This is a genomic window from Nostoc linckia z4 (assembly GCF_002608075.1).
Taxonomy (GTDB): domain Bacteria; phylum Cyanobacteriota; class Cyanobacteriia; order Cyanobacteriales; family Nostocaceae; genus Nostoc; species Nostoc linckia.
Genome location: NZ_LAHA01000001.1, coordinates 115,343 through 173,013 on the forward strand (window position 1 = coordinate 115,343; position 57,671 = coordinate 173,013).

The following is a 57,671-nucleotide window of genomic DNA, read 5'->3' on the forward strand; positions in this document are numbered from 1 at the left end:
ACAGCGTCTCGTAGAGAAGTAATCCACCCTGACGCTGGGATTGCTTCCCTACACTCCGTTTCGGTCGCAATGACAATATCGGCGTTGCGTAAGTCCTAAATAATTCTGCATAAGTTAATCAATTAATCATTTTCTCTAAAGCGATTTGCAAATCTTTAGTTAATTCGCTTGCAGCTTGCCTAGATGCGTGGCGTAGTTTACCACTGTAGGCATCGCCCTGAGCTTTCTCCCAACGTTCGCTAACTGAAATTGGCTCTCCCACGGTAATTTTTGCTCGTCGTAAACCTAAACTTGGTCGCCCTGGAAGTGTGGTATCTTTAATGCGAGAAAGCATATCAAAAATCAGCAAAGTTGTTTCCGCAAACTTTTCTGCTGTGGGTTTTTCTTGAATATAATTTGCGGTGACTGCAACGAAACTTTCCACTATCCGCATGTGCCGCATTCGCAAGTCTGCTTCTTGGGCAATCCAATCTGCCAAACCGCGTTTTAGGGGTGGTAAATTATTAATATCTGGTAAATCTTCGCGGTAAATATAATTCCACCCAGCTTCTTCCAAGCGGCGACAACGGTCAATGAAATTTCCCTGTGCTTGAACTCCAAAATATTCCTCGGTAACTGCTAAAGACTTATCTAGTAGGCGATGCAGTCTATTAATTAATACCTGATTTTGACTTTCAGATTCTTCATCATTGCAGACAGTTTTCGGAATATCTTGATGATAGAAACGACGGTAAAATTCCTCCATTTCTGTAATCAGATATTCACCCAAACGATAGATGCGTTGATAGTAAATTTCTGGGTCATGGTCTGGAGTACTTGCCATTACAGGTAAGCCACTATCAGCTTCTAATTTACTTAATAGCCAATTGAGTTTTGTCCAAGGTGGCTTGTCATAGGAATATTGAATGGCAACGGGCACAATTAAAACTGTTTCAGAACGGTTGGCTTTTTGCAAATCTTCTACACACCAAAACCCCATTTGGGAAACACCGGGTTCTAGCGGACTAACAATGCCACTATGACCATTAGTACCGCCTTCCGGTGCCACTGCGATCGGTAGTTTGCCATTAGCAAATAACTCCCGCGCTGTTTGAATAGCTTGGCGGTCTAACCGCCTACCGCGACGCACCGGCACACCCCCCACCTGTGAAAACAACCATCCGAGCCAGTTTCCAGCCCAAATTGTCATCCCCCGGTCATAAAGAAAATAGCTGTGAACCGGGTCTTGTAGCTGGATATTTTTCTGGCGCGCCACCTTTGGCACAATTCGAGAAAGCAAATACAACATACAGAGGGGATCTTCCACCTCTGGGTGGCGAAATGCCAACAAAAAGCGAATCTTCCCCTCCTGGAATTGTTGATAAAGTTTAGCCAAGACCTCAACATTCTCAGCTTCAATTTTGACAATCCCAGCTGGTAACCAAGGTCGAGTGCGGAATCGCAGCACTATTGGCAGTAACCATCGAAAAATGTAGAGTATCGACGGGTTAAATTGTTGGGGAATAAATTTCAGTGGTGGTTGAGTAGACTGAATCGATTTAGGCAAGTCGCTTTCTTTGATTGTATTTTGAGGAATTGTACAATATCCAAGTTAACAGCGATTTGATAGCAATCCTGTGCCCGTTATGAAAATTACTATTTAGGGACTTGGAAGTAAAAAATATTTTATAGAAGACTGTTGACTGTTGACTGTTAACCGTCAACGCATGAACTGGAATGATTTATTTTTTGGAGTTCCCTTAAACAGCGATCGCGGATTTACCAATTTCAAATATAATCATACCTGCGTTGGTAGTGAAACGATAATGTTTAACAACCTTGGAAGTTTTCAACTCTCAAATAATAATGGAGGTTAGCGGACTCGAACCGCTGACATCCTGCTTGCAAAGCAGGCGCTCTACCAACTGAGCTAAACCCCCGTAAAATTAAAATAGCAGGTAACTTTGTTTGCCTTCGTTATTGTAACTCATATTGTGTAATTACTAAAGGGATGAAGCCAGAAAATATTCAGGTGGTGGCAACACTATATAAATTCGTCAAACTGCCAGATTTCGCCGAGAAACGAGAGCCTTTGCTGTCCTACTGTCAAGGGCAAGGTATTAAAGGAACAATTTTGCTGGCAGAAGAAGGAATTAACGGTACAATAGCAGGTTCGCGTCAGGCGATCGATTCTGTTCTGTGGTTTTTGCGTTCCGATCCTCGTCTAGCTGACCTAGAACACAAAGAATCTTATACCGAAACACCACCTTTTGAGCGGATGAAGGTGCGGTTAAAGCAAGAAATCGTCACTTTAGGGTTACCGGAAATTGACCCCAACGAACAAGTAGGCACTTATGTCACTCCCGAAGAATGGAATAATTTAATTTCTGACCCAGAAGTAACTGTAATTGACACCCGCAACGATTACGAAGTAAATATCGGGACTTTCCAAGGAGCAGAAAATCCGCAAACCGCCTCATTTCGGGAATTCCCTGATTATGTACGCCAACACCTAGACCCAACAAAACACAAAAAAGTCGCTCTGTTTTGTACGGGTGGTATTCGCTGTGAAAAAGCCTCATCCTTTATGCTTGCCCAAGGTTTTGCAGAAGTTTATCACCTCAAAGGCGGCATTCTCAAATATTTGGAAGAAATTCCAGCCCAAGCAAGTTTATGGCAAGGGGAATGTTTTGTTTTTGACGAAAGGGTAGCCGTCAGTCATGGCTTGGAATCAGGAAGTTATGAATTATGCCTATCTTGCGGGCGTCCCATTTCTGAAGAAGATAAATTATCTCCCAAATACGAGCCAGGTATTTCCTGTGCCCATTGTTTTGATAGCCTAACCGACGAAAAAAGAGCGCGCCAGCAGGAAAAATGGCGACACTACCAAAGCCAAATTGCTAATAAAAAGAAGTTGGGCATTGAGAGTGTTGACGGTTGACGGTTGACTGAGGATTTATTCTCCTTGTCTCCCTTGTCTCCCTTGCCTCCCTTGCCTCCCTTGCTCCCCCTGCTCCCTCATCCCCCCACTCTCCCCACTCTCCCCTCTAAACCTTGGGGTATCCTCAACCGGGCATAATCACCGCTCAGTTGTACCTTTGAAGGTGGTTTGTGTAGGAGTACACAGCATCTATGAACTGCGGCTTGGTACTCTCGCCATTGCTGACGAATTGCTTTACTGGCAGCATCATTACCTAAGTCGCAAAATTTTAGCCCTGCCCGAATTAGCCAAACTTCGACATCTGTTGTTTCACCCACTATTTCGGGAGTGGGATTAATCTTGTCCATGAGTAATTTCTAATACAAGCATATAAAATTCCTAACTTTACTCTAAGAGAAACTATTAACAATAGCCAATAGCATTTTTTTTCAAAATCATAAATAAAAATGATTACAGTAATTTTCAGTTAGGGACTTCCAAGTAAAAAAATATTCTACAGAAGACTGTTAACTGTTGACTGTTGACCGTTGACAGTCAGCAGTCAACGCTTCGACTCCGCTCAGCCTTGACCCTGAGCGGAGTCGAAGCATAGCGGCGACCATAGGAGAAGGGTCAACGAACCCAAGCGGAATAATTTATTTTTTGGAGTTACCTTAAATAAACGACGTTGTAGAGGCGTAGGCTTTACCTTGCCTTAGCATACGGTTGTTCGCCCCAATCAGGGATTGTGGTTCAAATAAATGAAAAGCGCTGTAATAAAAAAAATCATATCTGAGTACAAACAACTCAGATATGAAGGATGAATCGCGATCGCAGCTGTCAGATATGATTGCTAAGAAATTCCAAATCAGCTGTTACAATTCCTAGAAGCGATAACCCAATCCGGCTTGGAAGCTCACAGCATCAGCATCACTGTTTCTATAAGCGTCAATGCCCCATTTTGTATCGCCATAGGCGATGACATTGTTAGCAACTTCTGATTCCACACCAAGGGTAACTACAGGTGCATTGCGATTGCCCAATGGGCTATTTTGACCTTCGTCAGTGATGAAAGAATAACCACCACCGAAGTAAACGTTAGTATTTTTGGCGATGGGCGCATCGTAAGTAACTATAGGCATAATGGCAGCCGCATCACCACCGTAAAGCACAGAACCTCGTAGTGAAACAGGTGCATTGGGAACAGCGTAACGTCCTTGAACATTTCCACCAAGTTGTGCGCCATCGTTTCCTTGTCCGCCACTGGTTGCACCAGCCGCAATTCCAGCACCAATATAGTTAGCATTTGTACCAGCTGTTTGAGCAGAAGCAATACCACCTGAGAGGATGATAGAAGCAGCAGCAAGGACAGAAGCAGTTAATTTTGTAAGTTTCATAGAATTTCTCACTAGAGTTAGGTAATATCAATGTTCTCTATTACCAGAATCTCTTTTTTTACAAAATGTAACCTCCCACACTCGGTTCACCTTAATGGTTGAATTGTTTTTCACCCAGTAGGGTGAGATGTTGTAGCGAATGGGGCATTGGGCAATGGGCAAGCAGGAAGTGTGGGAGGGGTGGGAGGTGTGGGAGGATGAGGAAGAAATCTTTCCCCCCACACTCCCCACACTCCCCACACTTCCCCATCTCCCCATCTCCCCCATCTCCCCATCTCCCCATCTCCCCATCTCCCCTGCTCCCTACTACATATTATTTAATGCCGTTAAATGTAAAACAGTGTTCTATTTGTTGAAGAAACATAGAACACTGCTTCAAATAAATATTATTGATTGCAAAATTAGAAGGATTAAAGTAAAATCTCATTCATCATCGGAAAAAGACGAATATTATGGCGATTTTTCCTGTGGTTTTTTAATTTGTTCTGTAGGAAGCACTTGGCGATCGGAACTTGTGTTTTCCTGAGTGATAGCAATCATACTAAAAAAAATTGCACTTCCTACAGCAAAAGCTACCATAGGACGCTTAAGTAAAACAAAATCCCTGATAATCCTAGCCAAAGGACGGCTTTGACGACGCAGAGCCGAAGAAACCATCATTTGTCTCCAAGTAAAAGGATCGCGGACATAATGGCCGCTTTGGCAAACTACTAGCCGTTCTTGACAATAGGGACAACAAAACAAGCCAATACGCGTTTTAATTGGTTTAGATGTGGCATTTTTTTGGCAAATTGGGCAAGTAACATAATGATTATCAAACGTGTGTATATTCATTTACTCGCTCTATAAGAATAGTTATATTGAATTGGGGTCAACTAAGAGGACAAGGAGAAAGTGAGACACGGATAAGCAAAGACAAACACAGATGGTTATCTTATTGGTTTTGTCTCGTTGTTTCCTAATCTGCCACTCCTATGACTTCTTAAGTATATTTTGACATCAATGCTGAATCACACATACATTCTATTACTACCAAGGATGGCTCAATGGTCGCAACACGAGTATAGCTAGATTTAGGCGAAAATGACTTCTCATTAATGTTTGTGTCTCATAGAACTTGTGTTGACTCTAGAGAGAATATGATTGGCTTTGACTTATGCCCTATCAGCTTAAGCTAGCAAAAACTCTAGGCATCGCTGACCCCTTAACACTAATTGTCTCCCATTTGACTATTGTTCCCACAAAAATTTTGCATAGTGAGATTTTTTGCTGTGGCTTTGTCAATCGAGTAAATAAAGTCTACTTGTCTGGTTGCTAAATAATGGCTCACAATGAGAAGTAACAGATAAAAATTTAAATTTTTTCTTACATTTACCCCGCCTCTCAATGACTCTCTTGCCTCCCACTCAACTGAGGAAGGTAACGGAACAACCTGCCTTTCCCACACCTTCTGCCCGCTTAGTTCACTTAATAAACCGTTTTCAGCCATCCCCAGAAACCGTTGTGCTATTTTTAGCTATGCTAATTGGCGGTGGCACTGGTATGGGTGTAGTCACTTTTCACTATTTGATCGATTTGATCCACCATTTAATGTTGGAAAATTTCATGGGTCAAATTGGTGTCTGGGGTGCTTGGACTCTAGCTTGCGTTCCCACCCTTGGTGGATTAATCGTTGGTTTGATGCGCTGGCGTACTCAAGATTTCGGCCCTGGGCTTTCGTCTCTCATCGCCGCTTCCCAGGGAACAGAGATCAGGCGACCGCTACGACCAGTCACCAAAATGTTAGCCGCATCAGTTTCTTTGGGAAGCGGTGCTTCTTTAGGCCCAGAGGGGCCCAGTGTAGAAATTGGCGCAAATTTTGGTATGTTGTTGTCTGTGATCCTCAACGTATCTCAGGAACGACGACGTTTATTGTTGGGCGCTGGTGCGGCTGCGGGATTAGCAGCTGGGTTTAATGCTCCCATAGCTGGGGTATTTTTCGCCTTAGAGGTGGTGATGGGTGCTACATCCTTTGCTACTTCTGCTGTAAGTGTGGTGCTGCTGGCGGCGGTGGTGGCAGCTTTAATTGCTCAAATTGGTTTGGGGGCACAACCCGCTTTTGATTTACCCGCCTACCAAGTCCGCAGTCCTTTAGAATTACCCCTTTATCTCGGCTTGGGTTTAGGGGCTAGCTTAATTTCTTTAACTTATACTCAATCAATTCGTTTGGCTAAAGCCTGCTTTGCTGGCAAAGTTCCGGGCTTTCAATTTTTGGGGCAAATTCCTCAGCCAATTCATCCAATTATTGGCGGTATTATTGTGGGCGCAGCTGCTTTACAGTTCCCGCAAATTTTGGGCGTTGGTTATGAAACTGTAGAGGCAATGCTTCAAGATGTGCAATTTTCACTGCACCTATTACTTGTACTACTAGTGGTGAAATTAGTAATGACTGCCATTAGCGCGGGTAGCGGTTTTATTGGCGGTTTGTTTGCACCAGCGATGTTTTTAGGTGCTTCTTTTGGTTCGGCTTACGCCAAAATATTGGCTGTGGTATTCCCAGCAATTTGCGAGCAAATGGCGGCTCCTCCTGCTTATGCAATGGTGGGAATGGCGGCAATGTTAGCAGGCAGTGTCCGGGCACCATTAACAGCTATTTTAATGCTGTTTGAATTAACCCGCGACTACCGCATTGTTTTACCTTTAATGGCTGCCGTTGGTTTGAGTGTTTGGTTAGTAGAAAGGATTAAACCAACCTTTAACTCTAATTCCAATCTACAACAAATTGGTCTTTCAGAATTGAAAGATGAACGAGCAGAAATTGTGCAGGAAATTTTGGTAGAAGATGCTATGCATCCCTATCCAAAAAAATTACCTGCAAGTTTGAGCGTATTAGAAGCAGCTGTGGAAATGCTGCGCGATCGCACACGAAGTGTTTTAGTAGTCGATCGAGAAGACCAATTAGTTGGTATCCTCTCTCTAGAAGACATCAACCGTGCCCTTGCTCTTTGGCAAACTTACCCAAATTCTTCAACCGAAATTTCAGGTAATTTATCCGGTCAAACTCTCAAGGACATTTGTACTACTGAAATTATTTATGCATGGCAAGATGAACTATTATCTGAAGCTTTAGACCGCATGAGTGTAAGAGGTTTGCATCAATTACCAGTGGTAGCACGAGACAAACCCGATCGCATTTTAGGTTTACTGGAAAAAGAACAAATTGCATTAACATACAATTTAGCAGTTACCCGCAAAGCACTGCGCCACCATTTACCAGTCTTACCAAAAACAGATATAGTTATTAGTCATTAGTAGAGACGCGATTCTACTCTTACGAGAAGCCGCTCTTCGAGCGTCTACGCGTCTGTACAATCGATGAATTGGCTCTGCAAAATAGTCATTGGTCATTGGTTTTCACAAATGACTAATGACAAAAGACAAATTGCAAAGCCTGATGGTGACAAACCTACCCTCAGGACTTTGTAACAGAGACAAATGACTATTGACAATTGACTAATGACTATTTATTAAGCTGTAGCTTCTAGAGCTTCATCTTCTTCCCGATCTTCTGGATCTACTTGTCTCAAACGAATGTGTTTCTTACCTAAAGTGATCAGAAACTCATCTCCTGGTTTGAGATTCATCTGTTTTGTATAAGCCGAACCTATAAGCAAGTTACCATTAGATTGCACGCTAATCCGATAGCTAGCACTACGTCCACCGCGACCATTTGCACTGGGTGTACTGTCTAACTGAATGCCTTCGGCATCGATTAGGGCATTTAAGAACTTCATCATATTGACGCGCTCTATACCATTTTTGGTAACGGTATAGTAGCCGCACTTCTTGGCTTTGTCTTCCTTGCTCTCGTTCTCTAGCTCTTTGACTTTTTTGAGCAGTTCTTCGCCGACTAGGGGTTCAATTTTTTTCTGTTTAGGCATCAACTTAGGTCGAAAACGAATGTTTGAAGTGTTGGAATCGATTTTATTTTAGCTGAGGTTGAGCTAATAGGAAGATAATCCTTTAGTTTTTATCTCAACATAGCCAAGTATATTACACTAAAAGCCAGAATTGTTATGAGATTACCAAATATTTTCCAAACAATTTATTTTATAGAATGTTGGCAATGCTGATAACTATATATATGTAGTTTGTGAATTACTGCTAAACTATAATTAGTTTAAGTTTTCTAAACTAACCTTCAAAAGGTTGTCTATTTGCTGAAAATCATAACTGAGTCAGACAATGATAAGCAAAACTGAACCTTAGTCATTGGTTATTGGTCATTATGCATTAGTCATTAGGCATTAGTCCTCTCTTACAAAGTTACGATCGAAGGAAACCTCCGCTCATACTTTGCGCTTAGTCATTAGACTTCTAAGAGAAGTCGGGAAAAGGGGAAGGGGAAAGGGGGAAAGGTTTGGTATTTTCCCTTTCCCCAATAAAGATGTATCCCTTTGACCACAAGAGTCCAAAAAGCACTTTTGCAAGAGGTCTATTGGTCATTGGTCATTAGTTATTGGTCATTGGTCATCGATCTAAATAAATGACAAAGGACAAACAACAATGAAACTAACTACCAGAGGACATTACAGTGTGAAGGCATTGCTAGATTTGAGTTTACAGCCAAAATATGGGCCTGTATCTGTAAAAGCGATCGCCAAACGCCAAGATATCCCAGCTCCTTACCTTGAAAAACTACTAATAGAAATGCGTCGTGCTGGGTTAGTGAATTCAATTCGTGGTAGCATCGGCGGATACCAATTGGCAAGAGAACCTCTACAAATATCCATCGGGCAAATTTTAGAAGCAGTAGGCGAGAGCATTACTCATTTACCCTATGGCACTCCTGCACCTACACAAGCTGAAGATTGGGTAACATTTACCCTTTGGCAAAGACTTAATCAAAAGCTCAAAGAAGCTTTGTACAGTATTACTTTGGCAGACCTTTATTACGATGCTCGTAGTTGGCAAGCTTCCCTTGGAGAAGAAGCAAGTTTTGTGGTTTAGTTATTGGAGATTGGGAATTGAGCATTGGGCATTGACTATTGTTAACTAACTAATGACTAAGTGCAAAGTATGAGCAGAGGTTTCCTGCGCTCGTAACTTTGTAAGAGAGGACTAATGACTAATGACATCTGCTGTTGTTTTAATCATTGCGGCACTTTTAGATTACTTAATTGGCGATCCTTGGGGTTGGCCTCATCCCGTCCAATTTATGGGGTGGGTAATTTCTCGATTAACTAAATTTTTTCTGCAATTGTGTCAACATTCTCTAACACAACGCCTAGCTGGAATTTTATTAGGCACGCTTGTCATAATTGGTAGCGGCTTTGTTGGTTTTTTCCTCATTCAAACTGCCAAATGGCTGCATCCGCTATTGGGAATCGCTTCAGAAAGTATTCTTTTGGCTAGTTGTTTTGCTAGTAGGAGTTTGCGAACAGCAGCAATAGCTGTTTTACAACCTTTAACAGCAGGAGATTTAGAACAAGCGCGTCAGATTTTAAGTAATTATGTTGGCCGAGACACACAAAATCTTTCAGAAGCAGAAATTTTGCGAGCAATTTTAGAAACGGTTACAGAAAATGCCACCGATGGGGTAATGGCTCCACTTTTTTATGCAATTATTGGTGTCTTCATACCATTTGTGGGGTCAATTCCCTTAGCTTTAGCATACAAAGCCAGCAGTACCCTTGATTCAATGGTAGGTTATCGGGAAGCACCTTATACTTATCTTGGATGGTTTAGTGCCCGTTTAGAAGATTGTTTAACTTGGCTACCTTGTCGGTTAACAGTTATCACCCTTGCACTTTTATCAGGTAGACCGATGCATGTTTGGCGAATTTGTAGCCGGGATGCAATTAAGGATCCTAGTCCCAATTCTGGTTGGAGTGAGTGCGCCTACGCTGCAATTTTAGGTGTACAAATGGGCGGTAAAAATTGGTATCGTGGGGTAGCTAAACAAAAACCATTGCTAGGAGATGCGATTTATCCCATCACCCCGACTTCTATTTATAATGCTTTGCAACTGACTCGATATTGTTTTTTATTATGGTTAGGGATAGCGATCGCTATCATCTTAATTAGGGCATGGGGCATAGGGCATAGGGCATAGCGCATGGGGAAGAGTGGAACGGGGGGAAGCTTGTTCATAATCTCCCAACACTCTCCCATCTCCTCATCTCTTCATCCTCATGCCCAATGCCCACTCCCCACTCCCCTAAAGATAGCTATGTCTGCAAAAGTAGTTGAGATCCTTTCATCAGAAGAAATTCGTCGTACTTTGACTCGCTTGGCCTCTCAAATTGTGGAAAGGTCGCGTGATTTATCTCAATTGGTGCTTCTCGGTATATATACTAGGGGTGCTTTATTAGCCGAATTGTTAGCACGCCAAATTGAGACCCTTGAAGGTGTAAGTGTTTCCGTCGGCGCTTTGGATATTACATTTTATCGAGATGACCTTGACAAAATTGGTTTGCGAACTCCCGCAAAAACCGATATTCCTTTCGACCTCACAGGGAAAACCGTTGTACTCGTGGATGATGTAATTTTCAAAGGACGGACAATTCGTGCTGCTTTAAATGCTGTACATGAGTACGGAAGACCAGAGGTCATTCGTTTAGCTGTATTAGTAGACAGAGGTCATCGTGAGTTACCAATTCACCCAGATTTTATTGGTAAGCAGCTACCCACCGCCAAAGAAGAAATTGTCAAAGTTTACTTACAAGATTGTGATGGAAGAGATGCAGTAGAGTTGATGGGAGATTAGGCATGGGGCATGGGGCATGGGGGAGCCACTGCGGTCTTGGGGTCTCCCCAAGTGGAGCAAGTGGCGTCATGGGGCATGGGGCATTGGGCAAGCAGGAAGTGTGGGAGGTGTGGGAGGAGACGGAGGTGTGGGAGGTGTGGGAGGATGGTGAAAAAATCTTTCCCCCCACACTCCCCACACTCCCCACACTCCCCACACTCCCCACACTCCCCATCTCCCCATCTCCCCATCTCCCCATCTCCCTTGTCTCCCTCATCTCCCCACTCCCCATTCCCTATGTTCAAGCTAGATGCAAAGAACAATTACACCCGTGTCCCCACGTTTGCCTCATCTCCACATTCACCGCAAAATCGGACTACCGTGATGATGAACTAAATACCACTTGCTCCCGAAAAGCTGAAATACATTTGTAGCTGTTGATTGTGCTTCAAGTCTTCTAGAACGTACCACTTGAAATACATTTTCTATCAGCACAACATAACCAATATTATCAGTTACTTCTGTGGCAATTACATCTGTGCTGATTTCGATGTAAGCAGTGTTTTTAAATATCTGCTCCCAGGAAGCGCAAATCTCTTTCCAACCTCGCAATACTTGACTTCCAGGATGAATACAAAAACTACCAGTTCCCTGCGACCATATTGCACTCATCGCCTCAATATCTTTTCTTTCAAAAGCTCGATAAAAAGCTGCATTAGTAGCTAAAATTTCATCTTTGGTCATGGGGAGGTGGGGAATGGGGGGATGGGGGGATGAGGGAGACAAGGGAAGGGGCAGGGGAGAATAATAACTCCGCAGCCATCTGTCAACAGTCAACAGTCATCAGTCAACAGTCATCAGTCAACACTCAACAATCCTAACTCTTTTTAACTGTACTAATAGTTTGTAATAATTGATTAGCTGTATAAGGTTTAGGTAAAAAGGCTTTTATTCCCATATCATAAGCTGCATCAACTTTATCCGCTGAACTCAGTCCACTGACGGCAATAATTTTGACATCTGGATTAATTTTTCGGAGGGTGCGGATGGTAGTTAGCCCGTCCATAGATGGCATCAGCATATCAGTTAAGACAAGAGATATTTCATCTCTATGTTCTGCATATAAAGCTATGGCTTCAATGCCGTCGCTGGCTGTAATTGCTTTATAGTTATGACTTTCTAATGATGTTTTTGTCACATCTCGAATGGCTGCTTCGTCATCTACAACTAAAATTAATTCTCCTTGACCTGGAGGTAATTCTTGATGTTGTTCTTCTACAGTTTCCGTTGCATCTTGGGCTGGTAAATATACCTTAAATTGGCTACCTTTTCCAGCTTCACTGTATACGTTGATAAAACCACCGTGGCTTTTGATAATACCAAGCACTGTAGACAGACCAAGACCAGTTCCTTTGCCAACTTCTTTGGTAGTAAAAAATGGCTCAAATATCCTGTCTAATATCTCTGCTTGAATACCGATTCCCCCATCAGCAACGCTAATCACAATGTGATGGCCAACTTTAGCATCAATATGCATTTTGGTAAAATTCTCATCAATGAAAAGGTTTTCAGCAGAGATTTTTAAAGTGCCACCATTTGGCATGGCGTCACGAGCATTAACACACAGATTCATCAGTACTTGATGCAGCTGAGTAGCATCACCAGATATAGTCCAGAGATTTGGGGAAATTTGTGTGAAAACTTCTATGGATTTGGGAAAAGTTTCTTTAATAATTTGCTGAATTTCTATTATTAAATGCTTTAATTGTAAAATTGTGCGATCGCCTTCCAGTCCACGAGTAAAGGATAACACTTGCTTGACTAGGTTTGCCCCCCGTTTAGCGTTAGCAATCAATATTGGCAGCAGTCGCCGAGAACGCTCATCATTAACTTGTGCCTCTAATAGCTGAGCTGTCATCAAAATTGGTGCAAGAACGTTATTTAAATCGTGGGCGATACCGCTGGCTAATGTGCCAATGCTTTCTAATCGCTGGGCACGCAGAAATTGGGCTTCTAGTAGTTTTTTCTGGGTAATATCAGTGTTTACAACTAGGATAGTTTGTGTTTTTTTACTAAACTCATGTACCAATGTCCAACGACTTTCAACAATAATTTCTTTACCAGATTTGGTTTTTTGATATAATTCTCCTTCCCAAGAACCATTTTTCATCAAAGTACTGAGTGCTTCTTGAACTTGAGACAGCTGTTTTTCCTACCAGAGAATTCGTGTCTTTTTGTTAATGGCTTCTTCTTTTTTCCAACCGTACAGTTGCTCAGCAGCTTTGTTCCAAAATAAAATTTTATCGTCTAAATCCCGGACAAAAATTGCATCGGTGGCAACATCTAATAAAGCAGCTTGTTCGCGAATTTTCTGTTCTGTTTGTTTCCGTTCAATGGCGTAGCGGATAGAACGCTCTAACAAAGGAGCCGTTAATTGGCTTTTTTCCAAATAATCTGCGGCTCCAGCTTTCATGGCTTCTAGGTCTATTTCCCAATCGCCCTGACCGGTGAGTAAAATCATTGGAGAAGAACAACCGTTGGCAATGGCTTCGCGTAATAGTTCTAGTCCATTGTGCGCCCCCAAACGGTAATCTACTAGATAAATGTCATGTTGCTGCCGAGCAATGGCGCTTCTGGCCGCTTGATAATTATTCACCCATTCTAGGTCGCACTTTGCCACCCGGAATTCGCCGAACCAATAACGAGTCAATATATAATCATCTTCATCATCATCAACGAACAGAACTTTGATGGGGCTGTTGTCCATATTCGTCTCCCATTACTTCTGTTGGCAGTTTCACAGTTTCAAACCAGTATTTTCCTACAGTTTTCATTACCTCAACTAAAGAAGCAAAAGTCACTGGCTTAATGATGAAGGAGTTTGCACCTAAGTCGTAGGTATTATATATATCTTCTTCAGTACTTGAAGTTGACAGTATAATCACAGGAATTCGCCGCAGTTGGGGGTCAGTTTTTATTTCTTTGAGTGCCTCAAAACCGTCTTTTTTCGGCATATTCAAATCTAATAAAATCAACCCTGGATGTGGTTTATCGCTGTCGGTGGCATATCGACCACGATGGTATAAATAATCCATCAAGTCTTCGCCATTGGTGACGATGTACAGTTCAATTGGCAATTGACTTTCTGCCAAGGCCTCACGAACTAACATCCTGTCATCTTCGTCATCATCAGCCATTAAAATTGTGACGTTTGTTTCTCGACCGTTCACTATGCATCGTCTCCTTTGCATTGGTTTATTAGTATGAATCAAGTTATTAACTTGGCACAGATGGCAACTCGCACATTGACAAAAATATGCAAATATGCAGTCAATATATTCAGCTACAGAAGCTGCTTTTTTTAACAATAAACGGCATGTTGTAATCAGAAAGTCGGTATGAAAAAAACAAACTATGTTAATAAAAGTTAATTAAGCTAAAACCATGTTTCCTTCTACCTTCTGCCTTGCAGTCTCCTACTTTATCGTGATAACAAATATTCGCTCCAACTTACTTAGTCGTCTGAAAGGGCAAATAATCGCATCTGATTAATGGTTCACATAATGGTCAATCTATACAATCAATAAGTCCCAGAAAATAAAGGGCACAATTGTACAATTAAGCTAATTTTTTGGTCTGTTCTTAATCCCTCTCTAGGAAGAAAAATTAAGGGACAGAATTAACTGATAATGTGACAAAAAACTTCGAGCCTTGCCCTGGTGTGCTTTGGGCTACGATCGCTCCATCATGACGTTCGATAATTTTGCGACAGATGGCTAAACCTATACCAGTCCCCTCGTATTCACCATTACTATGTAAACGTTGAAAAACATTGAAAATGCGATCGAGATACTTTTCTTCAAAACCAATACCATTATCTTCTATAACTATTTCGCAAAGGTCAGAACTGTTACACAGTTTATTTGTTTGATTGTTTAAAATGCTGCCATAAATTTTGATTACAGGTGGTATTTGTGGGCGGTGAAATTTGAGAGCATTACCGATGAGATTTTGCAACAATTGGCGCATTTGTACCGGATCGGCTTGAATGGTGGGTAACTCGCCGATTTCTACGGTTGCTCCAGTTTGCTGGACATAGATTTCTAAATCAGATAATACTTCTTGGGCGATGTTTGCTAAATTTACCCATACAAAAGGCTGGGCCCTGGTGGTAACTCGCGAAAGTGTCAGCAAGTCTTCAATTAATGTCTGCATTCTGTTGGCAGCATTCTGCATCCGTTCTAAGTAATCCCGTCCCTGTTCCGTTAAAATATCACCGTAGGAAACCTTCAGCCGATCGCCAAAGGTTTTAATCTTACGCAGTGGTTCTTGCAAATCGTGGGAAGCCACAAATGCAAATTGCTGTAATTCTTGATTGGAACGGGCGAGTTCTTGCCGTTGGCGAATTTCTTGTTCTAAAATTTGGCTTTGAGCTAAGGCGATACCGATTTGATCTGCTAGTTGTTGCAAAAGTTCAATTTCCCAGCTAGTCCACTCACGAGGATGGGCGCACTGATGGGCAATCAACAATCCCCAGAGTTCATTTTTCAGTAAAATCGGCACTACAAGGTTGGCTTTGATGGCGAATCTTTGCAGCAATTCCATGTGACAAAGTTGAATATCGGCTTCTTTGATGTCCCTAATGGAACTAATTCCCCCCTGGCGGTAACGTTCGATACAATTTTCACGAAAGCAAAAGTCAGTAATTTCCTGCCCCATAACAACAGGCAAACCGGGAACTACTGCTTCTTGAACTGCCATAAAACAGCCATTTGGCTGTAGGCGCAAGATTAATACCCGATCGGCAAGCAGTAGCTTTTGCACCTCTATGACGCTCGTTTGCAGAATTTCATCAATTTGTAAAGATTGACGAATTTTCAAAGTGATATTAGCGAACAATTGCGATCGCATGTTTTGGCGTTGTAATTCTGCTTGCACGCGGTTGCGTTCGCGTAGGGCGGCTTGACGTTCGGTAATATCCATCATTGCCCCCATAATTCGCACTGGCTTACCGATTTGGTCGTGGACAACGTAACCGCGATCGAACACGTAGGCGTAGGAACCATTACTGCGGCGAAAACGGTATTCATTTGACCAAAATTTTTCACCGCTCTCGATTAAAGCACGCGCTTGGTTAGCAATTCTCTGCCTGTCGTCTGGATGGATATGTTCGCTCCACCAATCAGCAGTAAAACTGATTTGCTCTGGGGAGTAACCAAACAGTGTTTGTAAAGTTTGATTCCACCACACTTTGTTAGTCAGCAAATCCCAGTCCCATAATATATCGTTGGTAGCACGGGCAACAATTTGGAAGCGTTCTTCGCTTTGACGCAATTGTTCTTCTGCTAATTTACGTTCCGTGATATCCGTATGACAACTAGTCATCCGTACTACATTGCCATCTTCGTCCCAAACTGCCTGACCGCGATTCAAGACCCATTTGTAAGTACCATCTTTACACTGAATTCGATGTTCGCTGATGAAAAACGGAGTCATTTGGGCAAAATGATCGGCGATCGCTTGTCTAACAAATCCTCTATCATCTGGATGCAAGCGTGCTGCCCATTCATCAAAATCATCAGAAATTTCGTCTTCTTCATAACCAAGCATTTCTTTCCAACGAGTGGAAAAAAAGACTTGATGATTTTGAACGTTCCAGTCCCAAATACCATCATTACTACCCTGCACCACTAACTGACAGCGTTCTTCGCTTTCTTTGAGGGCGTTTTCCACCTGTTGACGCTCAATGGCAGCAGCGAGAATATTAGCAATAGATTGGAGAAAATAAATTTCATCTTTGGTGAAAGTCTGGTGTCTGGTTGTGTGTGCCCCTAAAACTCCAAAAGGACGCTCTTGACCGTGAATTACTACGCTAATTCCGCTCACTACTTGATGGTCGTGTAGCAGTTGTGGCCCATTAAATCGCGTTTCGCTTCGCAAATCCTTGACAATCACCGGGCCGCAAGAAAGCAGGGTATAACCAGCTTGCGAATTCATCAAAGCGCTGACAGTGGCCTTTCCCACCAAACCAGGTTGCCAACCAATTCCAGCCCTTAGCAGTAATGCATTACCATTTGGCAGTAGTTCTAAAACTTTACAGTACTCAACTTTTAAGCATTGAGCGACGATGCTGACACACAAGTTCATCAATGTAGTTAAGTCTGTTCCAACTAAGGCTATTTGACTGAGTTCTGCCACCATTGCTTGCTGGTTTGCCTGAACTTCTAGTGCTTCCTCTGCTTGCTTGCGCTTGGTGATGTCTACCTCAATTGCAGACATTCCCACAGCCATCCCTAAGGCATCCCGACAGACAACTCCTTTGCTTGCCAAATGGCGAATGCTACCATCTAGCAAAATAACTCGAAATTCAATGTCGTATTCTAGCCCATTTTTAATGGCTTGCTGGTGCGATCGCTTGACAAAATCCCGGTCTTGGGGATGAACGCGGTTAATAAAAAAATCATAAGTATCGTTAAAACTACCTTTTTTCCAACCAAAAGCTGTTTCTAGGTTACCTGAATAATTAATTTCGTTAGTCACAAAATCCCAATTCCAAATGCTCATACCAGCAGACTCTAATGCTAATCTCAGCTGTGCTTCTTGCAGTTGTGCTTGGGCAGTTTGCTGTTGTAATTGTTGCTTAGTACGATGAGCTTCCAGAAGACGGCGCAATCTTTGACGTAATATCGGCCATTGAATCGGCTTAGTAATAAAATCAGTAGCACCCGCAGCAAAAGCTTTTTCCACAGATGCCTGGTCATCAATATCAGTAACTATTAATACTAGTGTTTCTTTGCCATCGGAGAGTGTTTGCAGTTGAGTGCAACAACTAAAACCATCCATTTCTGGCATCATGGCATCTAACAGGACTATATCTGGGTGTAGACGAGTATAGGTAGCGATCGCCTCTAAACCGTTACTCGCTTCTACCACCTGATACCCTGCTTCTTTTAATAGCTGACACAGATACATTCGCATTAAATGGTCGTCGTCTACAACCAAAATCAGGTTTGTCATTTGTGTTTGTGATTTGTCAAACAAGTTTCAGAGACACTGTTGGCGAATTAGAGTTCGCCGATCTTTTGGTTGAGGGAACAGGGAACTCTTAACAATGAGGGTTTTAATTAGAAACCCACCGATGCCTAAGAAGTCCGGCGACTGCGTCGGGCGGGGTAACACTCCCCTTCCAACACCTCCTCTGTTGCCTCTTGCTTGTTAAGAGTTCCCTTTAAACCCCTTTTGTTCGCTGCACAAGAGTTAATTGGATATTTTTTACTTGTCAGTCCCTAAGACTTTGAAAATACGGTCTAGACCTTATTGTACTGAGTACTATTGTGAATTTTTTTATCTACTACTGTGGGAATCGCTGTTTTCCACTTAAAAGTCCTTTGTACATCAATGTTTTGGGCTAACTTGAACTAAATATCAAGATTTCTTGACATTTATATCTAAAAATTAGATGCATATCGCTTAAATGTCATAAAAACATGACATAGCGATCCCACAATAGCTAATAAATTCGTGGAATAGGCAAAAAATCTATTCCAACCCCTTGATCCCTACATATGCTTAGTGGTTAATATTGACTTAACAAATACAGCTTCTCCGATCCCAAAGAAATGCTAATTTCGGCATAGCTAAAGGATTATTCATAGGAAACGACTTCAATTTAAAAACAGACTAAAAACTTAAAAACTGGGCAAAACCAGGAGTCAGGAATAAGAAATTCATCTGGAGTGGATGACATTTTATATCGCATTCTTTAACCAGGGGAAATCATTTACCGCTTAAACTACTGGAGGCCAAAGTAATGGCAAAAGAACGCCCGCCACTAGAGGAGATGACCTTACGGCAACTGCGTAAAGTCGCCAGCGAATATAGCATCTCTCGCTATAGCCGAATGCGTAAATCCCAATTGCTGGCATCAATTCAAGAAGTCCAGCGCAGCAAAATTTCGCTTAGTCCATCTCGTTCATTGGAGGCACAAGAAACCGTGGAAGCAGCTAAGTTTGAATTAGGTCAGGAAGATCGAACTGGTGGATCTCTTGCTGATGTTGATGAAGGACTCCCAGATCTGCCTTCTGGTTATGGTGAAAGCCGGATTGTACTTTTACCCCGCGATCCTCAATGGGCTTACACCTACTGGGATGTTCCCAATGAACATAAAGAAGAACTCCGCCGCCAAGGGGGACAACAGCTAGCACTGCGGATTTATGATGTTACCGACATCAATATCGATTTTCAAAGTCCCCACAGCATTCAAGAATATCCAGCTGACGAACTAGCAAGAGAATGGTATTTACCAGTTCCAGTTAGCGATCGCGATTATGTCATCGATATCGGCTACCGTGCTGCTGATGGTCGTTGGTTAATACTCGCTCGTTCCGCTAGAGTACATATTCCCCCCGTATATCCTTCTGACTGGATTGAGGATGTGTTCATCACCGTCAACTTTGAAGAAGATTTGCGCGGCAAAACTCAATACGAACTCGTTCCACCCGCCAAGAAAGTGGCAACAGCTGGTGCAAATGGCGGCGGTAACCCCATTTACGACCAAATCTTTGGTTTAGCGGAATCTGCCGAAGCACAACGCGTTGCTGGTTCTCTGTTTGGCTCCATGCAGCAAGCTGGTTCAGTACGCCACGAACAAGCCATCAGTTCCTACATATTCCCCTCTGGTGTAGGTATGTGGGCTGTTCCCACCACATCTGGTTTAACCATGTCCGGTGTGGGAATGTCTGGTGTAGGCTTCTCAGCTTCCGCCGTACCAGTGCGTCCGCGCAAGTTCTGGTTAATAGCCGATGCTGAACTGATTGTTTACGGTGCAACCGAACCCGATGCCACTGTAACCATTGGCGGCCGTCAAATTCAACTGAATCCAGATGGTACATTCCGCTTCCAAATGTCCTTCCAAGATGGTTTAATTGACTATCCAATTGTGGCTGTGGCTGCTGATGGCGAGCAAACTCGGTCAATTCAAATGAAATTCAATCGTGAAACACCATCCCGGAACACTAACACCAAAGAAGAAGCCGTTCTAGAGTGGTTTTCTTAAGTTTTAGTTCTCAGATTAACTCCAGACTGAAATTTTAAATTATTCCCCGCTATAGTAATTCTGTAGCGGGTTTTTTGTATGATTATGTCTAAAAAAAATTTACTTTTGTTATTTATGGCGATCGCTGCTGCTAGCTTATTAGTAGGTTGTCAAAAAATAGCAGCTAATTCAGTTTCAAAAGCTTCTCAAACTTGTCCGGGAAAAAATCCCAAATTCAGTATTGATTTTTTTAAAACGAACAATCAAGGACAGAAAAATTCCCAAGGTATTAACCACGTAATTATTTTTAATCCTAAATCCCCAGAATTAGATTTTAAAGTTAATGTTGGTTTAGCTCATCAACTCTACGCCAAAGATGGTCAAGGAAAATTACGAAAAGAATATATCCCAAAACAATTTCGCGAACTCATTGTTGGTGATAACGCGAAATTAAATGGACAGTTACCCATTGCGGCAATTAACGCCGATTATATAGATACCGCCGATCAACCACAAGGCTTAAATATTTCTCGTGGCGTAGAATATTCAGGAGCATTTAAAAATAAACGTTCTTCCTTTGGTATATCAGGAGGTTTATCCACACAACGACAAGCCACCATTCAAGCTGGTAGAAGAAACAGCAATGTTCTCAATTACAATTTAGTAGGGGGTAATGGTAGATTTTATCGTCAGGGTAAATTTAAAGATATTTGTGAAGATTTAGGAGAATTTGCTTGCAAAAGTGCAACTAATCGGTCTATGGCAGCTATTACTAATCAAGGTTATGTAATACTATTAGTGAATGACGCCAAAGCTAATTCTGATATTAAATTATCTCCGATAAATCAAGAGTTATTACCAGATAAATTTGATAATGTCTTGGAAGGTATTGCTAAGAATAACTGTTTAGGGAAGATTCAAGAAGGAATTTTATTTGATGGGGGTATGTCTCCAGGATTGTATTATAATCAAAAGATTTATGTAGAAAATTATGGCCCCATTGGTTCAGTTTTTTTAATTTATAAAAAATAAATATAAAAAATAAATTATTTTTGTATGTCAAACAAAATACCCACCCACAAGTGCAGGTGTGCGTTTTGCACACCCCACAAGAGTTTATAGGACTTATCCAATTCACCTATCTACCCATTCACTCATTAAAAACTTTAGCAGAATCTAGGTTTTGGGGTTTGAATTGAATTTGTTGCTCATACTACACTCAGCATGAAATTAATCCGCTGTTCAAAGTCTAGCTGTTTAATGATTGCTGTAAATTCATCAGTTTCACTTGGTAGTTGATAATCAGATGGTACTGGGATGATAGTTCCATCTTCCATACCTTGTGCTAACAACAGCCAGACTTCCAATTTAGCGTTAGGAATCAAAGTATTGTAGCTTTGGGAGATGTCATTAGCTTTACCTTGAAGCAAATCGCGTTGTGCTTGCAGTTGTTCTTGGTGAGATAAAACTTTAATTCGATCGAACACTGCTTTTCCAAGGGATTCTACACTTGGAGGAGGTGCAGGTTGTAACTGGTTTTTAATATCTAGGTAACCAAACCAAAGTATACCTAGTTGAGTATCTACATCGAAGCGTCGAAAAATTTCTAAAGCTGGTTTTGTGCTTTCGTTAACTGCGTAAGCCATAAAAAACTCCAAAAAAGTCTAAGTTTTTGAGAAAATTATTCTCAATGCTTCATCAAAGTTAACGAATCAAGGGAAACCAATAACTCTACTTATGGTATGAACGGCATTCACTACAGAAGACAGATCGTAGATAACTCAAATTGCTACTTATAAAAATGCTCAATTGAATGTATGGATTTTCTGGCTAAAATTGGGAATCAGAAAATTAGGCTAGCGATCGCCCGCACTAACTTTGCTGGTTCCACTGGTTTTGTAATATGCTTATCGAATCCAGCGGCAATTGCTTGTTGATAATCAACTTCAGCAGCATAAGCAGTTAAAGCAATGGCCAAAATTTTTCCTCCCAGTTCTGGAGGCATATCTCTGATTCGACGGATCAACATATAGCCGTCTACTTCAGGCATTCCAATGTCACTTACAAGTAGATTTGGCTGTAAATCAGGGAGAATTTTTAGTGCTTCCATAGCGGAGTCTACCTGCGTTACCATTGCCCCAGACTGTTCCAAAATGAAAGCAATTAACTCTCGCGTATCGCGCTCATCATCCACCAACAGCACTTTCACCCCACTCAAATCGGGCAAATCATTTGATTGTCCATCTATTTCCCGATGCTTGAGATGAACCTTAATCAATGGCAACATAACTGTAAAGGCTGCTCCCTGTTCTTCGCCCAAACTTTCTGCCTTTACTGTACCGCCATGTAATTCCACGATGTGACGAACAATGGCCAATCCTAACCCCAACCCCCCGAATTTTCTGGTGGTTGCGCCATCAGCTTGTCGGAAGTAATCAAAGACGAATGGTAAAAAGTCGGCGTTAATTCCTTTGCCTGTATCGCATACTTGCAGTTGAGCATGAGAATCAACACAAGCTAAACTGATTTCTACTTGTCCGCCTTGGGGTGTAAACTTAATGGCATTAGAAAGCAGATTCCAAATTACTTGTTGTAAGCGGACTGAATCACCTGCTACTAAAAATTTGGAATCGTAGCCTTGGTGCGCCGACAGCACCACTTGAATTTGAGATTTAAGATTGTCTGGTTGTTTATTAAACTCAATGGATGCTAAATTTCTGTTAGTATTTTCTGATGCCAAATCTAAAATCACAAATCGCAAATTGATAGATTTAGCTTGGGCAGCTAAACGCACGGTTTCTAAAGCTGCGGCGATCGCACCGACTAAATTCACAGGAGCAACATTCAAGCTGAGTTTTCCTTGCAAAATGCGAGAAACATCCAGCAAGTCTTCAATTAATTGAGTTTGCAGCTTCGCATTACGCTCAATGGTTTCCAAAGCACGAGCGGTGGTTGCGGCGTCATACTTTTTAGTTTGCAGCATCTTTGACCAACCAAGGATGGGATTTAGCGGCGTGCGAAGTTCGTGGGAAAGAACTGCTAAAAATTCATCTTTGATGCGGTTAGCCTGAATTAATTGCTCTTTTCGTCGCTGTAACGAAGCCATTAATTCAAAACGTTCCAAAGCAACCGCCACCTGATCTGAAGTTGCTTGCAGTAGGGCAGTTTCCTCTAAAGTAAAGTGCATACGCCTGCAACTGGCAAAAGAAAGTACACCGAGCAGCTTTCCTTGCACAATCAATGGTTGACCTGCATAGGCTGTAATTCCCAAACTATGAAGTATGTGTGCATGGGGATGGTTTGAGTGGGGCACGTCGTTGAGGATAATTTGACGCCGTTCTTGGGCTACTAGTCCACAGATTCCTTGATCGAATTCTAAGTATTCAATTGTTTTAAATACTTCTTCTGTAATGCCGTTCCAAGCTACCAAATGAAGTTTATTTTTATTTTCGTGGGTTTCAATCAAATAGTTAAAGTAAAAATCCAAATCCATCTGCGCCGAGAGTTTACTGAACAAAGCGTTCATCAAATCCAAGGGGCGCTCGGTTGACAGCAAATCGCTGGTTGTTTCAAATAGCAACTTCAGCCCTTCACTACGTTCTTGTAAGGCTTTTTCTGCTTGTTGGCGTTCTCTAAGGGCCCGTTCGCGTTCGGTAATGTCAACTGCAACTCCTCCCACCAACAGTTGTCCGGAGGGGTCTGCAATGGGAAACTTGTATACTAAAAATTCCCCAAGGCTGCCATCTGGGCGTGGGGCAGACTCAATCACTTCCAAGACTTGATTCGTGTCGGTAACAGTTCTCACATTATTGAGGAATAACTGAGCAATTTCGGCTGGATATAGCTCAAAAATGTTTTTATTGATGGGGTTGTTTGTTGCTAAATTAAATGTGCGGAAATAAGTGGGGCTGAGATAAAGTACGCGTCCCTGTGCATCTGTAATCCAAGCTGCCGCCGGACTGTTGTCCATAAAAGCTTGGAAGCGTTCTTCACTTTGGTGCAAAGCTTTTTCGATTTGCTGGCGTTCGCTAATATCAAGAACAAACATCACTGATTTGTGCCGAGATTCTCCTACTAGGGAGTAGCCAATAACAACCGGTACGCGAGAACCATCTTTGCGAATGTATTCTTTTTCATAAGGAGTACAAGCTCCTTTTGACTTGGCTTCAGCGATGGCCAGTTCATCCAAATAACGATACTCTGGTGGTGTAATTTCAGTCCAGCGTAGTTTAAGAACTCGCAAATCCTCTTGGGTGTAGCCGACAATTCGCAGAAACTCGTCATTGGCTTCATTGATGCTACCTTCCACATCGCCAAATATAATGCCGACTACATTCGCTTCTACAAAACTCCTCAGCTGCTCCTCACTAGCTTTAACTGCCGCTTCTGCCTGCTTGCGAGCAGTGATATTCATGATGCTTACCAATACGCTGTCAAATTTAGCATTTTCTGACCCAAAGCTAATGGTAAACAGGACGTTGAGACGTTCTCCCTGGAGAGTTTTGAGAATTGTCTCTGATTCCAAATAAGTTTCCCCATCAGTAATTGCCAACAATTCTTCGATAAATACCTCTAGGGTTTCCGGTACGAATATTTGTTGGAGTGACACCAAAAGTTCATTTTTATTTTCAGCGCCAAACATTCGCACGGCGGCATTATTCACGTTGACAATTCTCACCATGTCAACGGCTTGTTGAATAAATTCAGGGTGTTCGGCAAAAAAGGCACGAAAATTTTCCACACCTTGGGCTTTCAAATTATCCAGCGCTGCTTTTACAAGGGAAAAATCTTCTTCCAGAATTGACACACCTGCGGCTTCAAAAATATAGCGATATTTTCTCTCCTGTTCTTGCAGCGCCTCTTGTGTCTGTTTGCGTTGGCTGATGTCACGAAAAAAAATATCGAGACCATCTTCACAAGGGTAAGCGTGAATCTCTAACCACAAGTCATATTCGCATGGCAAATAATAATGATGTTCAAAATAAACGGGAATTTGTTCTGCCATCGCTCGTTGGTATTGATGCTCTAGGTTTGTACCTACTAATGCTGGCCACTCTTCCCAGTGGGACTTACCAAGAACTTCTGTACGAGATTTGTGGTTAATTCGCTCTGCTTCAGCATTTTGGTAAATGATTCGCCAATCTCTGTCTAAACTGATGAAAGCATCACTCATGTTTTCCAAAGTGCGCGTCACTCGCTCATTGGCTTGTTGTAGTGCCGCTTGTGCTTGTTTGCGTTCGCTCAAATCAACAACAAAGCCAATAACGGTTTCTTGGTCATCTTCTACGAGGACAGAACCAAGCAAAACAGGAACGCGAGAACCATCTTTGCAAATATATTCTTTTTCAAAAGGTTTACAAACTCCGCTGCTTCTGAGTTCCTCTACGGAACGTTCACTGACAATCAAAAACTCAGGCGCGGTGATTTCGCGCCAGTCTATTTGCTTACCAGACAAATCCTCTCGCGTATAACCGACCATCTTCAAAAAAGCATCATTGGCTTCGATGATGTCACCGTTGAGGTCGCTGGCGATGACTCCAATGATGTTAGATTCTGCGAGTCGGCTAAACCGCATTTCGCTATCTCGTAATAACTTTAGACTTGACTCTGCTTTGGCTTTAGCAGTTTGTAATTCTGAGAAAAGTGCAGTTATTAATAAAGATACTAATGAAAAAGTTGTTAATCGCACCAAAACGCTAAAGTTTGGGATCTCAAAGGAGTAGACTGGTTGAATGAGAAAGTAGAAGGCGATTATGGCAGATAAAGCGATCGCTAGCATTCCCACTTCCATGCCACCATACCACGCGCTAACCGCCACAGCAGCATAAAAAAACGTAAACACACTAGGATCGAATACTGGTTGTAATAATCGCGCCATCATTAAGGCAACTATTATCGCCAATATCATCACGCCATAAATTGCTGAGCGAGAGCGCATCATCAAGAATTGTTCTAGTAATTTGACGCTCATATCAAGAGTCCTCCCCTTGCTGTACTTTAGAGAGATACTCCTTTATTAGTCTTTTCCCTGATTCGCCCATCTTCTCTAACATTTCTTCAATTAGCTTTAGTGCCATCTGTGAAGGCACCACATATCCCTTTTCCCAGCGATTTACTGTTCGCACGGAAACTCCCAAACGGGCTGCAAACTTTTTCTGGGACAGATTCAGTTGCTGCCGAAGTTCGCGGATTAAATCTGCAATTTTTATAGATTTTTCTAGTTCCATAGTCAGCAGAGTAAGCCAAATATTACGTCATTTGTCTCCGACTTGAGGCAGAATTTTAAGAATCATCAGATATTATCTATCCACGGGTAAATTACATCTTTTGGTAAACCCAAACATCAGTTATTAGTGTTTGCTGCTGAGCGTAAAAGCATTGCTAAAAGAATGCTCTGCCGCTTGTAGCTACCACAATTTACGCCAACAAAAAGTTATTGAAATAAGAGAAGTGCCAAGGGTATTTATAAAATAAAAATAAAATTTGCTTGGTTACACGATGACCAATAGTATTATTGAAGATTGTTTAATTGTTTCAAAATACTATACATTGCTAAAAATATAGCAATCCCAAAGAAATTGGGAAATATGACATATTAGAATTATTGACTGTAGACTGTTAACCGTTGACAGTTTACAGTCTACATTGATATTTTTCACAACTGAAATAGGATTGCTATAAGTGCATAATATTTGAAATTATTGCACTTGAGATTTTTATTGAAAAATCAAATTCTGAGGCTGAAATTCCCGACTTATTCAAAAATGCAAAATGTTGTTTATGCAAAAAGAGTAATTAATTTTACTTCTGGAGTAAGATGCAATGGCAAAAATGTCAAGCTAAAATATACTCTCAAGTCGATTGTTGCCTAATTTTTATTGCCATTTTGATTAATCAACACTCAGAAAATCTTCTCAATACTCAGCTGGAAAATGCACCAGTCCAAGGCTATAAATTTAGCTGGTTTGACTGGTTTTGTCTTTGGTATCCTCCAGGCTGGTTGATTTTATTTAACCGCCACTGGCAACACTATCATCAAGATCCAGATGGTTGGCATTGGCTTGAATATGGATTATTTTTAATTCCTGGCGGATTTTATTTAGCAATGCTGAGTCGTTGGTTGCGTTTGGGTTGTCGTTCGCCACGCCAAGAAGTTGGCGAATTCGATGCCAATTATCAACAAGCTTTTCGCCAAGAAGTTATTGGCCCCATCGTCAAATATTATTTTCGAGGAGAATTGCAGCAAATTGAAAACGTGCCACCAAAGGGGCCATTAATTGTGGCCATGAACCACGCCGGGATGTGTTTTCCTTGGGACTTTTTGACCTTGGCTTATTTATTAGGAGAAGCCAGAGGATGGAAAGTGCAACCCTTAGCAAATCCAGCATTATTCGATCATCCTTGGATGGTTTGGTGGTTACCATCTAAATGGTCGCAAGTATTGGGTGGTGTGAGAGCAGAATTAAATGATTTTGAGGTTGCCATTGCCCAAGGTAAAATTCTTCTTTATGCACCCGAAGGCATCAGGGGGCCTGCCAAAGGTTGGACAAAACGTCATCAACTACAAAAGTTTGATGTTAGCTTTATGCAACTGAGCGATCGCTATCATATTCCCATTCTTCCAGTAGTTTGCATCGGTAGTGAATTTTTGCATCCTTGGACTTTTAATATCACCAAATTACAACGGCTAATCAAATTACCATTCTTGCCTTTTTCGCCTTTAATGCCTGCCTTACTTTTGTTTCCCTCAATGGGAGTTTGGGCAATGAAAACTCGTCTGCGTTATTTCATTCAGCCCTTGGAACCAGCAGAATTAGCGACAAATTCAAATAAAGGACGTACAGCAGTTTATCAACAAGCCCAAAAATTACGAGAAAAACTACAACTTCAAATTAATCAGCTATTAAGTCAATTTTGACGTTGATTCAGATAGTTAAGTTTAATACCGTTTCTTTTTAAAAAATTAGCAAACAGCAATCAAATAACTTTACCAATCACTAGTTTTTGTATCGTCCCAGACTTCCAACTCCAAATCATGGAGATAAGTTAATGCACTGTGAATTTGTGCCTCTGTTCCTTTAAGTTCTAGGTCAAACCAACCATCACCGACAGCATTTGCTCCCAGAATCGCTGCCGTAATATTCACAGTCAAATTGTAATCAGACACCAAGCGAGAAATCACAGGTTCTTGATGATAGTCCTTAGGAATTCTGAGTCGAATTCGTTTGTTGGTAGGTGTATTGTTACTAGTCATAGAGGGGAGTGGGGAGGTGGGGAGGTGGTTCGCTAAGGGAAAAGGGTAAAGGTTAAAGGGAAAAGAGAGATCTTTCCTTTCCTCCTTCCCCTTTGCCCCTTGCCCTATGCCGACCCTATTCAACATCTTTAATGCGGGTTTTGCGTTCTAAAATCTCTTTGAGGACTAAGGTGACTACTGCTAGTAAGGCTAATAGTACGGCGGCAGAAAAGGCTGCTTCGGTTTCATACTGTTTGTAAGCGTCTTCTACAAACAATGGTAAACTCTGGGTTTGGTCGGCAATGTTGCCTGATACTACTGAAACTGCGCCAAATTCACCCATTGCTCTGGCGTTGGTCAAAATTAAACCGTAGAGTAAGCCCCATCGGATGCTGGGTAAGGTGACGCGCCAAAATATTTGCCAATCTTTAGCGCCTAAGGTTCTGGCTGCTTCTTCTTGGTCTTTGCCAAATTCCTCTAAAACTGGAATTACTTCCCGCGCTACGAAGGGCATACTGACAAAGGCTGTTGCCAGTACCATACCTGGAACGGCAAAGATAATTTTGATATCGTGTGCTTGCAGCCAAGGGCCAAACCAGCCATTGCGTCCGTAAAGTAAGACAAGCATCAACCCTGCGACTACGGGGGAGATGGAAAAGGGCAGGTCAATGATGCTTAAAACTACGGCGCGTCCGGGAAATTTATGGCGAGCGATCGCCCAAGCTGCACACAAACCAAATACTGTATTTAATGGGAGAGAAATGGCAGCCAACAATAGTGTCAACCAAGCTGCATGGAGAAAGGCTGGTCGTGTCAGGTTAGATAGAAATGGCCCGACTCCTTTGCTGAAGGCTTGGACAAAAACGTTAATTGCAGGCAGATATTGAACTAAGCTTAAATAGGCGATGGCAATACCAATTAAAACTATTGGTACCCACTTTTTCTGCTCTTTTGGTTTGGCTGTATCTTTAATTTCATCAGATGCAGATGAGTGAAAACTTGGCTTATCTACTGTCATATCGCCTTGCCCATGCTTGTAAGAAATTAATTGCCAATAGCAATATCAATGAAATTGATAGTAGAACTATGCCAATTACTGTTGCACCAGAATAGTCATACTGCTCTAATCTTTGGAAAATCAACACAGGTGCGATTAAATCTTGGAATGGTGTATTAGAAGAAATAATCACTGTTGAACCATATTCTCCAACTGCACGGGAAAAACCCAAGGCAATACCAGTCAAAATTGTCGGAAATAATGGCGGCAAAATCACTTTCCAAAATGTCTGCCATTGAGAAGCACCCAAACACCAAGCAGCTTCTTCAATTTCATGTTCCATTTCCTGGAGTACGGGTTGCACAGTTCTCACCACAAAAGGCAGTGAGATAAAAATCATTGCTAGGGCTACTCCTGTGCGAGTAAAAGATACTTTAATTCCTAAAGGTGATAGCAGTGAGCCTATCCAACCGTTGTCGCTGTAAACTGTTGCCAATGTTAAACCTGCTACCGCAGTTGGCAATGCAAACGGTAAATCTACTGTGGCATCAACCAAGCGTTTTAATGGAAAGTCGTAGCGGACTAGAACCCAAGCAATCAAAGTACCAAATACGCCATTGAGTAGTGCAGCAAACAATGAAGTGACAAAAGTTACGTTGTATGTTGCTAATGCAATATCGCTAGTTGCGATCGCCCAAAACCTCGCTGGAGGTTCAGTACTTGCTTTCAGAAACATCGCAATTATGGGGATAAACAACATCACCGTCAAGTAGGCAATGGTGATTCGCCAAGTCCACGGAACTTGCTGCAATTTCTTCCACAATGATGTTTTATGTTCGACTTCTACAGAAGGAGATACAGTCGTCATAGTCAAAAATTCAAAATTTAAAAAGAAGTCAGAAGTCAGAAGTCAGAAGTCAGAAGTCAGAAGTCAGAATTCAGAATTCAGAATAGTTAATTTTGGGTTGTGAATTCTTTTCAACAACTAAAGAGTTCACTAGCAAAGCTGGAGAATGAGAAAGCTCCAGTTAGGAATCAGAATTTAGTAGGACTTACGCAACTGGCATATTATTTTAAGTTTGTAGTGTACCCCTTCGGGGAAGCAAGCTACGCGTAGCGTCTCGTAGAGAGGACTTTAGTCCTCTAATAAGGACTGAAGTCCTTACTACAAGCAAAAAAATTGATTTTTTGTGACACTTGCGTAAGTCCTGTTCAGTTAGGTATTGTATTCTGCATAACTACAGAAGTAGACAAAATCTGAATACAATACTACAATTTCGGATTCTGATTCCTGAATTCTGAATTCTGAATTCTTTTCTGAATTACTTTTTCTTTTGGGCTTGGATCTTATCGAACACACCCCCATCTGCGAAGAATTTTTTATCAATTTCTTCCCAACCACCAAAATCTTGAACTGTACCTAAAGTTTGCACCTTGGGAAACTTATCTGTAACTTCTTTAGTTTGAGCTAAAGTTTCATCCACAGGTCTGAATCCTAATTTAATAAACTCTTGTTGTGCTTCTGGTGTATATAGGAATTTCACAAAACCCTCAGCAACTTCCCGCGTACCGTGCTTATCGACGTTTTTATCTACTACAGCGATGGGATTGTCGATGGATATATTCACATCGGGAATTACATAATCAACTTTCTCGCCTTTTTGTTGTGCCAGAATAACTTCGTTTTCGTAGTTAATTAAGACATCTCCTTGACCCTGTTTAGCAAATGCGTCGGTGGCTTCCCGTGCATCTTTAGTCAGGATAGGCACGTTGTTGTAAACTTTGGTGACAAATTCAGTTGCTTTGGCCTCATCTCCACCTGTTTTAATTATGGAGTTCCAAAGTGCCAAGAAATTCCACTTAGCAATGCCTGAGGTTTTAGGGTCAGCAGTAATCAACTTGACATTTTTTGTGACCAAATCTTCCCAAGTTTTGACGCCTTTGGGGTTGCCAGGGCGAGTGATGATTGCTGCTACAGATTTAGAGACAATGCCGTTATTGGGGACTTCTTTTTCCCATCCTGATTGAATTAATCCAGCCTTTTCAATCTTTGTGGTGTCTCCTGCCAGTGCTAAGTGAACAACATCTGCTTCCAAACCATCGATGACGGCACGAGTTTGAGAACCAGAACCGCCATAGCTTTGTTTGAAAGTCACAGTTTGGTTATGGTCTTTCTTCCACTGTTCTACAAATTTAGGAATGATGGCTTCGTGAGCAGCTTTGGTAACTGCAAAGGAAACTAGTGTCAGTTCAACATTACTTTTACTTGCAGCCACAGGACTAGCACTAGGAGTTTCTGTAGAAGAACTGCCCCCCTCTCCACCAGAGCAGGCGGCAAGCGCCACACTCAACATTGTTCCTGCCAAAAAAAGCGATACGAATCCTTTGAGCGAATTCACTCTGAACCGGTTAATTCTACGTTCAGCAATCGCTTGTAATATTTCTAGTGGGCGCTGCCACAAACTCATCCTATTGCCTCCGCTAAATCTACACTTACTAGATGGGAATACAGTTATATACTGTAGTATATTACTAGACTTTTGCAGCTATTTGGTTACAAATACACAAAATCATCACATTATCTATCGAAAATATGGTGATTGTATCAGTTTTGTGATAAATTATAAATACTTCAAGTTTTAAATCTTAAATAGCCATTAAAATCAACCATTCTAGGCATCAAGCAAGTTGCTAGAAAATAAACGATACGCTAAATAGTATTATTTATGCTTGATGGGAAATTATTAAACATTAGCATTTTTTTGTATTTCTTATTACCTAATTCCTTGTAATACCTGATTAGTAAGTTAATGAACCTGACTTCAAATTTAATGAAAGTTTAGGTAGTTTTTTGCGTTCTTTTAATTAAAAACTTCCAAATCAAGCAGGACTTACGCAAGTGTCACAAAAAATCAATTTTTTTTGCTTGTAGTAAGGACTTCAGTCCTTATTAGAGGACTAAAGTCCTTACTACGAACTTAAAATAATATGCCAGTTGCGTAAGTCCTATCAAGGAAGGAAAAATTTTAGTACAAAAATTTAGTTGAATTTTGTAAATTCATCTGATAATCTCTATTTTCAAGACAAACAACGGTAAATCGACCGAATTACTGTATTTATCAAGCAACTACACAATATCCAGCGACTATGACACATCCGCAATCCAAGAATTTAGAAGTTTTTCGTTCAACCAAACAACTATTTCCTCAGTTAAAGCTAGCCTCAACTCAAACCTCTGCATTATTATTAGCAGCTGGGTTGAGCTTAACAAGTTTTGTTCCGGTTCATGCTGTGGGCACTGTTTCTAAAACTGTTCCTGTTAATCAAAAGCCTCAATTGATTAGTCAAGGTGGCAAGACAGTTGAAATTACTCTAGTTTCCTACGCAGTCACCAAGGCCGCTTACGATAGAATAATTCCGAAGTTTGTAGCAAAGTGGAAACGCGAAAAAGGTCAGAATGTAGTGATTAAATGGTACGCGGCAGGTTTCAGAAGCTTTCGTCCAGTTCCTTTTTACCCCAGAATCTCAACGTGAGTTTACCAAAGTTGGTTTTCGACCTGTTAACTCTACTGTTGCAAAAGAAGTACAAAATAAATTTCCTAAAATTTCTAAACTTTATAACGTCCAGAGTTTGGGAGGTTGGGACGCTATTCAGAAGAAGTTTTTTGACGATGGTGGAATCTTCGATCGCATACAAAGCAGCCGACGCTAATATTAGGAATCCAGTTTAATTTTTGAACAAAATTAAGTATTTGTAGTAGCGTGTCAAGCCTTAAATGTTGCAATAGATTTTATTGTGGGATGTGTGTCCTCACCATTTGTGTCAAGTTAACGTAAAACCCTTGTAATGACGTTAGAGCAAACTTACTCAATTACTAACTAATCCACACTCACCCCACCCGGTTTTGTCTAAAGCCAAAACTTCCCCTCCTCCCTTGCGGGGAGGGGATTGAGGGGTGGGGTAAAACAGCTGTCGGACAAGCGTTTAAGCTTAAGTTGACACCAATGGTGTCCTCACCCGTCCGGGCGGTAGAAACGTAAGGGTTCGAGGATTATTCACTCTTCGTCTGTGAGGCTGCTAGAGTATGGCATAACTGCTGGATACGACTTTTGCGGTCACTTTACTTCAATACAGTAAAAAATGTCAAATGGGTTCTATATAGTAGTCAGATTTGATTTGGTGAAAAAACTCAGTACACCCCTAAATTCCTTTTTTCCTGTTCCCTGTTCCCTATTCCCTCGCTACACAAATATGTTCATTAGTCAAATCAGATTCCTATAGTTACAATCAAAATACTGGAGTATCTAAATAGCAAAATGACAGATTTAGCTGCAAATAACACATTCGTCATAGCAGGAATTGTCTTTATCACAATTGCTGTCATCGGGCAATCTAAATTAGGTTTTATTGAAATTAATCCGGGTTGCTTTGGGAGATTTTTGGCGTTAATTATAGGGATTTCAAGTTTGTTATATGCTTTAGGATTATTAAATTTTTCCGTGGCAAATATTGATTCATTAAAAAATTATTTACTAGAGCTAATTCAACAAAGTTTCAACTCGATTAATGAGCTTTTGCAAGGTTCATAATGATTCATAAAGATGAGGATTTTGATATATTTCAACAGACGGGCTTGAAAAATAGAGACTAGTGACTGGAAAAACTAAAATATTTTCATTGTTTTTTTGCATAGATGCACGTAAACAATGTCTATGTTGTCTTCTGGCGTTCAGACTTTTCTACAGCCCACTAGAGTATTTGCTAATTTAGCTTTGAGTAATTGCAAAGTAGAATTAATAATATGCTCCCAAAAGACTGTAAGTGAGGCTGGCGAGGACTAAGAAAGTAACAATTACATAGATGAATTCTCGCTTAAGTAGAAAAGTCAATAGAGAAATTACTACGCGTAAAATTGGAGTAGCAATTAGTAGTAATAGTCCCAGTTGAATAATACCGCGTAGGCGTAGCCCGCCGTAGGCATCGCTACCTGAAAAAACTGCTTGCACTACACCTACTGGCGAGCGAAATTGTAATGGCTCTCCCTGAAATAATTGATATCTCGCAGGTTCACCACCATGATGAATCAAGTAGAGAATACCTCCCACTAAAACCACAGCACTAGCTGTTAAAACGCCATATTTCAGTAGGTTGCTCAGCAAATATTCTAATTGTTGCTCGCTTAATGTTTTACTGACATTATTGTTAGCATCAATTTCACAGGTATTCGGTAATTGTGCTAGTTTATCAACTTGCTGTGCTTCTAAATTTTCAATATCAGAGTCGGAATTTTCTGGTGATAAAGTGAGTGCAATTACTTTGCTCTCTGGCTGTGGTGATGATGCCCAGCCAAAACCAGTATTTATTTTATACATTCTACAGCCCCCCTATTAAATTGTTGTAAACCATCTTTAAAGCCATTACCACCAGCACAATACTGAAAATAGTTCTTAAAATCTCTGTTTGAGTTCCTGCAAGGACTCGTGCGCCCAAAAAAGCACCAGGTAATACTCCCAACATCACCGGCATGGATAGTCCAGGATCGATGTAACCTCGTGCTAAATAAACTCCGGCTGAGGCTGCTGCTGTGACGCCGATCATAAAATTGCTAGTGGTGGTGGAAACTTTAAAAGGTAGACGCATGGCTTGATCCATTGCCAAAACCTTAAATCCGCCGGAACCAATACCCAGCAATCCAGAAAGCACGCCAGCTAAAATCATCATGCTAAAACCCACTGGTACTGAATGAACTTGATAAGACATTAGTCCATCGGGAGTTGGATAACTATTATTGAGTTTTAGATAGTCTGCTAGAGGATCTGCCGGTTCATCTTGAGTGTTTTCTATTCTCGGTCGTTGTGAAAGATATGCTGAATAAATCAGAACGATCGCCAATACAATAGTTAGGGCTTTTACAGATACGAAAGTAGCGATTGTTGCACCAATGATGGCACCAATTGTTGTTCCTACTTCTAAAAACATCCCCAATCGTAAATTTGTATAGCCTTTTTTAATATAAGTAGATGCTGCACCCAATGAAGTAGCAATTACAGACACCAAAGAAGCACCAACAGCATATCGTAGATCGACGCCAAACACTGAAGTTAACAAAGGGACAATTACTACTCCACCCCCCAACCCAGTTAACGCCCCTAACAACCCTGCGCTAAATGAACCCAACCAAACTAATAAAGAAAATTCTAAAATCGACAAATTTAATACCTCTTTTTTTAGATGTATAACAGGATGCCAAATAATTTTTTGTATTCTTTAAAACTGAAATGGGAAGTTAGTTGCTGATGATTGCTGATTGATGACTGTTGACTGATGACCAATGACTAATGACCAATGATTAATGACCAGCTACCACTATCCATAATGATAAAAGCGCCTAATCCCATTAAGACAAAAGGCATAAAATCGTTACCGTAACGAGTTAAAAGGGAGGCGATCGCTGTATTGTGAGTTAACTTGTACGCTAGATAGCATAGAAATCCCACTAACATAAAAAATACTCCCAGAATTATTAGCAAACTCTCCCAAGTACTGCTAGCAAATAAAGGAACATAAATACTAATATTGTCAGTACCATTGGCAAAGGTAACTGCTGCTACGCTGTAAGTTTGAAAGTTAAGAAATTTACTTATATATGAGCCTTCAGACTGCTGAGTTTGTGTTTCTGTTTCTTGGGATTCATCATCATCTCGGTTTAGCAAGCACTTGATACCAATTGTTATGGGCACTAAACCAAATAGTCCAATCCAAGGTTTTGGTAACATTAAGCCACCAAAGAAACCAGGAAGACTAGCCATTACCAACGCTGTAAAACCTAGATATTGACCAGTGACTATATGCCAACGCCGAAGCTTAGCATTCGCCTGAGAAAAAAACAGCGTCAAGATAACAATATCATCGATGTTTGTGGCACTAAAGGCAGCTGCACCTGTGCTAATCGCAGTCACTAATCCGCTCATAATTAATTTTGGATTTTAGATTTTAGATTTTAGATTTTAGATTTGGGCATGGGGCAAGGGGGACAAGGTAGCAATCTTTCTCCCTTGTCTTCCTTGTCTCCCTTGTCTTCCTCATCTCCCCAGTCCCCAATCAATTCCTGGTATTGCTGAATCTAGTGTGAATTTCTTCGATACCTTGGCGCATTTTCACAACCAAGTTTGGAGAACGTAGTCTCTTGATGATGAACCACCCACAAGTGGCAAGTATGTATAACAAAAACAAGTAGGGAAAAATATTGTAGGGAGCTTCGGGAACGGGGAAAAGTGTACTCCCAGGAATTCCCACACTGCCTAAAACGGGGATCGTCATGAATCCAACTCCGAGAATGGAAAACACGATATCTCGTAGTTGGAGTTTCCTAATTTTGTATAGATAAACTGGTGCTGCGACGGAAATCAAAATGTACACCGTTAAAAATCCGTAGCTACAAATTGCCCCCAAATAACCCATACTCTCGAATAACTTGATGTTAAATAGGGACATGACAGCAGGCACGAAAAATGTAATCAACGAACACATCGTGACTGCAACGTGGGGGGTTTTGTTGGATGAGTGTGCTGTTCCCAATGAGGAATGGAATAAACCATGACGTGCCATTAGGAAAAAGACTCTAGCAGCTGGGTTAATACTCCCAAGGATGCAAGCAAAGAAGCTAAATAATGCACCCAAACCTACAAGTTGTCCCAAAAAGCCAACTCCCGCCTGTTGGGATAAAAAACTCAGAGGTTCCTCGGTTTGAGTTATGGAGACGCCAGTACCACTAAACCCCAAGACTTCTATATAAGTCGTTGATACGTAGAACAGACCGGCGAGGATGACGCTACCCATTACAGATTTAGGGATTGTTTGTAATGGTTTTTTTGCTTCATCCCCTAGCGATGTGGCACTTTCAAAGCCAGAAAAAGCAAACATTACCAATACCAGTCCTGTGGCCACACTACCTGGAGTTGTACCAGAGAGGGTTAGTTGGGACATATCCAATGCAAAACCTTTGTGTGCCCAAATTATTATGCATAAGATTGCAATCAATAGGACTGAAGCTGCTTCCATCCACAGCATTGCTACAGCTGAAAGTTGGATATCTTTATAGGCTGCATACCAGGAAATCCCTGCACCGATCGCCAACAATGTAATACTGGAGGGATGAATGCCCAAATGACCAATTAAAGCACCGCTGAAGTTGGCAAAACCGCACAAAACAGACATGCCTGTAAATAAATAAGCCAGCACCAAACTCCAACCACAAATTACACCTGCTGTGGAACCAAGTCCTTTGGAAATATAAGAATATAGCGAACCTGGAGAAGCCGAACGACTAGCAAATTGGTTGATGTTGATACTGACAAATAACAACCCCATCAAACCAATCAGAAAACTCAGCCAAGTCCCGTTTCCTGAAAGTGCAACGATTAAACCAATATTAGATGCTGGTATCGTCGTCGGTGCAATCACAGCAAAAGATTGGGCCAATACTTCTGAAAAAGAAAGACAATCTGGTTTTAAACCATGAATACTTTGATGGGATGATTTTTCTGTTTTCATTGAGCAAGTTTTAATCTCTTTTAAACACACATATTTCGATAGAGTTACTGGAAATTAATCCTAGTTTTTCAGTAAAATCTTTCTTTGCCAGTTGCCGATTTCGACTTATAGATATGGATATATCTTGGATTTACATACCTATATCTTTAGTTTTATTTCTCTAGATGGATTTAATACTACCCGATGTATTTCTTACAATCAAGTATTCATAAAAATCTGGACTTAATTTTTATCAGCACGATATTTCAAAATAATTTTTTCTCATCAAAATTAGAACAATAGTTAAAAACAAGTTAAAAATAATACCCGGTTAATCGCTAGGAATTATTGGAATTTAATTTTTTGAGAAGATGAAATAATTGTATAGCTGGATAAATAGGATAAATGACTAGATTAGTATTGATGATATACGGGTATTAGATTAACTTCTTATTTAACATTTGCAAAAAACAGTTTAGATGATATGTGAAACTGAAATTAATATTTGTAATCTCCCAAAAAACCGATGACTTAGGGGTGATTTTTGAGAAAGATTTAAGATTTAAAATGAGTGAGGATGTTGACAATTGTGTTTAAAATGTCATCAACTACAATCTTTAAAACTTGGAAGCAAAACATGAAAATCTTTAAATATTTTTTGATGGCGGTTTTATTACTTGTAAATCTAGTCTTTGCTGAACCTTCCTTAGCCGATCGCCCAAAATATTCGGAAAATCCTGATTATATAAATTTGACTAAAGAGTTAAATAATCTGCAAACTCTCAAGAAAACACAAACTCAATTAGAGGGTGCAACATCAAAGCAAATTGACCAAAAAATCAATGAGTTAGAGTTGCAAAAATATGCCTTTGAATCGGGAATCGACTGGGGTCAATGCAGCAATCAAACAGGAAAGACTCTAGCTATCTACGGCCCCGAAGCAGATGTTGATGATGATGAATACTCCGAAGGGGCCGCGCTGTATTTTCTTGGTAATGGTCAGACAACTCAAGATAGATGGAATTGCAAGGGAGTTTATTTACCAAATGATGTTACAGCGATCGCTTCTGGTATAGGGGGACAACAGGAAGAATTAGCTGGTGGTGTGGTGATTAAGGTTCCCAATGGAACGAACTTAGTTTTAAAGACAAATCCAGATACCGGGGTGATAGAATTCAATCAAGCCGGTACTAAAATTTTGAAATCTGGTGAAGTGAATTGGTTTATCCCGAATGTACCGCAAGATATTGTAGATGCGCGAGTAACTAACGCACCAACTAAGAAGGCTTAAAATTTTGGTATCCAAAGTATTGATTGACTAGGGTAACTCCAAAAAATAAATTATTTCGTTTCAGGTTGTTGACTGTTAACTGTTGACTGTCAACCGTCAACAGTTAACAGTTCACAATCTTCTGTGGAATATTTTTTTACTTGGAAGTCTCTTACCTGAAATATGCTGTATGCTGATTTATTTATACGTACTTAGTTGAGAATATTATGACTGAGCAATATGACACTATTGGTAGTACCTACGAGCAGTACAAAAATAAAGCTACATTACCAATAGTTGAAAATTTTATGTTCTTTAATATACTTGGCAATTTTCAAGAAAAAACTATTTTAGACTTAGCTTGTGGCACAGGTTTTTATACCAGGTTATTGAAAAAAGGAGGATCTGCAAAAATTGTTGGTGTAGATATATCCGAAGAAATGATCGGTCTTGCACGCCAGCAAGAACAGAATCACCCACTTGGTATTGAGTATCAAGCGTTTGATATTGTTAAACTCCCCAAACTTGGTAACTTTGATTTAGTGACTGCAATTTATCTTTTGAATTACGCAGAAAATAGAGAACATCTGCTAAAAATGTTTCAAAAAATTCGGAATAATTTAGTAGAAAATGGACGTTTGGTTGCCGTGACGATTCATCCAGACTTTTGTCTGAACAAGTCTAACTATACCAAATATGGGATGACAGTCTTGAAACAAGAAAAATTTTCAGAAGGCTATTATTCTGAAGCTGAATTTCATACAGAGCCACCTTTTTTACTTAAATATTTTGGCTTGAGTCAGTTGATTTATGAATGGGCTGCTACGGAAGCTGGATTTAAAAAAGTGACATGGCATTCTATAGAAATTCCTCCGAAAGCCATAGAAGATTATCCAAAAGATTATTGGCGTGATTTTTTAGAAAATCCTTTGATTATTGGTTTAAGTTGTGAAAACTAATTGTTTTTGATAGCAATAATCAAGGAACAAATGATAAAATAGAGAAGTTTTGATTCAGACTTCTAACTAAAGAATATGCAACTTCGGATGCATATTAGCTGAGCAATTTTTTTTCTTCTGGTAGTAAGGTAGTTTCCTCTTTGACGGGTTGTTGATCCACAGATTTGGCTGTAATTAAATAAGGCTTGATAATTAAACTCACACCAATTGCCCAAGCTGATGCAAGCATCCAACCGGCAAGAATATCACTAGGAAAATGAACGCCTAAATAAAGACGACACCATGCAATAGCTATTACATATAAGCTACCGAAGATGAAAATTAATCGACGCCACGGGGTAGCCCAACTTAAGATGAGGAAAATAGCAACCAGAGTGATACTTGCAATAGCATGGCCACTGGGAAATGCAAAACTCAATTCTGGTGCAATGGAGTCCCACAAATGAGGACGGACTCGATGCATTAATTCCTTACCTATGCGGCTGATGATGACACTCCCCATTGAAAGCGTGAGTACATAAGCTAGCGATCGCCACCGTTTTTGCAGTAGTAGTATTAATGCGATGACAGCTGCAATTATACTACTTGTGAAAGGCGAACCAATTCTAGCCAGCATTACTGCTAAAACATCCAACTGTGGGTTTTGTGTAGAGTGAACCGCCAATAAAGTAGCCACATCCCACGGAAAGCCATCTGCATTTTTCCATACTTCAACAGCCAAAATTTCAAACACCTGCAAAGGTAAATATACTCCTATCAAGAGGAGTAAGAGCGATCGCCAACGGGCAATCAATAAATTTTTCAGAAAAGAAAAAAACGATGGACTTCCTTGATTTGGTTTTTTGAGACTTTGCATAATATTTTTGAACTTTGACTAGTTACCTTATTTCCTATGCCCCTACTGGTAATTTATTTCAATCAAGTATTCAATGTCATCTATCACTAGTGAATACTTTTACTAGAATTTTGAAAAGTTCCACAATGTTTACAGTACGGCAAATGTTGATAAGTGAGATTATGGCAGTTTTCGCATTCTAAATATTGATAATAACCGCAGTGGGGGCAGTAGGAATCGCTACGCCGAATTTTTTTAGCACAGTTGACACAAAGTGATTTTTGAACTCTGTTGGCTGCTTGGACTTTAGGGTTAAAGACAAATTTTTGGAAAAACTTGATAATTCCAAAACCAATAAGTGGAATCAGCAAGATATAAACATAATTAATTAAGAAAAGTAATCCGCCAAAAATTTTGCTAATAATATCAAAGATGAATTGAAATATTGCTCCAATTTGTAAAAATTCAAATACTTTCGCTAACAGTGGGATAAAAAATATAACTAGCAAATGCCAGCTAATTAGAGAAATTAGCCCATATCCTCTTCCTTCGGCAAATCTATGAACCGATAAGGCAATGATAATTAGCGGGAGCAAAAAAAGTAACTGAAACCCAAGTTGAATACTTGGATACCAAAACGATGCTTTTTTATAACCTTTTTCGACTCCTAAAAATTGATTTTCATCTTTAATAAATGTAAGAAAAGCAGTACTTTCTGATTTAGTTAATAATTGATTTTGCAGATTAGAATTTTCCTGCTTCAGTGTAGAAATTCCGCTGTTATTTTTATCTAACTCTTGTTTAGCTTTTTCAGCACTGACTTGATTAATTGATTGTTCGCGGGGCTGACCTGCAATTTTTTCTAAGAGGGTAGAATCATATTTAGCACGAATATCGCGATTGGTTTGTTCTAATCTACTGATTTGCGTTTGTTTTTGTTCAATATTTTTGATGATTTGCTGATTTTGAGAATTGTTAATTTTGTCCTTATACTCGCCATACTTTAAACATGTTCCATCAACTTGGCCGAGATGTCCTATTTGTGCTTGTTGATAATTTTGCTGAAAACTATACTTAGTGTTTCCACTATAGAAAAATGAAAGCTTGACAATTTCATAATCCTTATCTTTAGTATTTTTTTCTCGGTAGTTTTGCCACTCCGAATAACATGGATAAGCTTGACTGGGACTGATATGCCATCTACTAATATCATCCAGTCCTACAAAAACATTAACTAAGATAAAAATATCAATGAAAATAATCACAATCAAACTCACTTTATTTAGTGGTTCGTTGTTGATTTTTCTTGATTTATTAAAAAATTGACGCAAAAAACGGCGGATTCTGGCAAACATGTTGTATTTATAATCACTGGTAATTTAATCAAGATTCATTTTACGCGATCGCCATGTAATGCCAATTCTTTATAAACTTCCAGCGAATAATTCTTAACTTGTTTCTTCCTTTGCGTCCTTGGCGGTAGCTTACGGCAAGTCACAAAGCATCTAAATTTAATCAAAATTAAATATATTTATTAAAATCATCCTACCCCTAAAAGGGGATGGGATAACACGAAAGACTGTTGGCTGTCAACCGTCAACAGTTAACAGCCAACATGAAAAAATGTGCTACCCCATTAAACCTACTTCGCTGCGAAGTAAGCTTCTAGTGCTTCAGAACCGCCAATTAATTTACCATTGATAAAGACTTGGGGGACTGTTGTTGCACCTGTAACTGCTCGTAAAGAGCGTGTGGTAATATCCTTACCTAAAGTAATTTCTTCGTAATCTAATCCATGTTCCTTGAGCATAGCCTTAGCACGGGCGCAGAAAGGGCAACCCACTTTGGCAAACAGAGAAACTATTTCTGGCTTAACTGCTTTGGGGTTGATATATCTGAGCATTGTTTCTGCATCAGACACCTTAAAGGGATCTCCTGGCTCTTCTGGTTCAATGAACATTTGATCGATGACACCATCTTTCACCAGCATAGAATAACGCCACGATCGCTTACCAAATCCCAAGTCTGATTTATCCACCAGCATTCCCATACCTTCAGTAAATTCACCATTACCATCGGGAATTAGTGTAATATTTTCTGCTTCTTGATCCTTTGCCCATTCGTTCATCACAAAAGTATCATTCACAGAAATACAAATAATCTCATCCACACCATTTTCTTTGAAAACCTTAGCTAATTCGTTGTAACCAGGGAGGTGAGTGGAGGAACAAGTAGGAGTATAAGCACCTGGTAAGGAAAAGACAACTACCGTCTTGTTGGCGAATAACTCATCAGTTGTCACATCTACCCACTCATTGTTTTGACGGGTATGAAAAGTAACATTGGGAACTTTTTGTCCTTTGTGATTAGGCAACATAATTTTACTTTCTGAACTAATCAATATCCAGTAATAACCTAAGATGAGATTACTAGACTAATTTACCTATCAATTGGCTAAGAAACTTCATTAATCAACCAGTGGTCAGAATTCAGAATGGGGTACACCCAGTTTGTTAAGAGTAGTTATGAATTAATGAAATCTTAACAAGGCAGAATTTTTGAATTGTGTTTCGTGCAGAAGGGGAAGCCTTGAAACCAATATTCATACCAAATTGGCATAGGAAGTATTGCTTCAAATTCTGGAACTTTTTAGTAAAGGCTTTGCTCCAAAATTCAAAATCCCAAATCCCAAATTGGTATTATTACTCAATTAGACTTTAATTTATTCTGAATTCTGACTCCTGACTTCTGAATTCTTCTGGATAAATGGAACGATGGCTGCCACAAATTCAGCAGTTGATTCGTATGGTAAAAGATTGCGCCCATTTATTTTGATGCCTTCACCTTGAGGTAAATGAGCCAAGTAGTCAGCTAAGCGTTCATTTGGCGTTTCTTTTTTGCCTTCTTCGCTAATACTTGATGCTGTTTCTCCCACAACTACTAATGTTGGCTGCTGGATAGTAGCAATTAAACTACTATAATCCCGTCGCCAAAACCCTGCTAAAAAAGAAAACACTGCATGGCGACTGGCGATATTTTCCGCACCTGCAACCAAAGTATTTATCCATTCTGTATCGACAGCACTATCAAAAGCAAATAGTTGGCGAGTCGAGAAAGAACGTAAAAATTTTGGCGTGCGTGCATAACGATAAAAACCATTCCCAAAAGGAGAATCTAACAAATTCCACAGGAATTTTTGCTGCCATTTTGGTGATTTTTTGGTAATTACAGGCCATGCTGGAGGCCCAGAAAGTACAAGTCCAGCGATTAAATTTGATGCCTTTTGCACTAATTCAATGGCCACTGGAAACAACGCACCTTGTACCACTAAAATCACAGGTTTTTGCACTATTGTTTGCAAAAAGTATTGCAATTGTTCTGCCCAATCACTAGGAGTGTAAGCCACATGGGGCATATCACTTTCACCACATCCTAGTAAATCGGGATTGTAAATCAAATTTCGCTGACCTGAATTGTACCATTGGCTTTGAAATCTTTGCCAGAATTGCCGTGATAATCCGACACCAATGGGATGAATTAACACTAAAGGAATACCCTGGGGTATTGTATTACTTGGTTGATGAATTTCGTAAGCACAACGATAATTCTGCCAAGTGTAAAATTGGCTAGGAGATGCTGTTAAATCGGTTGTCTTAGCTACAGCAGATGGTTGCATAATTCCTAGTTTAATACTTACTAAAAAATCATCTGTGGATGAATCAACTCGTATCCGGCTTCTTTGAGCTTTTCATTAGATACCCAAGCATTATATGGGCGAGTACTGGTAACAGAGGTATCCCATATAACTGGAGGTAAATGATGTTTGGCAAATAAGCGATCGAGCAAATCTCGGCTGGTGAGATGTGCGTCATCCACTAAATTATAAACACCTTCTAAGCGACGGTGACGGGCAAATTCGATGGCAGCAACAATATCATCTAGATGAATCCAATTTGTGATATCTTCGCCAGTGCCCGGACGACTTGTACCAGAATATCTACCAAATATTTTCAGCAATTCTCTGCCAGTGCCATAAATTCCTCCCAAACGGAAGATACAAACCCGCAAATTTTCGTTAGATGCTGATAGCAACACATCCTCAGTTTTGCGGAGAATTTGGGCATTTAAATTAGCAGGTGCAAGTGGTGTTTCTTCATCTACCCAGACACCATTTCTATCACCATATACCGCATAACTTCCCGTGTAGATTAATTGCTTTACATTGGGAATATACCGCAAGACGGAAACTAAAGTATTGGCAGTTTGCAGATAAGTTTCTTCATAAACCTCCGCGCTTTTGGCACCAACACTCAAAAGTACAACATCTTGATTTTGTAAAACAGATTTTAAAGTATCTGGGTCATTACCTTTAGTAACTACAACTCTTTGGGCTACTGATTGTAATACAGAAACACGCTCAGGAGAAGTTGTGGTTGCAGTGACAACAAAATTCATATTTTGCTGCCAATATTGAGCAACTTTATAACCAACATAACCACAACCAATGATTGCAACATTCATGACAAGTTAAGTGAGTCTGCGTAAAAATTTGTCGTGGGATAAGAGAGATGAGGGGATGGGGAGATGGGGAGTGGGGAAAGGGAAAGGGACAAAGGGGAAAGGAAAGATCCCTTCTTATCCTCTCTTACAAAGTTTGGATTGGAGGAGACCTTTGCTCCAACTTTGCGCCTTTTCCCTTTTCCCTTTTCCCTACCCGAAGGGTTTTGTCCCATACCTATGCTATTTTGCTAATTCGCTCTCAATTGCGTTGATTAGTTCTGGTGAAGATGGGTGGATATTGCTTTTAAATCTAGCTACCACTTCACCTTGCTTATTCACTAAAAATTTTTCAAAATTCCAAGCAACATCGCCTGTTGGCTGAACAGCTTTGGTAAGTCGCTCATAAAGCGGGTGCTGTTGTGAGCCTTTGGCGTGAATTTTATCGAATAATTCAAAGGTAACACCATATTGACTTGTACAGAATTTGACAATCTGTTCGTTGCTTCCGGGTTCTTGCGCGCCAAAATCGTTACAGGGGAACCCCAAAACTCGTAACCCAGCTTCTTTGTATTTTTTGTTCAAGTCTTCTAAACCGCTGTACTGGGATGTATAACCGCAGTAGGAAGCGACATTCACGATTAAAAGTACTTTTCCTGCGTAGTCTTTTAATTGCTTGTCCTGGTCATTGATGGTTTTGACCACGATATCAGAAATTGTGTTACTCATTTGGCATCAATCGGAATTGATAGGGAATATTGCCAAGTCTCCCATATTACAGGTACTTTGAAATCGATTTAGTTGAGAAAAGTACGCTACTAGGCACTGGGGACTAGTCACCAGTCACCAGTCCCTAATCCCTGAACTTGTGATAACCTGTTTGTAAATTGCTCTATTAATCCGCTATTTCAAACAAAATCTCGGAAATATGCGTTGCTTTTAATACAAAAATTCATAGCTTAGTAATCAAACTACAGATGCACCAAAAGAGAAGTCCGATTTCAGGAAGCCCTACCTGAAGATAATTTCTGGCTGAAATAAAAAAATATGAGGTGAGCTATGGCGATTCTCAAATTAGAAGATGATACAATCCTCACGGATATCAATGATATTGGTCAAGAACTCACACCCTTAAATATCCAACTCAACCGTTGGGCTGTGGGAGATAATCCAGAGTTACATCGTTTGCTGGCAGAAAATAGCCTCAATGATGATGAAAAAGAACAAGTACTAAAAGCACTGGATGGTTATTTTAACGAACTACAACAAACAGCAGGCTATCAGTCACGGGATCTGATTGTTCTCCATCCAGGAGTTCCCAACCTCGATGAATTAATGGTCAAGTTTGACCAAATACACACCCATGCTGATGATGAGGTACGCTACGTCATTGATGGAGAAGCCATTTTTGGCTTTGTGCGTCCCGATGGTAGCCAGGTAGAACTGACAGTCCAAAAAGAAGAGTATATCAATGTACCAGCCGGCACCGAACATTGGTTTCACCTCACCCCAGCAAGGCGAATTAAAGCAGTGCGCTATTTTATCAGCACTGGAGGTTGGGTTCCTCAATACATAAATAAAGAAATTCGCCTTCATCGCGCAGTAGCTTGAAAAATGCCGAAAAACCAAGAAATGGCAGGACAAAAAGTGCAGCGAATTGTTTTTTGCGACTTTGACGGTACTATCACAGTGGAGGAAACCTTTGTTGCAATTTTGAAAAAGTTTGCTCCAGAATTGTCTGCAAAATTAATACCAGAAATGTATGCACAACGGCTCACACTGCGAGAAGGTGTCCGAGAAATCTTGCAATCAATTCCATCTTCTAGCTATGGTGAAATTTTAGAATTTACTCGAAAACAACCAATGCGCCCAGGATTTTTGGAACTGCTGGATTTTCTGGACTTTCAAGGAGTACCCCTAGTGGTGGTTTCTGGGGGACTGCGAGGAATGGTACAAGTTGTTTTGGGTGCAACGCAACAGCGAGTTCATGCCATCCATGCCGTTGATGTGGATACTACTAATAGTCTGTTAAAAGTCCACTCGGATTATGAAGGAGAAACCGAACTGGTGGCCAAGGTACAGGTAATGGCAGAGTATCCCGTTAATGAAAAAATTGCCATTGGGGACTCGCTGACTGATTTGAATATGGGACTGGAGGCATCTTTGGTATTCGCTCGCGATCGCCTAGCAGAGTATCTTAATCAATATCAAAAATCGTATATTCACTGGAATGATTTTTTCGATATCCGCGATTATCTACTAAAATCATGGAGTTCAGGATGATACAGCAAACCCTAGCCGATCCTCGTCTGGAGTTAATTGCTACAGCCCATGACTTTTATCAACAAGGTTGGATGGTGGGAACTGCTGGCAATCTCTCAGTACTTTTACCTGATGGTAGCTTCTGGATTACAGCTAGCGGTCGCTCTAAAGGAGAATTATCACTGAATGATTTTGTGCGTATTTATCCAGACGGTAAGCAGGATTCCTCAAATAATTTAAAACCCTCCGCTGAAACCGCTATTCATCAGGTACTTTATACCTTATTTCCCCAAGCAAAAGCTTGCTACCACATCCACTCAGTAGAGGCAAATTTAGTTTCTCGGTTTGTAACTGGAGACTCTTTACCTTTACCACCTCTGGAAATGCTCAAAGGTTTGGGAATTTACCAAGAAAATCCCCATTGTCTGATTCCCATTTTCACCAACCATTTACAAGTTTCCCAAATAGCCACCGACATTCAACAACGCTTCACAATTACCCCAGCCCAACTACCAGCCCTACTTATCCGCGACCACGGTGTTACAGTTTGGGCACCTTCCCCTGAATCTGCCCGTAACTACATTGAGTTGGTGGAGTACATTTTTCGCTATATGGTGGCTGCTTGGGGAGTGGGGAGATGGGGGGATGGGGGAGATGGGGAGATGGGGAGATGGGGGAGATGGGGAAGACAAGGGAGACAAGGGAGATAAGGGAGATGGGGGGCTGGGGAGATGAGTTTTTCCCCTCTGCCCAATGCCCAATGCCCAATGACTAATGCCCAATGCCCAATGCCCAATGCCCAATGACTAATGCCCAATGCCCAATACCCAATGCCCAATGCCCAATGCCCAATGCCCAATGACTAATGACTAATGACTAACCAAACTATTCGCGTTATCGCCCATGTTATTGCTTTGCCTAACAAAGTAGAAGAACTTAAAGCTGTGTTGTTGGAACTCGTTGAACCAACTAGACAGGAACCAGGTGCAATTAAGTATGAACTTTTGCAAAATCAATATGACCCAACAGACTTTACTTTTGTGGAAGAGTGGATTTCTAATGAAGCGTTGAATACTCACATGGACACACCCCATTTTCAAGAAGCAGCAGCTAAACTTGATGGTTTGGTGGCTGCTGCGCCAGATATCCGCCGTTACCATCTTTTGGCTTAGCATAATACCTTATTTCAGCTATAGGAATTTTTCCCGACTTCTGTTAAAAGTCTAATAATTAAATCAGAGTGCTATAAATTCTCAGATTGAAGCGATCGCTCCAGAATCAAGGCAACATTCTGAAGTATCTTGATCCTGAGACCTTAGTCGAAAATTTAAAGTTGCAATATGTATGTGCCAATTGCTTGGAATGAATTGCAATGTCCCAACGGATATTTGCTTTTCTTTTGAAGGTTTTTCTGCACGGGGAGGAAAAACGGATCATCATAGTGATGGTTGGGGCATTGCTTTCTTTGAAGGAAAGGGATGTCGGATGTTTTTAGATGCCCAACCTTCTGTTGCTTCTCCAGTGGCGGAATTCGTGCGGAGTTATCCCATCCATTCTACCCATGTCATCGCCCATATCCGCAAAGCTACTCAGGGCGAAGTTGCTTTACATAACTGCCATCCATTCCGGAGAGAGTTGTGGGGTAAGTATTGGGTATTTGCCCATAACGGTAATTTACCAGATTTTCAGCCAGAAAATACAGGTTTTTATCAAGCTGTAGGTGATACCGATAGCGAAAAAGCATTCTGCATGATGTTAGAAAAATTACGAGAATGTTTTCCTCAAGGTGAGCCTTCCATAAAAGAACTCTATTCTGTGCTGCGAGAAATTACCAATGAAATCGCAAAATTCGGTATGTTTAACTATTTACTATCTGATGGAGAACACTTTTTTGCTTATTGTTCAACCAAACTTAGCTATATTGTCCGCCAAGCGCCCTTTGCTGCTGCCCATTTGATTGACCAAGATATGACTGTTGATTTTCGAGAAGTGACTACCGAACGCGATCGCGTCGCCGTCATCGCTACCACTCCTCTAACTGACAATGAAGTTTGGACACAAATCCAACCCGGAGAATTGCTAGTATTTCAGGATGGATTACCGTCGAAATATGCTTCCAGTTAACAGTGGATGTAGGCTCAATACGGTTCGGGGAAAGGGGAAAGGGAAAAGGGGAAAGGGGAAAGGGGAAAGGGAAAAGGGGAAAGGGGAAAGGTTTCAAATACATCAGACCTCTTGCACAAGAGTGCAAAAAGCACTGTTGTGGTCAAAGGGATGCATCTTTATTGGGGAAAGGGAAAATACCAAACATGCACCCCCTTTCCCGACTTCTCTTAGAAGTCTATCCCTTACCCCTTAATTTTTTCCCAGACCACAAGGGAAGTGTATCAATAATTTTGTGAATTTGTATCATACCAAATTAACAGAAAAAGTATTATTTTAAATTTTTTAAAAGGTTTTTAGCCAAGGTTTTTAATCCAAAATCTCAAACTTGTACTGAGTCTGTCGAAATATCTAAAATCCCAAATTGGTATTACCTCTCTCCATTAATCTAATTTGGCTCAACTATTTAATAAAAATAATTTAGAAATTCTCGTATTTTTTTAAAAAATTTATTAAAAAACCGCTAATTTTTACCAATTTTTTAGGATATACCCAACTTTGTTGTTACCAATTTATTTCAGAAATAATACCGATTAAATTGGTATAAAAAATACATTTACAGGATTTTTTTACTGTATTAATATAGTGAAAATCAAGGCTGTCATTTTCATAGCCAAAAAAATGTATTGGCTATTTTCAGCACTTACAAAAAATGTATTGGCAACAACAAAAAATAGTTTTTATGCATGAGAATCAATTAATATTGCTCATAGCAATTTTCTTTGTCACAAGTATTATCAGCGTCATTACAGGAAGCACTTCTTTAATTACCGTTCCTGTAATGTTGCAATTTAGTATTGAACCCCGTACTGCTGTTGCCACTAATATGCTGGCATTAACTTTTATGAGTGTTGGGGGTACGTTGCCTTTTATTGGTAAAAAATTAAATGACTACAATCGCTTGCCAAAAATCATTTTATTAACAATTTTAGGTTCCATTATAGGTGCATTACTTGTTTTAGTGATACCTGCAACAACGATGCCTGCAATTATCTCTATTTTGATGATTATAGTTAGTATATTTTCTATCACAAATCGTCATACTGGAATCATTGCACCAAAAAAGCATCTATCAAAAATCAAGGAAATTGGTGGATATGTAGCAACTTTTTTCCTTGGTGTCTATGGCGGTTTCTTTAGTGGTGGTTATGTCACAATGTTGACAGCAGCTTATGTCAGCTTATTCCAGATGACATTTGTACAAGCGGTAGCAAATACAAAGTTGATTAATATTTTTTCTTCGCTAATTGCTACAATTATTTTCCTAATACAAGGAATAGTAGATTATAAGCTTGGTATTATTCTCAGTATTACTATGTTTATTGGCGGCATTGTCGGCTCAAAAGTTGCCCTTAAACTTAATAATATTTGGTTACGGCGTATATTTCTCACTACTGTAATTGCCCTTGCAATCAAGACGTTATTTGATTTTCTTTCATAGTCAACCAAAATCTATAGGAATCTGGTTAGATCTCTGAAATGATTTGCGTAGTCATACCATTTCTTTGTGAGGCTGCGCCAAATTTTCTTTCTTTCTTTCTTTCTTTCTTTCTTTCTTTCTTTCTTTTTTTGTGTCCTTCTCTGACGAAACGCTGCGCGAATGCGCCCTTTGCGGTTTGTTCCTCATATAGTTTGGCGCATCTTCATACAGAATTGGTATCAGGTAATAGACAATAGGTAAAAGTGTTTCAGAGAATATAGGTGTACGGGGTTATTTTCAAAAATAAAATAAGAGTTCTATAGAACCCATTTGACATCTTTTACTGTATTGAAGTAAAGTGACCGCAAAAGTCGCATCCAGCAGTTATGCCATACTCTAGCAGCCTGACATACGAAGAGTGGATAATCCTCGAACCCTTACGTTTCTACAAATCAACAAATGGCATTAAAAGACATCTAGCGGTTGATACCCTGGAGTTTCCCTTTTTTACTCACTGTACTCAAGCGAATGTATTATTCGGCTGATGCTTAAAAGGCTTGCGGTCTCTTCTTAGATGTCAAATGGGTTCTATATAGTAGTCAGATTTGATTAATGAACTGAACTGTATAGGCGGCAGGCAAGAGGCAATAGGGTTATAAAAGAGTAAAGTGTACGAAATTTTGTTCAAAAATCAAATAGCATTCCTATATTACGTGTTAGGGTTGTTGACTGTTAACCGTCAACAGTCAACAGTCAACAGTCAACACCGATATTGTTCACAACTCAAATAGGATTGCCATAGCAAAGGACTGCATGACTATTCGTGAGTTTTGAGCGCCAACAACCCAAAATGGTATTACTTGTGTACTAGACTAAAGTCTACTTTTTAGTTTAAACTACACTAAATAGGTAGGAATAGTGGGTTTTTATGCAAAGCTTCCCAAAAGTGAGTCAAGAGTTGAGCCTCGAAAACCAGACAATGACTGAGCAGTTAGAGCCAACTATTTCAAAGGACTTCAAAAAAGATATCTTCAAAAAGCTCAGAGGCGGATTTTTTCTAGTACTGGGATATTTATTGTCACCACTATGCTGGTGGAATGACTTACTTTTTAATCTGCCAATAGCTTATGCTTTTGGCTATGGATGCAGTTTACTTTCCCCGAAATTACTTTTACCCTGCTCCATTATAGGGTATTGGCTCTCCAATATTGTGGGAATTCTGTTGATGCAATTTGGTTCTCAGGACATGTTTCAAAAAGAACCCAAAGAGCGTAACCTCAAAAAAGAGTTATTTACTGGTTTAATTTCTTCAACAGTTTATACCTTGTTAATTTTGGTATTGATACAGTTGAAAATTATCGATTCTCCTGTTTTATTCTCCAACGGTTAAGGACTTTTTCTCTCATTTTCTGATTTGGACAAAAGTGGTTGACTGTTAACTGTTGACTGTGAACCATCAACAGTCAACAAGAAAATTAAAAGTTCCTACCTAGATAAAGTTTTCAACCATCCTAAATAGAGACATCAAATAAAAATTATGAGTCAAATTGTAGAAGAAGTTCTATCAGCGAACCGCACCTACGTTGAAAATTTTGGCGATAGAGGCGACCTTACCATACCCCCTGCTCGTCGATTTGCAATTCTCACTTGTATGGATGCTCGACTTGACCCAGCTAAATTTGCTGGGTTGGTGGAGGGAGACGCCCATATAATTCGCAATGCAGGGGGACGGGCCAGTGATGATGCAATTCGCTCTTTGGTAATTTCCTACAAATTACTTGGGACTCGTGAGTGGTTCGTGATTCATCATACAAATTGTGGTATGGAAACCTTCACAGACCAAGTTATTCGGAGTTTACTGGCTAATAGTCTGAAAACTGCAAAGATAGACGACACCGGTTGGTATGATGTTGGTTCTGGAGGCGGTTCCACCGAAGCCGAATTTATTGATTGGTTGACCATTGGCGAACAAGCACAAAGTGTGTATGCAGACGTGAAGCGGATTCGTTTTCACCCATTAGTACCGCCAGAAATTCCGATTTACGGCTACCTTTACGATGTCAAAACTGGCGAATTAATAGAAATTCCCCAAGCTACAGAAGTTGGTCGAGCTATTTAGCTCCCGCTTTTTATTATCGAAAACTGGAGTTGAAAACACCGTCCTCAAGGAGCGGCTTCATTATGATACTAAAACTGTGATATCTCTGTGACAAGGCTAGTTATAATTTAAGCTATGTGCAAATGAGGTCAGGTTTTCTATGACTGCACCTATAGAAATTCGCAAAAAAGCGATCGCTCTGCTAGAACAATTACCGAGAGAATCTTTAGTAAAAGCAGTTGAATTTTTAGAGTACCTTTCTCACGAGGCTTCACAGGTATCAGAAACGCCAAAACCTCAAGCAAGTGAAGCAGCTTTGATTGAAATTATTCAACGCTGTTTACCACCCCAAGAACAAGACAAATTAACTTATTTGCGTCAGCAAAACGAGACTGGAGAAATTACACAAACAGAGCATCAGGAACTACTGATGTACATTGAACGCGTCGAACAACAAGATGCCAAACGCGCAGAAGCATTGATTCAACTGGCTCAACTTCGCAATGTTGATTTGAAAGTGCTGATTAATGAGTTTTTACCTACACACATTTATGTAACCTGATGTCGGAGCGAGTCCCAGAATCAATTAGGCGTGTTGTTGCTGCTCGTGCCCGTGGTTACTGCGAGTATTGTTATTGTTCGGAGCAATTTGCTACACAGAGCTTTACAATTGAACATATAAAACCTCGGCAAGCAGGTGGTGAAACGATTTTAGAAAACCTTGCCTGGAGTTGCTTTGGCTGTAATGGTTATAAACATGCTAAAACACAGGCAATCGATCCAGAAACGCTAGAAAAAATAGAACTGTATAATCCTCGGCTGCAAGTTTGGAGCGAGCATTTTAACTGGAGTGATGATTTTACACAGGTAATCGGTAAAACACCTTGTGGTCGAGCAACGGTTGAAGCCCTGCGTTTAAATCGCTCTGGTGTTGTCAACTTACGTCGTTTGTTGTTTGGCGCAAATCTGCATCCACCAGCGAACATGGAAGGTGATGATTAGTTATCATTTTTGGTGTTTTGGTTTTTGAGTATTTGTTATGCCAAAAAATTAGTAACAAGAAGATGCTTAAACTTAACAAGCAAATGTCTATACCAGTTGTAATTATAACTACGGTTGTGGTGATTTAGCGATCGCCGCCCACACCCGATGATGGACTTGCAAAATAGGTGTGGGATATTTTGTTTCTAGTAATTGTGCCAATTCTTGGTCAAATTTTTCTACCTTTTCTGGTGTCAAACTTGCTCCCACACCAGCACTAGCACGAATTCGCCCCCGCCAATCTTCATGTGTATAAGATACAAACACGTCATAGGAAAATGTGCGGATATCTCGAAATCCGCCTTCTCCAATGTCTTGTAACCACTGGGGATACAATCCATTACCACCGGCGAGATTCCACGCCGGATTATGAGCTTGAATCAGTTGTTCTGTTGCTTCAACGACATTACCTTTTAAAGGTATCCAATCAAAATGAGCGATGGCAATTAAACCATTCGCCCTTAATATCCTGGTAATTTCCTTAACAGCCCGCGGACGGTCAAACCAATGCCAACATTGTCCCGCAGTGACCACATCAGCACTGGCATCTGGTAATTCAGTATTTTCAGCACTAGCAACTCGATAATCTACTTTGATTTGGGCAGAATCACTTAGCTGTTTGGCTTGTTCTAGAAGTGAAACTGATGGGTCAATGCCGATCGCATAAGCACCTCTCTTAGCAAAACCCCGTGCTAGTGTTCCTGTTCCTGTGCCCAAGTCAACGATGTTCTGTCCTGGCAAACCTATGCCATATTCAGACAGTTTGTTAAATAATGAACTGGGGAAACCAGCACGGTGTTTTGCGTAATCAACAGCAGTTGCACCAAAATCAATTTTCATACGTTCAAAACTATTTTTGTAACAATTGCCTTGGCTAGAAGTTCTCTACCCACGGACGTAGTTCCACTTCCCATGTCCAAGCACTCCGAGGTTGGCGGAGGATATTAAGGTAAGTTTGGGCGATCGCATCCGGATCGAGAGTGCTATCAGTATTATCTACTGGATCTGGCCGGACTGCCGAGCGAATTCCCCCATCAATGATGAAATGTGCCACATGGATATTCTTTGGTGCTAGTTCCTTGGCAATGCTTTGGGCTAAACCCCGCAGTGCAAACTTGCCCATTGCAAAGGGAGCAGCCTGAGGAAAAGCCTTAACACTTGCTGTGGCTCCAGTAAAGAAGATCGCACCACCCCCCTGCTGTAACATCCGTTTAGCAGCAGCTTGGGCAACCAAAAAGCCACCGTAGGCAGTCACTTCTAGAGTTTTTGCCACCCCATCAGGATCTAGCTCAACCAAAGGCCCCCGCACCCGGAAACTAGGGTTATAAACCACAATATTTGGGGAACCTAACTGATTTTCAACATCAATAAATAATTTTTCCACTTCATTTGGTTTTGAGGCATCTGCGGCAAAACTCAGCGCCCCAATTTCATGAGTTAGCTGAGTAAGTTTTTCTATTTGGCGAGCAGCTAAAGCCACGCTTATTCCTTCTTGGGCAAATAAACGAGCTAAAGAAGCACTTAGTCCGCTACCCGCTCCCACTATCAATGCTGTTGTTGCCATGATTTCAAGTTTCCTGTTTTAATAGCTGTGAGTTTCCTTTACTGGGAGTTTGACCAATCCGCAGTACGCAAACTGCGGCAATCAAGCATAAAACACCCGATAAAATAAACGCCTGGAAATAACTGCCCATCCAAGTTCTTAACACCCCAGCGCCGAATGCTGCTGTGGCTGCACCAATTTGATGTCCTGCGACAATCCAACCAAACATCACGCCGACGTTTTCTTTACCGAAGGCATTAGCAACAAGACGCACCGTTGGCGGTACGGTGGCAATCCAATCAAGTCCATAGAAGACGGCGAACACAGAAAGCCCATAGAAGGAAAAATTGAAACTAAAGGGCAAGAAAATCAAAGACAAACCCCGTAGTCCGTAGTACCAACACAATAAGTAGCGATTATTCCAGCGGTCAGATAGCCAGCCAGAAATAGTTGTTCCTAGAAAATCAAATAGACCCATGATTGCCAAAAGACCAGCGGCCTTGACTTCTGGAATACCACGATCGATACAAGCAGGAATCAGATGAGTACCAATTAATCCATTTGTACTTGCACCGCAGATAAAAAAGCTACCAAATAACAGCCAAAAGTCGCGGTTACCCATTCCCAGCCAAAGGGCGTTAAAAGTAGAGGCGATGGAATTGGCTTTAGGCTGTGGCAGTTCTCCAGTTTCGCTCTTGTCGCCAAAGGGACGCAAACCGACTTCCGCCGGTCGATCGCGCATAAAAATAGCGATCGCTGGAATAATTAAAAGTGCTGCACTAGTAAGAACTAAAGCCCCAGCCCGCCAGCCAAAGCGATGGGTAATGGCAGATAGTATCGGTAAAAACACTAGTTGTCCGGTAGCTGTACTCGCAGTCAGGATACCAAGAATTAAACCCCGTCTTTCAAGGAACCAGCGATTGACAACAATTGCACCCAGAACTAAAGCGATAACTCCGCTACCACAACCGACAACTATGCCCCAGAGCAAAATTAACTGCCAAGGCGCTGACATCAAAGTAGTTAAACCAACACCGATTGCGATGGCAGCCAGGGAAAACACCATCATCCAACGAATGCCGATCTGTTCCATAACAGTGGCAGCAAAGGGGCCGATTAGTCCGTAAAGTACCAAGTTCAGCGAGATTGCCAAAGATATAGTAGCTCTACTCCAGCCGAACTCCTGTTCAAAAGGGACTATAAAAACTCCAGGAGCAGACCGAATTGCAGCTCCCACCAACAAAGCAAGGAATGTTAAACCAGCGACGAAAAAGCCATAGTGGAATGAACGACGTGCGAGGAAGGAGGGTATGGGCATGGGGCAGGGGGCATGGGGGGCAGAGGGGCAGAGGGGCGGGGGAGCAGGGGTAGACAAGGGGGAGAGAAAGATTGCTACCTTGTCCCCCATGCCCTATGCCCTATGCCCAAGATTAACCGTGATATGGGTTACCGATTCTGTCTACAGAGACGTTGTAGGAAAATGGTAAACGGCCGGGATTTAAGCGTGGTTCTGCGGCATAGCCTACGGGAACTAAAACGGCGATCGCTAAATCTTGATTATCCGCAGCACCAATCACTTCTTTGACTTTCTCTTCTATCCAACCGTTCATAAAGCAAGTTGATAATCCCAGGCTTTCTGCTGCTAACACCAAATGGGTAGCGGCAATAATCGCATCTTTGATGGCATATTCCCGTCGTTTGTCGCCTAACCCAGCTTGGAATTGGGGAATGGCATTTTTAAAGTATTCTACGGTCTTGTCATT

Annotated in this window: 53 protein-coding genes, 1 tRNA gene and 2 pseudogenes (1 of these 56 cut by a window edge); 23 read left to right on the plus strand and 33 right to left on the minus strand. The window is 40.8% G+C overall.

All coding sequences use genetic code 11. From position 1 onward, the window contains the following. Positions 1-118: 118 nt before the first annotated feature. Positions 119-1,546, minus strand: coding sequence for a lysophospholipid acyltransferase family protein (locus VF06_RS00460; RefSeq protein WP_099067618.1), 1,428 nt, complete (start codon positions 1,544-1,546; stop codon positions 119-121). 300 nt (positions 1,547-1,846) lie between these two features. Next, positions 1,847-1,919: transfer RNA gene (locus tag VF06_RS00465), tRNA-Ala, on the minus strand. A 71-nt stretch (positions 1,920-1,990) separates the two neighbouring features. On the opposite strand from VF06_RS00465, the gene trhO reads away from it, so the two are divergent. Beyond that, a complete protein-coding gene (gene trhO, locus VF06_RS00470; protein ID WP_099067619.1) occupies positions 1,991-2,920 on the plus strand; it encodes an oxygen-dependent tRNA uridine(34) hydroxylase TrhO in 930 nt (309 codons plus the stop codon). Positions 2,921-2,997: 77 nt separating this feature from the next. Here trhO and VF06_RS00475 read toward each other — a convergent pair whose 3' ends face one another. The 4 genes from VF06_RS00475 to VF06_RS00485 form a co-directional block, all read right to left on the minus strand. After that, positions 2,998-3,267 (minus strand): hypothetical protein, encoded by a 270-nt coding sequence (locus tag VF06_RS00475; RefSeq protein WP_099067620.1) that lies wholly within the window; start codon positions 3,265-3,267, stop codon positions 2,998-3,000. 516 nt (positions 3,268-3,783) lie between these two features. Next, on the minus strand, positions 3,784-4,296 hold the full coding sequence (locus VF06_RS00480; protein ID WP_099067621.1) for an outer membrane beta-barrel protein: 513 nt from the start codon (positions 4,294-4,296) through the stop codon (positions 3,784-3,786). Between the two features lie 27 nt (positions 4,297-4,323). Then, positions 4,324-4,587 (minus strand): hypothetical protein, encoded by a 264-nt coding sequence (locus VF06_RS40090; RefSeq protein WP_180267617.1) that lies wholly within the window; start codon positions 4,585-4,587, stop codon positions 4,324-4,326. Between the two features lie 159 nt (positions 4,588-4,746). Further along, positions 4,747-5,130, minus strand: coding sequence for a hypothetical protein (locus VF06_RS00485; RefSeq protein ID WP_099067622.1), 384 nt, complete (start codon positions 5,128-5,130; stop codon positions 4,747-4,749). Between the two features lie 552 nt (positions 5,131-5,682). Here VF06_RS00485 and VF06_RS00490 point away from each other — a divergent pair. Further along, positions 5,683-7,587 carry a chloride channel protein gene (locus VF06_RS00490; protein ID WP_099067623.1) on the plus strand — a complete coding sequence of 635 codons (1,905 nt, stop codon included), beginning with the start codon at positions 5,683-5,685 and terminating at the stop codon, positions 7,585-7,587. A 215-nt stretch (positions 7,588-7,802) separates the two neighbouring features. On the opposite strand, the gene VF06_RS00495 is transcribed toward VF06_RS00490, so the two are convergent. Next, positions 7,803-8,216 (minus strand): AbrB family transcriptional regulator, encoded by a 414-nt coding sequence (locus VF06_RS00495; protein WP_099067624.1) that lies wholly within the window; start codon positions 8,214-8,216, stop codon positions 7,803-7,805. Positions 8,217-8,841: 625 nt separating this feature from the next. On the opposite strand from VF06_RS00495, the gene VF06_RS00500 reads away from it, so the two are divergent. The 3 genes from VF06_RS00500 to pyrR all read left to right on the plus strand — a co-directional run bounded on the left by VF06_RS00500 (position 8,842) and on the right by pyrR (position 11,044). Next, entirely contained in the window at positions 8,842-9,285 is a 444-nt protein-coding gene (locus tag VF06_RS00500) for an Rrf2 family transcriptional regulator (protein WP_099067625.1), read from the plus strand. A 121-nt stretch (positions 9,286-9,406) separates the two neighbouring features. Continuing rightward, positions 9,407-10,390 (plus strand): adenosylcobinamide-phosphate synthase CbiB, encoded by a 984-nt coding sequence (gene cbiB / locus VF06_RS00505; protein WP_099067626.1) that lies wholly within the window; start codon positions 9,407-9,409, stop codon positions 10,388-10,390. Between the two features lie 117 nt (positions 10,391-10,507). Beyond that, the gene (pyrR, locus tag VF06_RS00510) at positions 10,508-11,044 is read left to right on the plus strand and encodes a bifunctional pyr operon transcriptional regulator/uracil phosphoribosyltransferase PyrR (protein WP_099067627.1); all 537 of its coding nucleotides are present in this window, start codon (positions 10,508-10,510) and stop codon (positions 11,042-11,044) included. 66 nt (positions 11,045-11,110) lie between these two features. Here the strand turns inward: pyrR and VF06_RS40095 are convergent, their stop codons facing one another. The 5 genes and pseudogenes from VF06_RS40095 to VF06_RS00530 all read right to left on the minus strand — a co-directional run bounded on the left by VF06_RS40095 (position 11,111) and on the right by VF06_RS00530 (position 18,040). Then, positions 11,111-11,266, minus strand: coding sequence for a hypothetical protein (locus VF06_RS40095; protein ID WP_180267696.1), 156 nt, complete (start codon positions 11,264-11,266; stop codon positions 11,111-11,113). A 117-nt stretch (positions 11,267-11,383) separates the two neighbouring features. Then, positions 11,384-11,767: a nuclear transport factor 2 family protein gene (locus VF06_RS00515; RefSeq protein WP_099067628.1), complete on the minus strand. Its 384-nt coding sequence runs from the start codon at positions 11,765-11,767 to the stop codon at positions 11,384-11,386. Between the two features lie 133 nt (positions 11,768-11,900). After that, positions 11,901-13,790: pseudogene (locus VF06_RS00520) on the minus strand (hybrid sensor histidine kinase/response regulator). Further along, on the minus strand, positions 13,756-14,253 hold the full coding sequence (locus tag VF06_RS00525; RefSeq protein ID WP_099067630.1) for a response regulator: 498 nt from the start codon (positions 14,251-14,253) through the stop codon (positions 13,756-13,758). Before VF06_RS00525 ends, VF06_RS00520 begins: the two are co-directional and overlap by 35 nt. Before the next feature lie 436 nt (positions 14,254-14,689). Continuing rightward, positions 14,690-18,040 carry a PAS domain-containing protein gene (locus tag VF06_RS00530; protein ID WP_099067631.1) on the minus strand — a complete coding sequence of 1,117 codons (3,351 nt, stop codon included), beginning with the start codon at positions 18,038-18,040 and terminating at the stop codon, positions 14,690-14,692. 793 nt (positions 18,041-18,833) lie between these two features. On the opposite strand from VF06_RS00530, the gene VF06_RS00535 reads away from it, so the two are divergent. Continuing rightward, positions 18,834-20,078: a DUF4912 domain-containing protein gene (locus VF06_RS00535; protein WP_099067632.1), complete on the plus strand. Its 1,245-nt coding sequence runs from the start codon at positions 18,834-18,836 to the stop codon at positions 20,076-20,078. Positions 20,079-20,162: 84 nt separating this feature from the next. After that, the gene (locus VF06_RS00540; RefSeq protein WP_099073236.1) at positions 20,163-21,089 is read left to right on the plus strand and encodes a phosphodiester glycosidase family protein; all 927 of its coding nucleotides are present in this window, start codon (positions 20,163-20,165) and stop codon (positions 21,087-21,089) included. Between the two features lie 176 nt (positions 21,090-21,265). On the opposite strand, the gene VF06_RS00545 is transcribed toward VF06_RS00540, so the two are convergent. The 3 genes from VF06_RS00545 to VF06_RS00575 form a co-directional block, all read right to left on the minus strand. Next, a complete protein-coding gene (locus VF06_RS00545) occupies positions 21,266-21,703 on the minus strand; it encodes an orange carotenoid protein N-terminal domain-containing protein (protein WP_099071523.1) in 438 nt (145 codons plus the stop codon). 197 nt (positions 21,704-21,900) lie between these two features. Next, positions 21,901-26,028: a PAS domain S-box protein gene (locus VF06_RS42285; protein WP_244917987.1), complete on the minus strand. Its 4,128-nt coding sequence runs from the start codon at positions 26,026-26,028 to the stop codon at positions 21,901-21,903. A gap of 1 nt (position 26,029) precedes the next feature. Then, positions 26,030-26,284, minus strand: coding sequence for a helix-turn-helix domain-containing protein (locus tag VF06_RS00575; protein ID WP_099071522.1), 255 nt, complete (start codon positions 26,282-26,284; stop codon positions 26,030-26,032). Positions 26,285-26,943: 659 nt separating this feature from the next. Between VF06_RS00575 and VF06_RS00580 the strand changes: the two genes are divergently transcribed. Next, positions 26,944-27,975: a 1-acyl-sn-glycerol-3-phosphate acyltransferase gene (locus tag VF06_RS00580; RefSeq protein ID WP_180267575.1), complete on the plus strand. Its 1,032-nt coding sequence runs from the start codon at positions 26,944-26,946 to the stop codon at positions 27,973-27,975. 69 nt (positions 27,976-28,044) lie between these two features. Here the strand turns inward: VF06_RS00580 and VF06_RS00585 are convergent, their stop codons facing one another. From VF06_RS00585 to VF06_RS00600, 4 genes are all read right to left on the minus strand, one after another. After that, positions 28,045-28,311: an NIL domain-containing protein gene (locus tag VF06_RS00585; protein ID WP_099071526.1), complete on the minus strand. Its 267-nt coding sequence runs from the start codon at positions 28,309-28,311 to the stop codon at positions 28,045-28,047. Positions 28,312-28,426: 115 nt separating this feature from the next. Beyond that, the gene (cysW, locus tag VF06_RS00590; protein ID WP_099071520.1) at positions 28,427-29,308 is read right to left on the minus strand and encodes a sulfate ABC transporter permease subunit CysW; all 882 of its coding nucleotides are present in this window, start codon (positions 29,306-29,308) and stop codon (positions 28,427-28,429) included. Beyond that, positions 29,295-30,155 (minus strand): sulfate ABC transporter permease subunit CysT, encoded by an 861-nt coding sequence (gene cysT, locus VF06_RS00595; RefSeq protein ID WP_099071519.1) that lies wholly within the window; start codon positions 30,153-30,155, stop codon positions 29,295-29,297. The genes cysW and cysT overlap by 14 nt, the downstream gene beginning before the upstream one ends. A 454-nt stretch (positions 30,156-30,609) precedes the next feature. Further along, complete coding sequence (locus VF06_RS00600) at positions 30,610-31,755, minus strand: sulfate ABC transporter substrate-binding protein (RefSeq protein WP_099071518.1); 1,146 nt, start codon at positions 31,753-31,755, stop codon at positions 30,610-30,612. 679 nt (positions 31,756-32,434) lie between these two features. Here VF06_RS00600 and VF06_RS00605 point away from each other — a divergent pair. The 3 genes and pseudogenes from VF06_RS00605 (at position 32,435) to VF06_RS00610 (ending at position 33,877) form a co-directional block, all read left to right on the plus strand. Beyond that, positions 32,435-32,821 carry a hypothetical protein gene (locus VF06_RS00605; protein ID WP_371411471.1) on the plus strand — a complete coding sequence of 129 codons (387 nt, stop codon included), beginning with the start codon at positions 32,435-32,437 and terminating at the stop codon, positions 32,819-32,821. Beyond that, positions 32,760-32,999, plus strand: a pseudogene (locus VF06_RS43600) (sulfate ABC transporter substrate-binding protein); the annotation flags it as partial. The gene VF06_RS00605 and the pseudogene VF06_RS43600, both read left to right, overlap by 62 nt. A 605-nt stretch (positions 33,000-33,604) precedes the next feature. Next, a complete protein-coding gene (locus VF06_RS00610; RefSeq protein ID WP_244917988.1) occupies positions 33,605-33,877 on the plus strand; it encodes a hypothetical protein in 273 nt (90 codons plus the stop codon). A gap of 204 nt (positions 33,878-34,081) precedes the next feature. On the opposite strand, the gene VF06_RS00615 is transcribed toward VF06_RS00610, so the two are convergent. The 4 genes from VF06_RS00615 to VF06_RS00630 form a co-directional block, all read right to left on the minus strand. Then, positions 34,082-34,660 carry a DUF1634 domain-containing protein gene (locus tag VF06_RS00615; protein WP_099071516.1) on the minus strand — a complete coding sequence of 193 codons (579 nt, stop codon included), beginning with the start codon at positions 34,658-34,660 and terminating at the stop codon, positions 34,082-34,084. 1 nt (position 34,661) lies between these two features. Then, complete coding sequence (locus VF06_RS00620; protein ID WP_099071515.1) at positions 34,662-35,498, minus strand: sulfite exporter TauE/SafE family protein; 837 nt, start codon at positions 35,496-35,498, stop codon at positions 34,662-34,664. Positions 35,499-35,623: 125 nt separating this feature from the next. Further along, positions 35,624-36,259, minus strand: coding sequence for a cadmium resistance transporter (locus VF06_RS00625; RefSeq protein ID WP_099071514.1), 636 nt, complete (start codon positions 36,257-36,259; stop codon positions 35,624-35,626). A gap of 130 nt (positions 36,260-36,389) precedes the next feature. After that, a complete protein-coding gene (locus tag VF06_RS00630) occupies positions 36,390-37,841 on the minus strand; it encodes an APC family permease (RefSeq protein WP_099071513.1) in 1,452 nt (483 codons plus the stop codon). 616 nt (positions 37,842-38,457) lie between these two features. Here VF06_RS00630 and VF06_RS00635 point away from each other — a divergent pair. Continuing rightward, positions 38,458-39,111: a hypothetical protein gene (locus VF06_RS00635; protein WP_099071525.1), complete on the plus strand. Its 654-nt coding sequence runs from the start codon at positions 38,458-38,460 to the stop codon at positions 39,109-39,111. 206 nt (positions 39,112-39,317) lie between these two features. Beyond that, entirely contained in the window at positions 39,318-40,049 is a 732-nt protein-coding gene (locus VF06_RS00640; protein ID WP_099071512.1) for a class I SAM-dependent methyltransferase, read from the plus strand. Positions 40,050-40,143: 94 nt separating this feature from the next. On the opposite strand, the gene VF06_RS00645 is transcribed toward VF06_RS00640, so the two are convergent. The 6 genes from VF06_RS00645 to VF06_RS00670 all read right to left on the minus strand — a co-directional run bounded on the left by VF06_RS00645 (position 40,144) and on the right by VF06_RS00670 (position 46,110). Next, positions 40,144-40,905, minus strand: coding sequence for a phosphatase PAP2 family protein (locus VF06_RS00645; RefSeq protein ID WP_099071511.1), 762 nt, complete (start codon positions 40,903-40,905; stop codon positions 40,144-40,146). Between the two features lie 86 nt (positions 40,906-40,991). Then, the gene (locus VF06_RS00650) at positions 40,992-42,239 is read right to left on the minus strand and encodes a hypothetical protein (protein WP_099071510.1); all 1,248 of its coding nucleotides are present in this window, start codon (positions 42,237-42,239) and stop codon (positions 40,992-40,994) included. Positions 42,240-42,526: 287 nt separating this feature from the next. Beyond that, positions 42,527-43,261: a redoxin family protein gene (locus VF06_RS00655; RefSeq protein ID WP_099071509.1), complete on the minus strand. Its 735-nt coding sequence runs from the start codon at positions 43,259-43,261 to the stop codon at positions 42,527-42,529. 345 nt (positions 43,262-43,606) lie between these two features. After that, positions 43,607-44,560, minus strand: a complete 954-nt coding sequence (locus VF06_RS00660) for an alpha/beta fold hydrolase (protein WP_099071508.1) — start codon at positions 44,558-44,560, stop codon at positions 43,607-43,609. A gap of 20 nt (positions 44,561-44,580) precedes the next feature. Then, positions 44,581-45,405: an SDR family oxidoreductase gene (locus VF06_RS00665; protein WP_099071507.1), complete on the minus strand. Its 825-nt coding sequence runs from the start codon at positions 45,403-45,405 to the stop codon at positions 44,581-44,583. A gap of 219 nt (positions 45,406-45,624) precedes the next feature. Further along, complete coding sequence (locus tag VF06_RS00670; RefSeq protein WP_099071506.1) at positions 45,625-46,110, minus strand: glutathione peroxidase; 486 nt, start codon at positions 46,108-46,110, stop codon at positions 45,625-45,627. A gap of 330 nt (positions 46,111-46,440) precedes the next feature. Between VF06_RS00670 and VF06_RS00675 the strand changes: the two genes are divergently transcribed. The 10 genes from VF06_RS00675 (at position 46,441) to VF06_RS00730 (ending at position 54,326) form a co-directional block, all read left to right on the plus strand. Then, complete coding sequence (locus VF06_RS00675) at positions 46,441-46,992, plus strand: 1,2-dihydroxy-3-keto-5-methylthiopentene dioxygenase (protein ID WP_099071505.1); 552 nt, start codon at positions 46,441-46,443, stop codon at positions 46,990-46,992. A gap of 36 nt (positions 46,993-47,028) precedes the next feature. Next, positions 47,029-47,664, plus strand: a complete 636-nt coding sequence (locus VF06_RS00680; protein WP_099071524.1) for an HAD-IB family phosphatase — start codon at positions 47,029-47,031, stop codon at positions 47,662-47,664. After that, complete coding sequence (mtnB, locus tag VF06_RS00685; protein ID WP_099076404.1) at positions 47,661-48,353, plus strand: methylthioribulose 1-phosphate dehydratase; 693 nt, start codon at positions 47,661-47,663, stop codon at positions 48,351-48,353. The genes VF06_RS00680 and mtnB overlap by 4 nt, the downstream gene beginning before the upstream one ends. A gap of 162 nt (positions 48,354-48,515) precedes the next feature. Further along, positions 48,516-48,815 carry a putative quinol monooxygenase gene (locus VF06_RS00695; protein WP_099072753.1) on the plus strand — a complete coding sequence of 100 codons (300 nt, stop codon included), beginning with the start codon at positions 48,516-48,518 and terminating at the stop codon, positions 48,813-48,815. A 172-nt stretch (positions 48,816-48,987) separates the two neighbouring features. After that, a complete protein-coding gene (locus tag VF06_RS00700) occupies positions 48,988-49,767 on the plus strand; it encodes a class II glutamine amidotransferase (protein WP_099072754.1) in 780 nt (259 codons plus the stop codon). A gap of 691 nt (positions 49,768-50,458) precedes the next feature. Continuing rightward, on the plus strand, positions 50,459-51,247 hold the full coding sequence (locus VF06_RS00710; protein WP_244917989.1) for a sulfite exporter TauE/SafE family protein: 789 nt from the start codon (positions 50,459-50,461) through the stop codon (positions 51,245-51,247). A 907-nt stretch (positions 51,248-52,154) separates the two neighbouring features. Then, entirely contained in the window at positions 52,155-52,616 is a 462-nt protein-coding gene (locus VF06_RS00715) for a DUF7980 family protein (protein ID WP_099072756.1), read from the plus strand. A 147-nt stretch (positions 52,617-52,763) separates the two neighbouring features. Then, positions 52,764-53,345: a beta-class carbonic anhydrase gene (locus VF06_RS00720; protein WP_099072757.1), complete on the plus strand. Its 582-nt coding sequence runs from the start codon at positions 52,764-52,766 to the stop codon at positions 53,343-53,345. 139 nt (positions 53,346-53,484) lie between these two features. Then, positions 53,485-53,886 (plus strand): hypothetical protein, encoded by a 402-nt coding sequence (locus VF06_RS00725; protein WP_099072758.1) that lies wholly within the window; start codon positions 53,485-53,487, stop codon positions 53,884-53,886. Further along, a complete protein-coding gene (locus VF06_RS00730; protein ID WP_099072759.1) occupies positions 53,886-54,326 on the plus strand; it encodes an HNH endonuclease in 441 nt (146 codons plus the stop codon). Before VF06_RS00725 ends, VF06_RS00730 begins: the two co-directional genes overlap by 1 nt. A gap of 108 nt (positions 54,327-54,434) precedes the next feature. On the opposite strand, the gene VF06_RS00735 is transcribed toward VF06_RS00730, so the two are convergent. The 4 genes in view from VF06_RS00735 to VF06_RS00750 are tightly spaced (at most 34 nt apart) and all read right to left on the minus strand, a layout consistent with a single transcriptional unit that may run on beyond the window. After that, positions 54,435-55,205: a class I SAM-dependent methyltransferase gene (locus tag VF06_RS00735; RefSeq protein WP_099072760.1), complete on the minus strand. Its 771-nt coding sequence runs from the start codon at positions 55,203-55,205 to the stop codon at positions 54,435-54,437. A gap of 34 nt (positions 55,206-55,239) precedes the next feature. Further along, positions 55,240-55,929: an SDR family NAD(P)-dependent oxidoreductase gene (locus VF06_RS00740; protein WP_099072761.1), complete on the minus strand. Its 690-nt coding sequence runs from the start codon at positions 55,927-55,929 to the stop codon at positions 55,240-55,242. Between the two features lie 4 nt (positions 55,930-55,933). Further along, on the minus strand, positions 55,934-57,316 hold the full coding sequence (locus VF06_RS00745; RefSeq protein WP_257208106.1) for an MFS transporter: 1,383 nt from the start codon (positions 57,314-57,316) through the stop codon (positions 55,934-55,936). Between the two features lie 22 nt (positions 57,317-57,338). Further along, a protein-coding gene (locus tag VF06_RS00750) for a nitroreductase family protein (protein ID WP_099073335.1) crosses the window boundary here: on the minus strand, positions 57,339-57,671 show its 3' portion. The gene runs 333 nt beyond the window's last position; the window shows 333 of its 666 coding nt (coding positions 334-666); its start codon lies off the right edge, out of view — the gene reads right to left on this strand; the stop codon is at positions 57,339-57,341.

What these genes read in the sequence shown, in the direction of transcription:
- VF06_RS00540 (WP_099073236.1), top strand. Translation starts at nt 20,163, where the DNA reads ATGTCTAAAAAAAATTTACTTTTGTTATTTATGGCGATCGCTGCTGCT.
- cysT (WP_099071519.1), bottom strand. Translation starts at nt 30,155, where the DNA reads ATGACGACTGTATCTCCTTCTGTAGAAGTCGAACATAAAACATCATTG.
- VF06_RS00665 (WP_099071507.1), bottom strand. Translation starts at nt 45,405, where the DNA reads ATGAATGTTGCAATCATTGGTTGTGGTTATGTTGGTTATAAAGTTGCT.
- VF06_RS42285 (WP_244917987.1), bottom strand. Translation starts at nt 26,028, where the DNA reads ATGAGCGTCAAATTACTAGAACAATTCTTGATGATGCGCTCTCGCTCA.
- VF06_RS00490 (WP_099067623.1), top strand. Translation starts at nt 5,683, where the DNA reads ATGACTCTCTTGCCTCCCACTCAACTGAGGAAGGTAACGGAACAACCT.
- VF06_RS00530 (WP_099067631.1), bottom strand. Translation starts at nt 18,040, where the DNA reads ATGACAAACCTGATTTTGGTTGTAGACGACGACCATTTAATGCGAATG.
- VF06_RS00710 (WP_244917989.1), top strand. Translation starts at nt 50,459, where the DNA reads ATGTATTGGCAACAACAAAAAATAGTTTTTATGCATGAGAATCAATTA.
- cysW (WP_099071520.1), bottom strand. Translation starts at nt 29,308, where the DNA reads ATGACAGTAGATAAGCCAAGTTTTCACTCATCTGCATCTGATGAAATT.
- VF06_RS00610 (WP_244917988.1), top strand. Translation starts at nt 33,605, where the DNA reads ATGACAGATTTAGCTGCAAATAACACATTCGTCATAGCAGGAATTGTC.
- VF06_RS00485 (WP_099067622.1), bottom strand. Translation starts at nt 5,130, where the DNA reads ATGAATATACACACGTTTGATAATCATTATGTTACTTGCCCAATTTGC.
- VF06_RS40090 (WP_180267617.1), bottom strand. Translation starts at nt 4,587, where the DNA reads ATGGGGAGATGGGGAGATGGGGAGATGGGGGAGATGGGGAGATGGGGA.
- VF06_RS00670 (WP_099071506.1), bottom strand. Translation starts at nt 46,110, where the DNA reads ATGAGTAACACAATTTCTGATATCGTGGTCAAAACCATCAATGACCAG.
- trhO (WP_099067619.1), top strand. Translation starts at nt 1,991, where the DNA reads ATGAAGCCAGAAAATATTCAGGTGGTGGCAACACTATATAAATTCGTC.
- mtnB (WP_099076404.1), top strand. Translation starts at nt 47,661, where the DNA reads ATGATACAGCAAACCCTAGCCGATCCTCGTCTGGAGTTAATTGCTACA.
- VF06_RS00655 (WP_099071509.1), bottom strand. Translation starts at nt 43,261, where the DNA reads ATGTTGCCTAATCACAAAGGACAAAAAGTTCCCAATGTTACTTTTCAT.
- VF06_RS00480 (WP_099067621.1), bottom strand. Translation starts at nt 4,296, where the DNA reads ATGAAACTTACAAAATTAACTGCTTCTGTCCTTGCTGCTGCTTCTATC.
- VF06_RS00535 (WP_099067632.1), top strand. Translation starts at nt 18,834, where the DNA reads ATGGCAAAAGAACGCCCGCCACTAGAGGAGATGACCTTACGGCAACTG.
- VF06_RS00605 (WP_371411471.1), top strand. Translation starts at nt 32,435, where the DNA reads ATGACACATCCGCAATCCAAGAATTTAGAAGTTTTTCGTTCAACCAAA.
- VF06_RS00725 (WP_099072758.1), top strand. Translation starts at nt 53,485, where the DNA reads ATGACTGCACCTATAGAAATTCGCAAAAAAGCGATCGCTCTGCTAGAA.
- VF06_RS00650 (WP_099071510.1), bottom strand. Translation starts at nt 42,239, where the DNA reads ATGTTTGCCAGAATCCGCCGTTTTTTGCGTCAATTTTTTAATAAATCA.
- pyrR (WP_099067627.1), top strand. Translation starts at nt 10,508, where the DNA reads ATGTCTGCAAAAGTAGTTGAGATCCTTTCATCAGAAGAAATTCGTCGT.
- VF06_RS00615 (WP_099071516.1), bottom strand. Translation starts at nt 34,660, where the DNA reads ATGTATAAAATAAATACTGGTTTTGGCTGGGCATCATCACCACAGCCA.
- VF06_RS00745 (WP_257208106.1), bottom strand. Translation starts at nt 57,316, where the DNA reads ATGGGGGACAAGGTAGCAATCTTTCTCTCCCCCTTGTCTACCCCTGCT.
- VF06_RS00730 (WP_099072759.1), top strand. Translation starts at nt 53,886, where the DNA reads ATGTCGGAGCGAGTCCCAGAATCAATTAGGCGTGTTGTTGCTGCTCGT.
- VF06_RS00715 (WP_099072756.1), top strand. Translation starts at nt 52,155, where the DNA reads ATGCAAAGCTTCCCAAAAGTGAGTCAAGAGTTGAGCCTCGAAAACCAG.
- VF06_RS00630 (WP_099071513.1), bottom strand. Translation starts at nt 37,841, where the DNA reads ATGAAAACAGAAAAATCATCCCATCAAAGTATTCATGGTTTAAAACCA.
- VF06_RS00675 (WP_099071505.1), top strand. Translation starts at nt 46,441, where the DNA reads ATGGCGATTCTCAAATTAGAAGATGATACAATCCTCACGGATATCAAT.
- VF06_RS00640 (WP_099071512.1), top strand. Translation starts at nt 39,318, where the DNA reads ATGACTGAGCAATATGACACTATTGGTAGTACCTACGAGCAGTACAAA.
- VF06_RS00660 (WP_099071508.1), bottom strand. Translation starts at nt 44,560, where the DNA reads ATGCAACCATCTGCTGTAGCTAAGACAACCGATTTAACAGCATCTCCT.
- VF06_RS00475 (WP_099067620.1), bottom strand. Translation starts at nt 3,267, where the DNA reads ATGGACAAGATTAATCCCACTCCCGAAATAGTGGGTGAAACAACAGAT.
- VF06_RS00515 (WP_099067628.1), bottom strand. Translation starts at nt 11,767, where the DNA reads ATGACCAAAGATGAAATTTTAGCTACTAATGCAGCTTTTTATCGAGCT.
- VF06_RS00740 (WP_099072761.1), bottom strand. Translation starts at nt 55,929, where the DNA reads ATGGCAACAACAGCATTGATAGTGGGAGCGGGTAGCGGACTAAGTGCT.
- VF06_RS40095 (WP_180267696.1), bottom strand. Translation starts at nt 11,266, where the DNA reads ATGGGGAGATGGGGAGTGTGGGGAGTGTGGGGAGTGTGGGGAGTGTGG.
- VF06_RS00695 (WP_099072753.1), top strand. Translation starts at nt 48,516, where the DNA reads ATGACTAACCAAACTATTCGCGTTATCGCCCATGTTATTGCTTTGCCT.
- VF06_RS00700 (WP_099072754.1), top strand. Translation starts at nt 48,988, where the DNA reads ATGTGCCAATTGCTTGGAATGAATTGCAATGTCCCAACGGATATTTGC.
- VF06_RS00500 (WP_099067625.1), top strand. Translation starts at nt 8,842, where the DNA reads ATGAAACTAACTACCAGAGGACATTACAGTGTGAAGGCATTGCTAGAT.
- VF06_RS00645 (WP_099071511.1), bottom strand. Translation starts at nt 40,905, where the DNA reads ATGCAAAGTCTCAAAAAACCAAATCAAGGAAGTCCATCGTTTTTTTCT.
- VF06_RS00635 (WP_099071525.1), top strand. Translation starts at nt 38,458, where the DNA reads ATGAAAATCTTTAAATATTTTTTGATGGCGGTTTTATTACTTGTAAAT.
- VF06_RS00585 (WP_099071526.1), bottom strand. Translation starts at nt 28,311, where the DNA reads ATGACTAGTAACAATACACCTACCAACAAACGAATTCGACTCAGAATT.
- VF06_RS00495 (WP_099067624.1), bottom strand. Translation starts at nt 8,216, where the DNA reads ATGCCTAAACAGAAAAAAATTGAACCCCTAGTCGGCGAAGAACTGCTC.
- VF06_RS00720 (WP_099072757.1), top strand. Translation starts at nt 52,764, where the DNA reads ATGAGTCAAATTGTAGAAGAAGTTCTATCAGCGAACCGCACCTACGTT.
- VF06_RS00600 (WP_099071518.1), bottom strand. Translation starts at nt 31,755, where the DNA reads ATGAGTTTGTGGCAGCGCCCACTAGAAATATTACAAGCGATTGCTGAA.
- VF06_RS00735 (WP_099072760.1), bottom strand. Translation starts at nt 55,205, where the DNA reads ATGAAAATTGATTTTGGTGCAACTGCTGTTGATTACGCAAAACACCGT.
- cbiB (WP_099067626.1), top strand. Translation starts at nt 9,407, where the DNA reads ATGACATCTGCTGTTGTTTTAATCATTGCGGCACTTTTAGATTACTTA.
- VF06_RS00625 (WP_099071514.1), bottom strand. Translation starts at nt 36,259, where the DNA reads ATGAGCGGATTAGTGACTGCGATTAGCACAGGTGCAGCTGCCTTTAGT.
- VF06_RS00575 (WP_099071522.1), bottom strand. Translation starts at nt 26,284, where the DNA reads ATGGAACTAGAAAAATCTATAAAAATTGCAGATTTAATCCGCGAACTT.
- VF06_RS00545 (WP_099071523.1), bottom strand. Translation starts at nt 21,703, where the DNA reads ATGGCTTACGCAGTTAACGAAAGCACAAAACCAGCTTTAGAAATTTTT.